We start from the raw sequence: 55,986 nt of genomic DNA, 5'->3' as shown, positions 1-55,986 counted from the left end.
GCCCCGTACCGCGGCATCACGCGGTACGGGGCTTCGGGCGGTTCACGGTTGCCGGGCCGGCGGCGGCCGTGCTCCGCTTCCTCACCGACCCGAAACGGGCGGGTGGGCGGGAAAATCGTCCGCCGCGGCGACCCGCACCCGCCCGCCGGGCTACACCCCCACGGGTTCCCGGGTGGAGGCCGCCTCCTTGGCGTCCCTCTTCGCCGCCCGCTTCTTCGCCCGCCGCTCCTTGCGGAGCTCCAGCATCGCGTAGAGCGTCGGGACGAGGAGCAGGGTCAGCAGGGTGGAGCTGATCAGACCGCCGATGACGACCACCGCCAGCGGCTGGGCGATGAAGCCGCCCTCGCCGGTGACGCCCAGGGCCATCGGGAGCAGCGCGAAGATCGTCGCGAGGGCCGTCATCAGGATCGGGCGGAGCCGGTGCCGGCCGCCCTCGACGACCGCCTCGACGACGCCGTAGCCCTGCGCGCGGTACTGGTTGATCAGGTCGATCAGCACGATCGCGTTGGTCACCACGATGCCGATCAGCATCAGCATGCCGATCATCGCCGGGACGCCCATCGGGGTGCCCGTGGCGCTCAGCAGGCCGATCGCTCCGGTCGCCGCGAACGGGATGGAGACCAGCAGGATCAGCGGCTGGGCCAGCGAGCGGAACGTCGCCACCAGCAGCATGAACACGATCGCGATCGCGGCCAGCATCGCCAGGCCCAGGTTCTTGAACGCGTCGTCCTGGTCGGAGCTGACCCCGCCGATCTGCGCGGTCGCACCCGCCGGCAGCTTCAGCGCCTTGATCTTCGACTGGAGCTTCGTGCTCACCGCGCCCGTGTTGTCCCCGGTCGGCCGGGCCGTGATGGTGGCCGCCCGCTGCCCGTCGATCCGGGTCAGGGAAACCGGGCCGGGCTCCAGCTTCACCGTGGCGATCTCCCCCAGTTTCACCGGCCCGAGGCGCAGCGCCTTCAGCTGGGCCAGCGTGGTCGCGGGCTTCGCGGACTTCACGACGACGTCGCGCTCGGTGTCGTCGAGGACGGCCTGCGCGGCCGTCGTACCGCGCACGGCCTGGGCGACCGCGAGCCCGAGCTTCTGGTCGTCGAAGCCGGCCGCGGCGGCCTTGGCGTTGGCCTTCACCGAGATCCGCGGCACGCTCTGCGCGAGGTCGCTGGTCACGTCGGTGACGTGGTCGAGTCCGGCGACGGCGGCGCGGACCTGCTCGGAGGCCGTGCGCAGCGCCGCCGGGTCGGACGCCTTCACCTGGACGCTCAGGTCCTGGCTGCCGAAGCCGTCACCGGCGGACACGGTGGTCGTACCGATGCCGTCGAGCTTCTTCAGCCCGTCCTCGATGTGCTTCTGCACATCGTCGTAGGACGCGGAGTCCTTCAGCATGACCTGGTACGACGCCTGGTTGGTGTCGGTGCCGCCGCCGAAGGCGGCCATGAATCCGGAGGAGCCGACGGTGACCTGGTAGTCCTTGACGCCCTCGGTCGAGGCCAGCAGCTTCTCCACCCGCTTGGCCTGCGCGTCGGTGGCCGCGAGGCTGGTGCCGGGCTTCAGCTTCTGCTTGACGGTGAGGACCTCCTGGTCGCCCTGGTCGAAGAAGTTGGTCTTCAGCAGGCCGGACATGCCGAACGTGCCGAAGAGCACGACGACGGCGATCAGCACACTGGTGATCCGGCGCCGGGTGGCGAACCGCAGGACGGGGACGTAGATCCGCTGGAGCCTGCTCCGCGCCTCCTTCTCCTCGGCCCGCCGACGGGCCTCGTCCGCGTCCTCGGGGGTGCCCTTGGGGGCGCGCAGGAACCAGTACGACAGGACCGGTACGACCGTCAGCGACACGAGCAGGGAGGCCAGCAGGGCGGCCGTCACCGTGATGCTGAACGAGCCGAACAGCGCGCCCACCATGCCGCCGACCAGGCCGATCGGCAGGAACACGGCGACCGTGGTGAGGGTGGAGGAGGTGACCGCGCCGGCCACCTCGCGAACGGCGCCCAGGATGGCCTCGCGGCGCTCCTCGCCGTAGCCGAGGTGCCGTTTGATGTTCTCCAGGACGACGATGGAGTCGTCGACGACCCGGCCGATGGCGATGGTGAGCGCGCCCAGCGTCAGCACGTTGAGCGACAGGTCGCCGATCCACAGCACGATCAGCGCGAGGACCACCGACAGCGGGATCGACACGGCGGTGACCAGCGTGGAGCGGATCGAGGCCAGGAAGACCAGGATGACGAGGACCGCGAAGAGCAGGCCCAGCGCGCCCTCGGTGGTCAGGCCCTTGATGGACTTGGACACGGCCGGGCCCTGATCGCTGACGACGGTGAGCTTCGCCCCTGCGCCGAGGTCCTTCCGCAGGTCGGGGAGCTTGTCGTTGACGGCCTTGGAGATGGAGACGGCGCTGCCGTCGTGGTCGGTGGTGACGCTGACGGCGAGGCTGGGCCGGCCGTCGGTGCGGGTGATGGAGTCGGCGGGGGCCGGCTGCTCCTTCACGGTGGCCACGGACCCGAGGCGTACGGGCTTCCCGCCGTCCTGTCCGGTGACCATCAGGTCGCGGATCTGCCCCAGCGAGGTGTAGCCGGCGCCGACCTGGACGGTGCGGTTCCTGCCGTCCTCGGCGAAGGAGCCGGCCGGGACGGTCGCGCCGCCCGCCTTGAGGGCCTCCCCGAGCGCGGCGGGGGACAGTCCGGCCCGCGCCAGCTTCGCGTTGTCGGGGGTGACGGTGACCTGGAGGTCCCGCACGCCGGTGACCTGGACGCGGCCGACGCCGTCGATGTTCTTCAGGGTCGGTACGACCGTCTTGTCGAGCTGGTCGGCGAGGGCCTGCTGGTCCTTGTCGGAGGTGACGGCGAGGACCACGGTCGGGATGTCGTCGGTGGACCCGGTGATGACCTGCGGGTCGACGCCGTCCGGGAGCTGGTTGCGGGCCCGGTTGACGGCCTGCTGGACGTCGGCGACGAGCTGCTTGCTGTCGTTGCCGTAGTCGAAGGACGCCATGATCACGGCGTTGCCCTCGCTGGCCGTGGAGGTGACGCCGGAGACGCCGTCGACGGCCTGGAGGTTGTCCTCGATCGGCTCGACGACCTGCTTCTCGACGACGTCGGGCGAGGCGCCCTGGTACGGCACGAGGACGGACACGACCGGGAGGTCGATGGTGGGCAGCAGCTGCTGCTTGATCTGGGGTATCGCGATCGCCCCGAAGACGAGCGCGATGATGGACACGAGCCCGATCAGGGCCCGTTGGGCGAGGCTGAACCTGGACAGCCAGGACATGGCGTTGGGGGTCTCTCTCCTGTGAGCGGCAGAAGCGGCGGGATCGACGGATCGGCGGAATCGACGGGATCGGCGGGATCGGCTGAATCGGGGGGGGGACACGGGACGCCGGGCGCGCAGGTGCGCGCCCACCCCACCACCCTGGGCCATGGCCGAGCGCTCACGCGTAGGCCCCAGGTCCATTTCCTTACCGGCGCCCTACTCCGCGCGCAGTACACGCGGGTGGAGATCAGTCCATCCGCGGACGGACCAGTCCCGACTCGTACGCGATGACGACGAGCTGCGCGCGGTCCCGGGCGCCCAGCTTGGCCATGGCCCGGTTGACGTGGGTCTTCACGGTGAGCGGGCTGACTTCGAGGCGTTCGGCGATCTCGTCGTTGGAGTGGCCGCCGGCGACCTGGACGAGGACCTCGCGCTCCCGTCCGGTGAGCGCGTCCAGCCGTTCTGCGCGGGCCGGGTCGGCGCCGTCGCCGTCGTCGCCTCGGGCGAGGAAGCGGGCGATCAGGCCCTTGGTGGCGGCCGGGGACAGCAGCGCCTCGCCGCCGGCGGCGACGCGGATGGCGCTGAGGAGTTCCTCCGGCTCGCTGCCCTTGCCGAGGAAGCCGGAGGCGCCCGCGCGCAGCGCCTGGACGACGTAGTCGTCGACCTCGAAGGTGGTCAGGATGACGACCCGGACATGTCCGAGGGCGGGGTCGGCGCTGATCAGCCGGGTGGCGGCGAGCCCGTCGGTGCCGGGCATCCGGATGTCCATCAGGACGACGTCGGCGCCCTGCTCCTGGGCGAGGCGGACCGCTTCGGCGCCGTCGGAGGCCTCCCCGACGACCTCCATGTCGGGCTCGGAGTCGACGAGCACGCGGAACGCGCTGCGCAGCAGTGCCTGGTCGTCGGCGAGCAGGACACGGATCGTCATGCGGTCTCCCCCGGGGCCGTCGTACGGGTCTCGACGGGCAGGATCGCATGGACGCGGTAGCCGCCGCCGTAGCGGGGGCCGGTGGTCAGGGTGCCGCGCAGGGCGGTGACCCGCTCGCGCATGCCGAGCAGCCCGTGGCCGCCGCCCGCGCCGGGTTCACCGTCCGCTCCCGGTCCGTCGTCCAGGACGGTGACCTCGATGTTCGGTCCTACGCGTACGACGCTGACCTCGGCCCTGGCGTTCGGGCCCGCGTGCTTCTGCGCGTTGGTCAGGGCTTCCTGGATGATCCGGTAGGCGGCCAGGTCGACGGCGGCGGGGAGGGCGGTGCCGTCGTCGGCGCGGGCCACCTGCACGGGCAGGCCGGCGCTGCGAAAGGTGCCGGCGAGGTCGTCGAGGCGGCTGAGGCCGGGGGCGGGTTCGGTGGGGGCCTCGGGGTCGCCGGACTGGCGGAGCAGGCCGACGGTGGCGCGCAGTTCGTTCAGCGCGGAGCGGCTGGCCTCGCGGACGTGGGCGAGGGCCTCCTTGGCCTGGTCGGGGCGCCTGTCCATGACGTGCGCGGCGACTCCGGCCTGCACGTTGACGAGGGCGATGTGGTGGGCGACGACGTCGTGCAGGTCGCGGGCGATGCGCAGCCGCTCCTCGGCGACGCGGCGGCGGGCCTCCTCCTCGCGGGTGCGTTCGGCGCGCTCCGCGCGCTCGCGGATGGCCCGCACGACGGCGCGGCGGCTGCGTACGGCGTCCCCGGCGGTGGCGCCGATACCGGTCCAGGCGAGGACGCCGAGGTTCTCCTGGGCGTACCAGGGCAGGCTGCCGCCGAGCATGGCGGCGCCCGTCAGCACGGTCATGGTGAGCAGGCCGACGCGGACGGTGGTGGTGCGGTCGGTGGCGGCGGCGACGGTGAACAGGGCGATGACGGCGGACATCGCCACGGGGGCGCGGGGGTCGGCGGTGACCAGTTCGGCGAGGGAGACGGCGCCGGTGACGGCGAGGACCGCCTTCGGGGCGCGACGCCGGAACACGAGGGCGGCTGCCCCGAGGAGCATGAGGAGGAGGCTGAGCGGCGCGGGCGTCCGGACGCCCCAGCTGATGCCCCGGCCGCCGCCGCCCGGCACGACGAACGAGCCGGCGACCATGCAGACGAGAACGCCTGCGGCGATGGCCGCGTCCAGGGCGAGGGGGTGAGCCCTGAGCCCACACCGCGCACGTTCGATTGTCCTCACGCCCACGAATGTACGGGCCCGCTCCGGCCGGCCGGGGGTGGGTCTCGCTCACCGGCGCCGGCGGGGTGCCGCTGCGCCCACCCGTGCCGCCCCTGGCGGTGCCCCGTAAGGGGCGCGGGGAGCTGCGCGACAAGCCACGACGCGCCCGCAGTCGCCGTACGACAGCAACTCCCCCGAGGCGTCAGCCCGGGATCAGGCCGTCGTCGCTCAGCATGTCGCGCACCTCGGCCAGAGTCGCGTCGGCGCCCGGGAGAATCAGATCCGACGGCTCCAGCGCATCGTCCGGCAGCGGAGCGCCCAGTCGCCGCACCGCGTCCAGGAGGGCACCCAGCGTCCGCCGAAAGCCCTCCCCGTCCCCCTTCTCCATCTCCTCGAGCAGTTCGTCGTCCAGCTTGTTCAGCTCGGGGAAGTGGGCGTCGTCCAGCGTCACCTGGCCCTCGCCCATGATCCGTACGATCACGTCGGCCTCCTCGGCTCCCGTCCCGGCGCCGGACTACTGCTTGTCGAAGCGCGGGGTGTCCTGCGGCTGCTGCTGGGACTGCCCCTGTCCGGTGCCGCCCTCGATCGCCTGCTGCTGCGAGGACGGGCCCCCGGCCAGCTCCGCCTTCATGCGCTGCAGCTCCAGCTCTACATCCGTACCACCGGAGAGCCGGTCCAGCTCGGCCGCGATGTCGTCCTTGGCCATGCCCGAGGGGTCGTCGAGCGCGCCGGAGGCGAGCAGCTCGTCGATGGCGCCGGCCCGCGCCTGGAGCTGCTGCGTCTTGTCCTCGGCCCGCTGGATCGCCAGCCCGACGTCGCCCATCTCCTCGGAGATGCCGGAGAACGCCTCGCCGATCCGGGTCTGCGCCTGGGCGGCGGTGTAGGTGGCCTTGATGGTCTCCTTCTTCGTGCGGAAGGCGTCCACCTTGGCCTGGAGCCGCTGGGCCGCGAGGGTGAGCTTCTCCTCCTCGCCCTGGAGGGTGGTGTGCTGCGTCTCCAGGTCGGTCACCTGCTGCTGGAGCGCGGCGCGGCGGGACAGCGCCTCGCGGGCCAGGTCCTCGCGGCCGAGCGCGAGCGCCTTGCGGCCCTGGTCCTCCAGCTTGGTGGACTGCTGCTGCAACTGGTTGAGCTGCAGTTCGAGACGCTTGCGGGAGGTCGCCACGTCGGCGACGCCCCGGCGCACCTTCTGCAGCAGCTCCAGCTGCTTCTGGTACGAGTAATCGAGGGTCTCGCGCGGGTCCTCGGCCCGGTCAAGGGCCTTGTTCGCCTTCGCGCGGAAGATCATCCCCATACGCTTCATGACACCGCTCATGGGCTTCGCGCGCCCCCTTCTGACGGACTCCAGCTCACAGATCCTGCGACAGAACCCACAGTACGGGCCCTGACTCCATTACCGCACTGTTCGGGGACGGATGCGCTCATCCCCAAGGACGACTGCGGACCGTTCCGCTCCGGCGCAGGGAGTAGGTGATCCCCCGTCGGCGTGCGGGTGAACCGTCCGCGACGCACCCTCTGTCCCTGTACAGACGTCCGGCGTTGCCGGATCGTTCCCCGGCGGGCTGTGGTCCATGCCGGTGCACCCCTTACCCTTGGTCTTTGTGTTCCGTAGCCGCGCCAAGGAAGAGAAGGCCCCCGCCGCCAAGGCGGGGCTGACCGACTCCAAGCAGACCCGTGACCCCCAGGCCCCGAAGGGCCGGCCGACCCCCAAGCGCAATGAGGCCCAGTCCCAGCGCCGCAGCGTCGCCAGCACTCCGACGAACCGCAAGGACGCCGCGAAGCGTCAGCGGGAGGATCGCCGCCAGGCGATGGACCGGCAGCGCAAGGCGCTCGCCGGCGGCGACGAGCGGTATCTGCCCGCCCGGGACAAGGGCCCGGTCCGCAGGTTCGCCCGTGCCTGGGTCGACTCCCGGTTCAACGTGGCGGAGTTCTTCCTGCCGCTGGCCGTGGTCATCCTGGTGCTGAGCGTGGTGCGGGTCCCGGCGATCCAGAGCATCGCGCTGCTGCTGTGGCTGATCGTGATCGTGCTGATCGTGCTGGACGCGGCGGTCAGCGGCTTCCGGCTGAAGAAGCGGCTGGCGGAGCGGTTCCCGGACGCGAACCGGCGGGGCGCGGTCGCCTACGCCCTGATGCGCTCCCTCCAGATGCGCCGGCTCCGGCTGCCGAAGCCGCAGGTCAAGCGCGGAGAGCGGCCCTGAGCACAGAGGCGTTCTACGGGGGCGCGGCCGCTTCCTGGCTGAGCAAGCTGGGCGGTCTGCGCGATGTCGTACGGCAGGAGCTGGTGGCCCGGCAGCTCGACGAGCAGCTGGCCGCGCGGTTCCCGGTCGGACAGCGGCTGCGGGTGCTCGACGTGGGCATGGGTCAGGGCACGCAGGCGCTGCGGCTGGCCCGGCTCGGGCACCAGGTGACGGGGGTCGAGCAGGACCCGACGATGATCGAGGCGGCCCGCGAGGCCCTGGCCGGGGAGCCGGTGGGCATCCGCGAGCGGGTCCGGCTGGTGCAGGGCGACGGGCGGGACACCGGCGTGCACTTCCTGCCGGGCGCCTTCGACGTGGTGCTGTGCCACGGCGTCCTGATGTACGTCGAGGAGCCCGACGCGATGGTGGCCGGGCTGGCCCGCATGCTGGCGCCGGGCGGTCTGCTGTCCCTGCTGGTCCGAAACGGGGACGCGCTGGCCATGCGGCCGGGGCTGTCCGGCGACTGGGCGGGCGCGCTGGCCGCGTTCGACACGACCGCGTACCGGAACCGGCTCGGTCTGGACGTCCGCGCCGACCGGCTGGCCACGCTCACCGCGACGCTCGCCGGGATCAACGCGCCGCTGCACGCCTGGTACGGCGTGCGGGTCTTCACGGACACGGCGGCGGACGGCGCCGAGGTCCCCGGGGAGCAGGAGCTGCGGGCGCTGCTCGCGGCCGAGGAGAAGGCCGGCCGCACCGACCCGTACCGCGGGGTGGCGGCGCTGCTGCACCTGTGCGGGGTGCGTGGCTGACCCCGGCCCTCGGCGGGCCTCGTTCGGGTGAAGCCGGGGAGCCGTCGGACCGGCCCGAGGTGAGACTCGGGACATGGACGCTTCCCCCGCCCGTGCTCTTCGGAGGGCCGCCTGCGTCACCGCGCTCGTGTGTGCCCTGGCCCTCCTCTCCGGCTGCTCGCGGTCCGGGCCCGCGCCCGCGTCGCGCGACGACGTCACGGCCACCCGGGCGGCGGCCGCGCCGATGGACGCGAGCGACCTGCAGAGCCAGTACGAGAAGGTGATCAAGGAGGTCCTGCCGTCGGTCGTGCAGATCCAGGCGAGCCAGGACCTCGGCTCCGGCGTGGTGTACGACGACAAGGGGCACATCGTCACCAACGCGCACGTGGTCGGCTCGGAGAAGACGTTCAAGGTGACCACGGCGAACAGCGAGACCGCGCTCACCGCGTCCCTGGTGTACTCCTACCCGGAGCAGGACCTCGCGGTGATCAAGCTGGACAAGGTGCCGGACGGGGTGAAGGCGGCGTCCTTCGGGAACACCGAGAAGGTCGCGGTCGGGCAGATCGTGCTGGCGATGGGTTCGCCGCTCGGGCTGTCGTCCAGCGTGACGCAGGGCATCGTCTCGGCAACCGGACGGACCGTCAGCGAGGGCAGCAGCGGCGGCGGAACGGGCGCCACCATCGCGAACATGGTGCAGACGTCGGCGGCCATCAACCCGGGTAACAGCGGTGGCGCCCTGGTCAATCTGGACGGGCAGGTCATCGGTATCCCGACGCTCGCGGCGACCGACCCCCAGCTGGGCGGCAGCGCGGCGCCGGGCATCGGGTTCGCGATCCCGGCGTCGATGGTGAAGACGGTCGCCGACCAGATCATCCAGAAGGGCAAGGTCGTCGACTCGGGGCGGGCCGCGCTCGACATCACGGCGCGGACGGTCGTCGACAGCGACTACCAGCCGGCCGGCGTCGCGGTGGTCACCGTCGAGCGGGGCGGGGCGGCCGACAAGGCGGGGCTGCGGGCCGGTGACATCATCACCAAGCTGGGTGACCAGACGATCACCACCATCACGTCCCTCTCCGAGGCCCTCGCGTCGGACCGGCCCGGCCAGCACACGAAGGTGACGTTCCTGCGCGACGGCCGCACGACGACGGCCGAGGTGACACTGGGTGAGCAGTGAGGCATGAGGCCGGGTGAGCGGTGACACCTGACGCCGGGTGAGCAGTGCTGCCCGCTCACCGCTCACCCGGCCCGGACGTGTTACGAGGCGTCTTCGGCGTGCAGGCTCATCGGGCCGTAGATCTCGCTGGTCTCCTCGAAGAGCCGCACCTGGTCCGCGCCGCCGTCCCGCAGTTCCTTCCAGTGCTCACCGATCCAGGACTCGGCGTCCCCCTGCGTGGTGAACTCCTCGGGCTGCACCGCGGGCTGGACCTCCGTCCCGTCGGCCTTCTCGAACCGCCACGTCCATGCCGCCATCTGGGCCTCCTTTGATCCAACTGCCGACCAGCCTAGCCGGATGCGCAAGACCTGCGAGGACGGGTGAAAATCGGGGCGTGGAACTGACTCTGCTCGGCACTGGTGCCCCCGCGGGACTGCCCCGCCCCGACTGTCCCTGCGCCGTCTGCGCGACCGCGCTCGGGCCGGCCGCGCGGGCGGCCACCGCCGTCCTCGTGGACGGGGCGCTGCTGCTCGACCTGACCCCGGGCGTGGCGTTCGCGGCCGCCCGCGCCGGGCACTCGCTGGGCGGGGTACGGCAGGTGCTGCTGTCGCACCCGCACGACGGCCCGGCGGTGGAGGTGCCGGCCGGGCTGCCGCAGCCCGGCCGGGTCCCGGACGGCCGGGAGTTGGCGCTGCTGACGGGGCATCGGGTGCGGGCGGTGGCGATGGACGCGGGCGGCACCGGGTACGCGGTGACCGGGCCGGACGGGCAGCGGCTGCTGTACCTGCCGCCGGGCGGCGCGCCCGCTGGACTCGAGGAGTCGCGGGCGGAGACGTACCAGATGGTCCTGGCGAACGTGGTGGGGCGGCCGGACGCGCTGGCCCGGCTGCGGGCGGTGGGCTCGGTCGGGCCGACCACGGACGTCGTCGCCGTCCACCTCGACCACGACGTGCCGTCCGGCGGTGAGTCGGTGCGGCGGCTCGCGGCGGCGGGGGCGCGTGCGGTGCCCGACGGTACGACGCTGGTGGTGGGCGCGTACGAGAACGTACCGGACGTTCCGCGCCGGACCCTGGTGCTGGGCGGGGCGCGTTCGGGCAAGTCGGTGGAGGCCGAGCGGCGGCTGGAGTCCTTCCCCGATGTGCTGTACGTGGCGACCGGTGGCACGCGGAGCGGGGACGGCGAGTGGGCGGTGCGGGTGGCCGCGCACCGGGAGCGGCGACCGGGGTCGTGGCGTACGGCGGAGACGACGGACCTGGTGCCGCTGCTGGCCGAGGAGGGGCCGCCGGTGCTGATCGACTGCCTGTCACTGTGGCTGACGGACGCGATGGACGCGGTGGGGGCGTGGGACGACGCGGAGTGGGCGGGCGGCGGCGAGAAGGCGCTGCGCGAGCGGGTGGCCGAGCTGGCGGCGGCGGTGCGGTCCGCTCGGCGGACGGTGGTGGCCGTGTCCAACGAGGTCGGGTCCGGGATCGTCCCGGCGACGGCCTCCGGACGGCGCTACCGCGACGAACTGGGGCGCCTGAACACGGCGTTCGCCGCCGAGTGCGAGCAGGTCCTCCTGGTGATCGCCGGCCAGGCGATGGTCCTGCGGGGCTGAGCAGCACGCTCCGCTGCGGCCGGCCGGGGCTGGGTCCGCTCACCGGCACCGGCAGGGTGCCGCTGCGCCCACCCGTGCCGCCCTGGGGGTCCCCCAGGCCCTTAAGGCACTGGGGGAGGCACGCATGCCCCGCAGCTGGGGGGGGGCGGCGCGCCCGCGCGTGGGGACGCGCCCCGAAGGGGCGCGGAGGACTGCGCGATCGGCCACGACGTGCCCGCGGCCGAACACGGCGCCGCTGGGCAGCGCCCCCTCAGGGGCGCGGGAAACCGCGCGACGAGCCACGGCGCGCCAGCAGGTTGCGAATTATCGGGGGTTCTTGCGGGCCACTACCCGGTACGCGTTGGAGAGGGGGGTGTGGCGGGCCAGGGGGGAGACCGCGCGGTCGAGGACGGAGGCTGCCGTGGCGAAGGGGGCCGCCGCCGCCCGAACGGCGAGGGGCGCGCCGGCCACGGCGAGGCTGACGGCCGCCGAGAGGTCGTAGGGGACGTGGGGAGCGGCCCGGTCGACGACCAGGACCCTGCACCCCAGGCACTCCAACTCCGCGCACAGGTTGGCCACCGGCAGCAGATGGAGGTGGCGCGGCTGCCCGTAAGGCAGCCACCGTCGGCCGAGCAGCGCGGCGAACCCGCTGCGGGGATCCGGCACTTCGACGACGAGATGCCCCCCGGGCCGCAGCACGGCCAGCGCCGCACGCAGTTCCGCGCGCGGGTCCGGCATGTGCTGGAGGTGGTGGAACATGCTCACCACGTCGTAGCGGCCCCGCAACCGCGTCGTCATGCCCGGCCCGGCCAGCCGCCCCACGTGCGCCTCCTCCACCCGCCCGGCCGCGCGGGCCTCCAGGACGCGCGGCGACGGATCGAGCCCGTCGAAGGAGGTGTAGACGAAGAACTCCCTCGCCGCCTCGGGGAAGTGGCCGTACCCGGTGCCCACGTCGAGCCAGCTCTCCGGCTCGGGCAGCTCCGACAGCTTGTGGGCGGTGGCCCGGTGCCGGCGCCGTACCGCGCGGGCGGACAGCACGCGGGCCGCGAAGTCCTCCAGGTGGCCCGCGTAGAAGTCGCCGTGGGGCAGGGCGAGCCCCTCCGTGACGAGCCGCGGGTTCTGGAAGACGTGCCCGCAGCCCCGGCACTCGTCCACGGTGAACGTGCCCGGCAGGTGTCCCGTCGGGTCGGTGGTGCGCAGCCGGGTGCGCAGGGTGCGCGCGCCGCACCAGGGGCAGTCCTCGCGGCGCGGCTCGTGGAACAGGTCGGTGGCGGAGCGCGACGCGGTGTCCGTGATGGGTGGCGAGGGTGGCATGGACGGCTCCCTGTACGACATTCTGCTGCAAACCGGAACGTATGGGATACCCCTCCCGGGTGCAACGACGTCGGGACGGCGTGGTGGCGACGGGACGCGGAAAGCGTTCGTTCGCTGCCGGTACTGTTCGGCGAATGAGCAGGATTGATCTCGACGACTTCTCCGATCTCATCGAGCGCCCCGACGGTGCCGTACGCCGTGACGCCGAGGCCCGCCGGGAGCGCCGGATCGTGCCGCCCGGGGCCCTCGGCCGGCTCGACGAACTGGGCGAGTGGCTGTCCGCGGCGCAGGGCGCCGTGCCGGTACGGCCGTTGGAACGGCCGCGCGTGGTGCTCTTCGCCGGCGACCACGGCATCGCCGAGCTGGGCGTCTCCGCCCGTCCCGCGGGCGGTGCCGCGGAGCTGGTGCGGGCGGTGCTGGAGGGCGGCAGCCCGGTGGCGGTGCTGGCCCGGCGCCTGGATGTTCCCGTGCGCGTCGTCGACATGGCCGTGGACTGCGACCCGGACGCGTTCCCCGCGGACGTCGTACGGCACCGGGTGCGCCGCGGCAGCGGCCGTATCGACGTCGAGGACGCGCTGACGGCGGACGAGGCCGACGCGGCGTTCCGGGCCGGTATGGCCGTCGCCGACGAGGAGGCCGACTCGGGGACGGATCTCGTGGTTCTCGGCGATGTCAGCGTGGGCGGGACGACGGCGGCGTCGGTGCTGGTCGCGGCCCTGTGCGGGACCGACGCCTCGGTGGTGACCGGGCGGGGCGGGCTCGCGATCGACGACCTGGTCTGGATGCGCAAGTGCGCGGCGATCCGGGACGCGCTGCGGCGGGCCCGGCCGGTCCTCGGGGACCAGTTGCAGTTGCTGGCGACGGTCGGCGGGGCGGACCTGGCGGCGATGACCGGGTTCCTGCTGCAGTGCGCGGTGCGGAAGCTCCCGGTGATCCTCGACGGGGTGGTGGCGGCCGCGTGCGCGCTGGTCGGGCAGCGGGCCGCCTTCCGGGCGCCGGACTGGTGGCTGGCGGGGCACGACAGCGGGGAGCCCGGGCAGGCGAAGGCGCTGGACCGGATGGCCCTGGAGCCGCTGCTGGCCCAGGGTGTGCGGGTCGGCGAGGGCGTGGGCGCGCTGCTGGCCCTGCCGCTGGTGCGCAGTGCGGCGGCACTGGCCGCGGAGCTGCCGGAGCGGCCAGAAGTCGACACGGCACCGGAAGGCGACACGGCACCGGAAGGCGAGAAGGCGGCGGAAGCGGAGTGACGCGGGCTACGCGGGTCTGAAAAGAGCCGTTCGCCGGTACGGCACCCATATGATCCTCCCCTATGGGAGATGCCCGAATTGCGGTGGAACAGCGGGGCGAGCCGGAGCGGGCCGGTGGGGGTGGGGCCTCTCGTCGGGCCGCCGCCCTCGCCGTCTGGTACTTGCGTGCCGTCGCGTTCGTCAACTTCCTGAGCGCGGTGTGGGTGTCGCTCGGCCAGGACGTGCGCCGGCACAACCAGGAGAACTTCTTCACCCCCTACCTGCTGACCGCGGGCTTCGCCTCCGGTGTGTTCACCGCGTTCCTGGCGATCACCATGCGCCGCCGCAAGCGGGCCGCGTGGATCCTGAACCTCGTGCTGAGCGGGCTGTTCCTCGCGCTGTTCGCGTTCGCCATGGCGTTCCCGGAGATCCGCCAGTACACACAGAACTGGATCTCCCTGGCGCTGACGGCGGGCTTCGTGGCCGCGCTGGTCGCCGGCCGGAAGGAGTTCTACGCCAAGGGCGACCGCTCCAACCCCCGGCTCGCGGCGACCGTCGCCCTCGGCGGCGGGCTGCTCTGCTCGCTGCTGGCCGGCCTGCTGGTGACGGCGACCAACCAGGCGGCGGACGCGGCCCGTTCGACGTTCCCGGAGCGCTGGCACTACGGCACGCTGCGGCTGGTGTCGGTGGCCGCCGAGGAGTCCCGCTTCCCCGGCATCGACCCGCCGAACTGGGCCAACGTGACGATCAACGTCCTCAGCACGGCCCTCGTCCTCGCCGTCCTCTACGCCGCGTTCCGCTCCCGCCGTGCCGTCGACCCGCTCACCGAGGACGACGAGAAGCGGCTGCGCGAGCTGCTGGAGCGGCACGGGGAGCGGGACTCGCTCGGGTACTTCTCGCTGCGCCGCGAGAAGAGCGTGGTGTGGTCGCCGACCGGGAAGGCGGCCGTCGCCTACCGCGTCGTCGGCGGGGTCAGCCTCGCCTCCGGCGACCCGCTGGGCGACCCGGAGGCGTGGCCCGGGGCGATCGCGCCGTGGCTGGCCCAGGCACGGGCGCACGGCTGGATCCCGGCGGTGATGGGGGCCGGCGAGGAGGCCGGGACGGTCTACGCGCGGCACGGCCTGGACGCTCTGGAACTCGGTGACGAGGCGCTCGTTGAGGTCGCCGAGTTCACCCTGGAGGGGCGGGCGATGCGCACGGTCCGGCAGGCCTACAACCGGGTGCGGCGGGCCGGCTACCAGGTGCGGATCCGGCGCCACGAGGACATCCCGGCGGACGAGACGGCGTATCTGATCGAGCGCGCGGACGACTGGCGGGACGGGGCCACCGAACGCGGGTTCAGCATGGCGCTCGGCCGGCTCGGGGACCCCGAGGACGGCCGGTGCGTGATGCTGGAGTGCACGGACGCCGAGGGCCGGCTGCGCGCGCTGCTCTCGTTCGTGCCGTGGGGGCCGCACGGGCTGTCCCTGGACCTGATGCGGCGGGACCGGGACTCCGACAACGGGCTGATGGAGTTCATGGTCATCGAACTCCTGCGGCGGGCCGGGGAGATCGGGATCACTCAGGTGTCACTCAACTTCGCCATGTTCCGATCGGTCTTCGAACGCGGTGCGCGCCTCGGTGCCGGCCCGGTGCTGAGGCTGTGGCGGTCGCTGCTCAGCTTCTTCTCCCGGTGGTGGCAGATCGAGTCGCTGTACCGCGCCAACGCCAAGTACCGGCCCATCTGGGAACCCCGGTTCCTGCTCTTCGAGAAGAGCGCGGACCTGCTGCGCATCGGCCTCGCGTCGGCGCGGGCCGAAGGGTTCCTGGGGGGCCTGTCGCCGGATTCCCGCCGTCCGCCCGGAGGGCGGGCCCCGCGGCGTCTGGTGCGTGCGATCGCAAGGCGCCGGAGTGCCTTCGTGGCGGAGCCACGTGGGCGTTTCGGCAACGCCGCGAGCGTGCGTGCCAGACGCCGCGGGGCTGGGGGCACCTCCCGGCCGGAGGCTGGGGGAGGGAATCCGGCGGCAGGCCCAGCGGCGCCGGGGCTGCCGAAGTGGGTGCATCGGCGGCACTTGGACACGCATCGATGAGGGAATACCGGGTGATCACCGGATGAGGACCGTTTGATGGGGACGCACGTCGGCCCGCTCGCCCGCTGGGCCCGTGCCGAGTGGGGGCTGCTGTACGTCAGCGTGCGCGAGCCGCTGCTGAAGCGGCGGCTGCGGGCGGTCCCGATGACGGTCGGCGCGGTGTGCCTGACGGCGCTCCTGCAGTACGTGCAGAACCAGCCGTGGGGTTTTCGTCTCGTGCAGGACGTGGGTGCCGTACGGGCGCAGGACCCGCTGTGGCAGGCCCTGTTGCGCACACCCCTGTCGCTGTTCGTTCCGGCGCTGGACCTGCCGGTGTGGGGCGCGCTGGCGCAGATCCTGCTGGTGTTCGGCATCGCCGAGGTGTGCCTGGGCTGGTGGCGGACGATGGGCATCGCGTACGTCGCGACGCTCGCCGGGACGCTGTACGCGCGCGTGGGCATCGCCCTCGGCCCGCACGCCCCGTTCGGGCTGCCCGCTTCGGACGCGCAGGTCGTGGACACCGGCCCGTCGGCGGCCGTGGTGGGGCTCGCGGTGTTCGTGTGCTGGCGCTACGGCGCCTACGTCACGGCGAGCGCGGTGGCCCTGGCGATGGTGGTCGAGGTGCTGGTCAAGGAGAACCTGGCGGGCAAGGAGCACCTGGCCGCGCTCATCGCCGTAGGGCTGCTCTGCCTGGTGACCGCGGCGCGCCCCTGGTACGGGATCCGGCGCCGGTACGGGATCCGGTCGTGGCGGCGGCGTCACCGGCGGTCGGGGAGGCGGGCCGGGCGCGGGTCGGGCTTGCCGCCGATCCAGTCCTGAACGGCGCGGCTGGGCCCGGACCAGCGGCGGTCGTGGCGGTAGGCGCGCAGGGCTGCCTTGGCGCGGGCGCGGGGGCGGCGGCCGTAGCACCGGCGGGCCCAGGCCGATCCGGGCCGGGCCAGGCGGATCGCGCCGACGATCGCGACGAGCGGCACGATGACGCCGACCACCGCGATGCGTGTCTTGCCCTTGCTCAGGGCGATCAGCGAGAACAGGAAGTTCAGGGCGACGCTGAAGATGGCGGAGCCCCGGTCGGTGAGTTCCTGCTGGCTGAGGTCGTTGACGCCGAACGGCGAGAAGCCGGCGAGCAGGAGGCCGACGAGGGCAGCGGTGAGGACGACGACCTCGACGCTCTTGCGGCCGTCCTCGGTCCAGTAGACGTCGTCGAGGTGCAGGATCAGGGCGAACTCGTCCAGGACCAGGCCGGCGCCCATGCCGAACACGACGGCGGCGACGGCCCCGCCGGCCCCGTGCCGGTCGCTGGCGACCGCGCCGAAACCGCCGATGATGGTGAGGAGGATGCCGGGGACGACGTGGTGAATGTGCAGCCCGCCCGCCTTGACGTTGCCGAACGGCCCCTTGCCGGCCCGGATCAGCCGGGTGATGAGGCGGGTGACGAAGAAGGTGAGGACGAAGGCGGCGAGGGCGAGCAGCAGCGGGAGCTTGCCCGGCTCGATGATGTTCCGTACCCACCAATGCCCCATATGCGAACTTTAGTCGCAGCCGGACGGTGGGGCTCCGTCAACCGGCCGGTACCCTGCGCCGGTGACCGAGACCCCCGTGACCGCGTCGTTCGACGGCCCCCGCTTCGCCTTCGGCACGCTCACCGCGCTGCCCGTCCGGGTGCACCGCTGGGACCGGGAGGCCGCGCGCGGCGGCATGCTGAACGCCCCGCTGGTCGGGCTGGTCGTCGGGGGCTGCGCGGCCGGGCTCGGACTGCTGCTGCTCCTGCTGGGCGCGGGCCCCTGGCTGGCCGCGGTCGCCACCGCCGCCGTGCCGGCCGCCCTCACCCGGGGTCTGCACCTGGACGGGCTCGCGGACACGGCGGACGGGCTGGGCAGCGGCAAACCGGCCGAGGACGCGCTGCGGATCATGAAGCAGTCGGACATCGGGCCGTTCGGTGTCCTCACCCTGGTCTTCGTGCTGCTCGGTCAGGTCGCCGCGCTGGCCCGGGGGTACGACGACTCGTGGGCGCGGGGTGCGCTGGCCGCCCTAGTCTCGGCGACGGCGGCCCGGCTCGCGCTGACCCTGGCGGCCCGCACCGGGATACCGGCCGCGCGCCCGGAGGGACTGGGCGCGGCGGTCGCCGGGGTGGTGCCGAGGAGGTGGGCCTGGACCGTGGCGGCCGTGGTGGTCGCGGCGGCGGCCGCGGCGGGGGGCGCGCTGTTCGGCGGCTACACGGCGGTGCGGACCGCTGTCGCGGTGATCATCGCGCTCGCCTCGGCCGAGCTGTTGCTGCGGCATTGCACGCGACGGTTCGGCGGGGTGACCGGGGATGTGTTCGGAGGTCTCGCGGAGACGGCGGCGACCGCGGCGCTGGTGGTGCTGGCGCTGGGGTGAGGCGCGGACGCCGGCGAGGTCGGGGGGCTGTCGAGTGCGTCTGCGGGTGCGTCGTGGTTGATCGCGCCCACGCGGCGGAGCCGCACATCAAGCCCAGCCCCGCGCCCCTTTGGGGGCGCGCTGTCGGCGGCCGGGATCATGAGACCGGGACCTTCCGGGGGACCTCGGGGTTGGTACCCGGAGGGACGAGTGCGGGGGCGTACGCGCGTAGGCTCGGGGCGGGTGTTCGCCGGCAGGGTGAAGGCCCCGGTTGCCACCCACCCCATGGCCTGGACCTAGGGTCGGCTCTCGGGCCCGGTCGACCCACCCCCATTCGGCCACAGCAACTTCACATCGGAAGCGAGAATTCACCACCGTGACTGCTCTGACTCTCAGCACCGCCGCGGCGGCCGGCCTGCGGGCCGACGCGATCGTGATCGGTGTCGCCAAGGGCACTGCATCCAGGTCCGCGGGACTCGTCGTCGCGCCCGGCGCCGAGGCCGTGGACGCGGCGTACGACGGCAAGCTGGCCGGCGTTCTGGAGACCCTCGGCGCCTCGGGTGCCGAGGGCGAACTGACGAAACTCCCCTCCCCGGCCGGCTTCAAGGCCCCGCTCGTGGTGGCGGTGGGCCTGGGTGACGAGCCCGGGAAGGACGACGCCTACGACCCGGAGGCCCTGCGCAGGGCGGCCGGCGTGGCCGCGCGGGTCCTCACCGGGTCGAAGAAGGCCGCGTTCGCGCTGCCGGTCGACGGCCCCGGTGCCATCGGCGCGATCGGCGAGGGCGTGCTGCTGGGCGCGTACTCCTACGACGCGCAGCGGGAGAACGGCGCGAAGAACGGCAGGGCGAAGAACGGCAAGGCCCCCCTCGGCGAGGCCGCGCTGCTGGGCGGCAAGCCGCGGGACGCGGCCCACAAGGGCGCCCTGGCCCGCGCGGTCACCGTCTCCGAGGAGCTGAACCGCTCCCGCGACCTGATCAACATGCCGCCCAACGACCTCACCCCCGAGGCGTTCGCCGCGATCACGCAGGCCGCGGCCAAGGAGCACGGCTTCAAGGTCCAGGTGCTCGACGACAAGGCCCTGGTCAAGGGCGGCTACGGCGGCATCATGGGTGTCGGCGGCGGCTCCGCGGCCACCCCGCGCCTGGTCAAGCTGTCGTACAAGCACCCGAAGGCCGACAAGCACCTGGCGCTCGTCGGCAAGGGCATCACCTACGACTCGGGCGGCATCTCCCTGAAGCCGGCCGGTCACAACGAGACGATGAAGTGCGACATGGCCGGCGCCGCCGCCGTGTTCGCCGCGGTCGTCTCCGCCGCCCGGCTCGGCCTGGAGGTCAACGTCACCGGCTGGCTGGCGCTGGCCGAGAACATGCCGTCGGGCTCCGCCGTGCGCCCCGGTGACGTGCTGCGCATGTACAGCGGCAAGACGGTGGAGGTGCTCAACACCGACGCCGAGGGCCGACTGGTGCTGGCCGACGCGCTGTGGGCGGCCTCGCAGGAGAACCCGGACGCGATCGTGGACGTGGCCACGCTGACCGGCGCGATGGTGCTGGCGCTGGGCACGCGGACGTTCGGGATCATGGGCAACGACGAGGCGTTCCGCGCGGCGGTGCACGAGGCCGCGGAAGAGGTCGGCGAGCCGGCGTGGCAGATGCCGCTCCCGGAGCACCTGCGCAAGGCCGGGGAGTCCCAGGTGGCCGACCTCTCGAACATGGGCGAGCGGATGGGCGGCGGCCTGTTCGCCGGGCTCTTCCTCCGCGAGTTCGTGGGCGAGGGCATCACCTGGGCGCACCTGGACATCGCGGGTCCCGCCTTCAACGAGGGCGGTCCCTTCGGGTACACGCCCAAGGGCGGCACCGGCTCCGCCGTGCGCACGCTGGTGCGGCTCGCCGAGCTGACCGCCGAAGGCGAGCTCGGCTAGCCGCCTGAGAGACCTGTGCTGTCCGTAGTCCGGCGGCCACGGGGGCGTGGGGGCTGGTCGCGCAGTCCCCCGCGCCCCTTCGGGGGCGCTGTCCTTCGCGGCGCTGGTCGCTACGTGGGGTGTCTCACACTCCAGCCCCGCGTCTCGTACGGGTCGAACAAGTGCAAAGATGGAGCCCGGCAGGACAGGGCCCCCACCAAAGGGCCGAAGCATCAAGCGGCCGGACACCAGCCGCCCGCCGGTCACAGGAGACCGGCGTGAGGCGCACATGCATGGAGGACGTGACGTGGCGAACGACGCCAGCACCGTTTTCGACCTAGTGATCCTCGGCGGTGGTAGCGGTGGTTACGCCGCGGCCCTGCGCGGGGCGCAGCTGGGCCTGGACGTCGCCCTGATCGAGAAGGACAAGGTCGGCGGCACCTGCCTGCACCGGGGTTGCATCCCCACCAAGGCCCTGCTGCACGCGGGCGAGATCGCCGACCAGGCCCGCGAGAGCGAGCAGTTCGGCGTGAAGGCCACCTTCGAGGGCATCGACGTCGCGGGCGTCCACAAGTACAAGGACGAGGTGATCTCCGGCCTGTACAAGGGTCTGCAGGGTCTCATCGCGTCCCGCAAGGTGACGTACATCGAGGGTGAGGGCCGGCTGTCCTCCCCCACCTCCGTCGACGTGAACGGCCAGCGGATCCAGGGGCGCCATGTGCTCCTCGCCACCGGTTCCGTACCGAAGTCGCTGCCGGGCCTGGACATCGACGGCAACCGGATCATCTCCTCGGACCACGCCCTCGTCCTGGACCGCGTGCCGAAGTCCGCGATCATCCTGGGCGGCGGCGTCATCGGCGTCGAGTTCGCCTCGGCGTGGAAGTCCTTCGGCGCCGACGTCACGATCGTCGAGGGCCTGAAGCACCTGGTCCCGGTCGAGGACGAGAACAGCTCCAAGCTGCTGGAGCGCGCGTTCCGCAAGCGGGGCATCAAGTTCAACCTGGGCACCTTCTTCCAGAAGGCGGAGTACACCCAGGACGGCGTGAAGGTCACCCTGGCGGACGGCAAGGAGTTCGAGGCCGAGGTCCTGCTCGTCGCCATCGGCCGCGGCCCGGTCTCGCAGGGCCTGGGCTACGAGGAGGCCGGGGTCGCCATGGACCGCGGCTACGTCCTCGTCGACGAGTACATGCGGACCAACGTGCCGACGATCTCGGCCGTCGGCGACCTGGTCCCCACGCTCCAGCTCGCGCACGTCGGCTTCGCCGAGGGCATCCTGGTGGCGGAGCGTCTGGCCGGTCTGAAGACGGTTCCGATCGACTACGACGGTGTCCCGCGGGTGACGTACTGCCACCCGGAGGTCGCCTCCGTCGGCATCTCCGAGGCCAAGGCCAAGGAGATCTACGGCGCGGACAAGGTCGTCGCTCTGAAGTACAACCTGGCGGGCAACGGAAAGAGCAAGATCCTCAAGACCGCGGGCGAGATCAAGCTCGTCCAGGTCAAGGACGGTGCCGTGGTCGGCGTCCACATGGTCGGCGACCGCATGGGTGAGCAGGTCGGCGAGGCCCAGCTGGTCTACAACTGGGAGGCGCTGCCGTCCGAGGTGGCCCAGCTCATCCACGCCCACCCGACGCAGAACGAGGCGCTCGGCGAGGCTCACCTGGCTCTGGCCGGGAAGCCGCTGCACGCCCACGACTGACGCCCTCGGTCCATCGGGCGCGACGACACAGACTTTCCGCAATTCGTTAGGAGCAACCGAAACCATGGCGGTTTCCGTAACCCTTCCGGCGCTCGGTGAGAGCGTCACCGAGGGCACAGTGACCCGCTGGCTGAAGGCCGAGGGTGAGCGCGTCGAGGCCGACGAGCCGCTGCTCGAGGTGTCGACCGACAAGGTCGACACCGAGATCCCCTCGCCCGCCGCCGGTGTGCTGGCCTCCATCAAGGTCGCCGAGGACGAGACGGTCGAGGTCGGCGCCGAGCTGGCCCTGATCGACGACGGTTCCGGCGCCCCCGCGGCCGCGCCCGCCCCGGCCGCCGCCGAGGCCCCGGCCGCCGAGCCCGCTCCGGCCGCCCAGGCCGCCCCCTCCGCCGAGCAGGCCGCCCCGGCCCCGGCTCCCACCGCCGAGGCCGCCGCCGGCGCCGGCTCCGCCGAGGGCACGGACGTGGTCCTGCCCGCGCTCGGCGAGTCCGTCACCGAGGGCACCGTCACCCGCTGGCTGAAGTCGGTGGGCGACTCCGTCGAGGCCGACGAGCCGCTGCTCGAGGTCTCCACGGACAAGGTCGACACCGAGATCCCGGCGCCCACCTCGGGCACGCTGCTGGAGATCGTGGTCGGCGAGGACGAGACCGCCGAGGTCGGCGCCAAGCTCGCCGTCATCGGTGCCGCCGGTGCCGCCCCGGCCGCCGCTCCGGCCCCGGCGCCCGCCGCCGAGGCCCCGGCCGCCCCCGCGGCTCCGGCCCAGCCCGCCCCGGCTGCCCCGGCTCCGGCCGCCGCCGCCCCGGCCGCGCCCGCCGCCGCTCCGGCTCCGGCCCAGCCCGCGGCTCCGGCGCCCGCCCCGGCTCCGGTCACCCCGGCCCCGGCCCCGGCCGCCCCCGCCGCGCCCGCCGCCCAGGCCACGGACGAGGGCGCCTACGTCACCCCGCTGGTGCGCAAGCTCGCCGCCGAGAACGGCGTCGACCTGTCCACCGTCAAGGGCACCGGCGTCGGCGGCCGTATCCGCAAGCAGGACGTCATCGCCGCCGCCGAGGCCGCGAAGGCCGCCACGCCGGCCACGGCCGCCGCCGCGCCCGCCGCGAAGAAGGCCCCCAGCCTGGAGGCCTCTCCGCTGCGCGGCCAGACCGTCAAGATGCCGCGCATCCGCAAGGTCATCGGCGACAACATGGTCAAGGCGCTGCACGAGCAGGCGCAGCTGTCGTCGGTCGTCGAGGTCGACGTCACCCGCCTGATGCGGCTGCGCGCCCAGGCCAAGGACTCCTTCGCCGCGCGCGAGGGCGTCAAGCTCTCCCCGATGCCGTTCTTCGTGAAGGCCGCGGCCCAGGCGCTGAAGGCCCACCCGGTCATCAACGCCAAGATCAACGAGGCCGAGGGCACGATCACCTACTTCGAGTCCGAGAACGTCGGAATCGCGGTGGACTCCGAGAAGGGCCTGATGACCCCGGTCATCAAGCGTGCGGGCGACCTCAACATCGCCGGCATCGCCAAGGCCACGGCGGAGCTGGCCGGCAAGGTCCGCGGCAACAAGATCACCCCGGACGAGCTGTCCGGCGCGACCTTCACCATCTCCAACACCGGTTCGCGCGGCGCACTGTTCGACACGATCATCGTGCCGCCGGGCCAGGTCGCGATCCTCGGCATCGGTGCCACGGTCAAGCGCCCGGCGGTCATCGAGACCGAGGAGGGCACGGTCATCGGCGTCCGCGACATGACCTACCTGACCCTCTCCTACGACCACCGCCTGGTCGACGGCGCCGACGCGGCCCGTTACCTGACGGCGGTCAAGGCGATCCTGGAAGCAGGCGAGTTCGAGGTCGAGCTCGGTCTCTGATTTCCTGATCAGGTGCTACGACGCCCCGTCCGGAGCCATCCGGACGGGGCGTCGCCGTTTCAGCCCGGGCAACCACAACGCCCTGAGGGGCGCGGGGAACTGCGCGACAAGCCACGACGCACCCGCAGCCGCCCCACGACGGAACCTCCCGAGTCCCCACGCGCCCCAAACCCCGTGTGCAACTGATCTCACCTGCGTGAAAGCACCCCCACCACCCCGCCCAACGCGCCGCACGGCCGTATTGTCTAAACGTCAGCCCCCGGGAGGAGCCCTCATGACCGCGCCCGTCGTCCACTCGCTGCGCGAACAGATCCGCGAGCACATCGTGGAGGGGATCGTCAGCGGGCGCTGGCAGCCGGGCGAGCGCATCGTCGAGCGGCGGATCGCCACGGAACTGCAGGTCAGCCAGACCCCCGTCCGGGAGGCCCTGCGCGAGCTGGAGTCCCTGCGGCTGATCGAGTCCGCGCCGAACAAGGGCGTCCGCGTGCGCAACCTGAGCGCGGCCGACCTGGAGGAGAGCTACCCCGTCCGGGCCGGCCTGGAGGCCATCGCGGCGGAGCTGGCGGCCGCCCGGCTCGCCGTGGACTGCTCGGCCCTGGAACCGCACGTGCTGGCCCTGTACGAGGCCGACCGCGACGCCGACGGGACGGCGCAGGTCCGGCACACCGTCGGGTTCCACCGGGAGCTGGTGCGGGCCGCGGACAACTCGGTGCTGCTGCACACGTGGGAGGGGCTGGGGATCGAGGTGTTCACGGCGCTGTCGATACGGTGGCTGGGGACGGTGCAGCAGTCGTATGCCGAGGAGCACGAGGAGTTGGTGCAGGCGTTCAAGCGGCGTGATCCGGACATCTCGGCGCTCGTCAAGGCGCACGTCCTGGGCTGCGCGCCCCGCGCCTGAGTTTCTCGCCCCCGCCGCCCCTTCCCGTCCCGTCCCTGGGGGCGAGCCCCCAGACTCCCCTTTGCGCAGTTCCCCGCGCCCCCATAGGGGCGCGTGCCCGCACCCCTATGAGCACACCCGAGCCAACCTCCGCTCACCTGGCAAAACACCCCAACTTCAAGGTCACCCGGTGCCACCGCCGGAGGCACCCCGTGCCGACTTTCTCGTGATCGAGAGGTTTTGGGCCTCAACCCTTTGATCGATCATCGATCAGGGAGTTACAGTCGCCGACGGACCTCCAACCGGGGTCCTAGCCCTGTCCTGCCAAAGACCAAGGGCACACCCGAACCCTTACCGATGAGGGAACCCCCTTCGACTGAGGAAGGCGGCGACATGACCGACCCCAACGCCATCCAGCCGAGCGCGCTCGACCAGCTCCCGGACCGTGACCCGGAGGAGACCGCCGAATGGCAGGCCTCCCTCGACGCCGTCGCGCGGGAAGCGGGGCCGCACCGCGCCGCGTACCTGATGCGGCGCACGCTGGAGCGTGCCGAGCGGGGCGGCGTCGCGCTGCCGAAGCTCCTCGAGACGGACTACGTCAACACCATCCCGACCGCCGCCGAGCCCGCCGTACCCGGTGACGAGGCCATGGAGACCCGGATCACCGCGTGGAACCGGTGGAACGCGGCGGCGATGGTGACCCGCGGCGCGAAGCACGGCGTCGGCGGCCACATCGCCACCTTCGCCTCCGCGGCCTGGCTGTACGAGACCGGCTTCAACCACTTCTTCCGCGGCAAGGAGGGCGACGGCTCCGGCGACCAGCTGTACATCCAGGGCCACGCCTCCCCCGGCATCTACGCCCGCGCCTTCCTGGACGGCCGCCTCACCGAGGCGCAGCTGGACAACTTCCGCCAGGAGGCCGGCGGCGACGGCCTGCCGTCGTACCCGCACCCGCGGCGCCTGCCCTGGCTGTGGGAGTTCCCGACGGTGTCGATGGGTCTCGGCCCGCTCTCCGCGATCTACCAGGCGCGCTTCAACCGCTACCTGACCAACCGCGGCATCAAGGACGTCTCCGCCTCGCACGTGTGGGCGTTCCTCGGTGACGGCGAGATGGACGAGCCGGAGTCGACGGCGGCGCTCGCGCTGGCCGCGCGTGAGGAGCTGGACAACCTCACCTTCGTCATCAACTGCAACCTGCAGCGCCTGGACGGCCCGGTCCGCGCCAACTTCAAGATCGTGCAGGAGCTGGAAGCCCAGTTCCGCGGCGCCGGCTGGAACGTCGTCAAGACGCTCTGGGGCTCCGCCTGGGACGAGCTGTTCCGGCTCGACACCACGGGCGCGCTGGTACGGCGGCTGCGCGAGGTACCGGACGCGCAGGTGCAGACGTACCAGACCCGCGACGCCGCCTACATCCGCCAGGACTTCTTCGGCGCCGACCCGGCGCTCGTGGAGATGGCGAAGCTGCTGAGCGACGACAAGATCCTCGAGGTCTTCCACCTCTCCCGCGGCGGTCACGAGGCCCGCAAGGTCTACGCCGCCTACAAGGCCGCCGTCGAGTTCAAGGGCGCGCCGACCGTGATCCTGGCCCAGACGGTCAAGGGCCACACCCTCGGCGAGGGCTTCGCGTCGAAGAACGCCAACCACCAGATGAAGAAGCTCTCGGTGGACGAGTTCAAGGCGATGCGCGACCTGCTGGAGCTGCCGATCAAGGACAGCGACTTCACCGACGGCGTGGTGCCCTACGGTCACCCCGGCGCCGGATCCCCCGAGGTGCGCTACCTCCAGGAGCGCCGCGCGGCCCTCGGCGGCCCGGCCCCGGCCCGCCGCCTCCACCCGGTCGCGCCGCTGCCGGCCCCGGCCGAGAAGGCGTTCGGCGCGTTCGACAAGGGCTCCGGCTCGCAGAGCGTGGCGACCACGATGGCCTTCGTCCGCCTGGTCAAGGACCTGGTCCGCGACAAGGAGACCGGCAAGCGCTGGGTGCCGATCGTCCCCGACGAGGCGCGCACCTTCGGCATGGAGTCGCTCTTCCCGTCCCTCGGGATCTACTCCCCCAAGGGCCAGACGTACGAGCCGGTCGACCGCGACCAGCTGATGTACTACAAGGAGGCCAAGAACGGCCAGATCCTCAACGAGGGGATCACCGAGGCCGGCTCCATGGCCGACTTCATCGCGGCGTCGTCGTCGTACGCGACGCACGGCGAGGCGATGATCCCGTTCTACATCTTCTACTCGATGTTCGGCTGGCAGCGCACCGCCGACCAGATGTGGCAGCTCGGCGACCAGCTCGGCCGCGGCTTCCTCGTCGGCGCGACGGCGGGCCGTACGACGCTGACGGGCGAGGGCCTGCAGCACGCCGACGGCCACTCCCCGGTGATCGCCGCGACCAACCCGGCGGCGCTGTCGTACGACCCCGCGTTCGCCTACGAGATCGCGGTGATCGTGCGGGAGGGCCTGCGCCGGATGTACGGCGAGGCGAAGCCGGGCGAGGACCAGAACGTCTTCTACTACCTCACCGTCTACAACGAGCCGATGCCGCAGCCGGCCAAGCCGGCCGTCGCCGGCGTGGACGAGGGCATCGTCAAGGGCCTGTACCGCTTCAACACGGCGGAGTCGGCGGGTATGACCGTCCCGGCGGGCGCCCCGCGCATCCAGCTGCTGGGCTCGGGCACGGCGATCCACTGGGCGCTCAAGGCGCAGCGGCTGCTCGCCGAGGAGTGGGGTGTGGCCGCCGACGTGTGGTCCGCGACCTCCTGGGGCGAGCTGCGCCGGGACGCCCTGGACGCCGACGCGGCGCTGCTGCGCGGCGAGGAGCGGACGCCGTACGTCCGCCGGGCGCTGCAGGGTGCCGAGGGCCCGGTGCTCGCGGTGTCCGACTACATGCGCCAGGTCCCGGACCAGATCGCGCAGTGGGTGGAGCAGGACTGGTCCTCGCTGGGCGCGGACGGCTTCGGCCTCTCCGACACCCGTGAGGCGGCCCGCCGCCACTTCGGCGTCGACGCCGAGTCGATCGTCGTCGCGGCCCTGGCCCAGCTGGCCCGGCGCGGCGAGGTCAAGGCGACGGCGGTGAAGGAAGCCCGCGAGGAGTACGGCCTGTAGTCCCGGCCGACGTACCACCGGCAGCGGCGGGGAGAGGGGGCGCACCCCTCTCCCCGCCGCTCCGGCATGTCGTGGGGCGGACACCGCCCCCGGATTCCCGGGCCCGCACCGCTCATAACAAGTGGCTCACTCCGCGTGCGCCCCACCGGCTGAGGCCCGATGCTGGAGCGGTGATGGACGAGACGGAGTTCTGGGAGCTGATCGACTCCACCCGGGAGGCCGCCGAGGGCGACCCCGAGGAGCAGGCCGACGTGCTCGTGTCCCGGCTGCTGGAGCTGGAGCCGGAGCTGGTGCTGGACTTCGCCCGTCACTTCGAGGCCCGCTACAACCGCGCGTACCGCTGGGACCTGTGGGGCGCCGCCTGGGTGCTGCTGGACGGGGCGAGCGACGACGCGTTCGACTACTTCCGGTGCTGGCTGATCGGACAGGGCCGGGAGGTCTTCGAGGGCGCCCTGCACGAGCCGGACGCGCTGGCGGACCTGCTCGACGACTTCGACGAGGAGATCGACGGTGACGGCGAGGAGCTGGGGTACGCGGCGGACGAGGCGTACGAGCAGTTGACCGGCACGGTCGCCACCGACCTGGGCATCGCCCCGGCCCCCGCCGAGCCCCAGGGCACCCCGGTCGACTTCGAGAAGGAATCGGTCCTCGCCGACCTCTATCCCAAACTCTGGGACCGCTTCAAGGGCTGATTCGGTCGCCGAGAACGACCGAAAACGTTCCATCGGGCACACCGCCGTGCTTCTCCGGCACCCTCGCCCGCCCTGAACTGCGGCTCCTTCTGCTCCCCTGGGCCTCGCCCGCCCCAGTGGACACACCGTCAGAAACAGTACGCCGGGGGTGTGTTCCCCGCTTTCCGCGCGCCGGAGGTAGGCTGGGCGCACTCCGCCACCGCCGCCAGTAAGCCGATGTCCTCCTGGCAGGTTGCCACCTGGCAGACGCGTCGGCGGCAGTGCCCGGTCACCCTCGGAAGAATCAGGAACGCGAGGAGATGACAGCGAAAGATCCGGCTCTGGAACGGCGCAGGGTACGTCTCGCCCTGCGCAACTATCGCAACAAGGCGGGCATCAGCCAGCCCGAAGTGGCCGAGCACCTGGCCTGGTCACCGTCGAAGGTCATCCGCATCGAGGGCGGCTCGGTCGGCGTGTCCGTCACCGACCTGCGCGCCCTCCTCGATCTGTACGCCGTACGGGACGAGGCGGCCCGCCAGGACCTGGAGCAGGCCACCCGGGACAGCAGGCGGCCGCCCTGGTACAGCGCCTACCGGGACGTGGTGCCCCCGCACTTCGCCACGTACCTGGGCCTGGAGAGCGCGGCCCACGAACTGTTCGCCTACGACCCGACGCTCGTCCCGGGTCTGCTCCAGACCGAGGAGTACACCCGCGCCCTGCTCGGAGACGGGAACGGAGGCGGGGACGGCCGGCAGCCGGCCGAGGAGACCGACGCGATCGTGCGGCTGCGGGCCGAACGGCAGCGGCGGCTGCTGCGGGAGGCGTCCGAGCCCCGGCTGTCGTTCCTGGTCGACGAGGCGGCGCTGCGCCGCTGGGTCGGCGGACCGGCCACGATGCGGGGGCAGTTGGAGCGGCTGAAGTCCGTCGCCGGGATCGCGCACGTGGACCTGGGTGTGGTGCCCTTCTCGCTGGGCGCGCACCCGGTGCTGCGCAACGGCTCGATCGCGCTGACGTTCAGCGACGGCGACGACGTGCTGTTCGCGGAGAGCTCGAGCGGCGCGCTGACCACGCGTGACGACCAGCACGCGGTCGACGAGTACCTGACGCGGTTCGCGGAGTCCCGCAGGCAGTCCCTGTCGGGCGACGAGGCGATCGCGTTCATCGACGAGGTGCTGGCGCAGTACCCGTCCTAGCACGTCCCACCGCACTGGAGACAGTCGGGCAGAGATCGGAGAGGGCCCGTGGCGGGTGTCTTCAACCGCATACGCCGAAGGCAGGCAGGTGACCCTGGCCGCCCGGGCACCCCTGTGCCGCACACCCCGTCGGAGCGGGCCGAGCGGGCCGAGCCGACCAGGTCGACGGAGCCGGCGATGGCCGCGGAGGCGACGGTGGCAGCGGTACCGGCAGGGGCCGAGCCGACCGCTGAGCCGGCGGTGGCCGGGCCGACGGCGGTGGCCGGGCCGACGGCGGTGGCCGAGCCTGCGGCGGTGGCCGGGCCGGACGGCCTGGCCGGGCCTGCCGCTGCCGGCGCTCCGGAGATAGCCGGCGGGGGTGACGTTTCCCCCGGCCCGGGGACCGCGCTGGAGCCGATCCGGCCGACCGTGATCATCTCCGGCGCCGCCGTCGGCGCGGAGGGGCAGGACATCCCCTCGCCGCGCGACGTCCTCCCGGACCGGCAGCCCACCCTCGTCGACCTGGCGCTCTACTTCACGCGCGTCGTCTTCGGCTCGGACCTCGCCCTGAAGAGGTTCCTCAAGGCCTTCACCTACCTGGTCTGCACGGGTGTGGCCGCCTGTGTCGTCCTGTGGGTCTGCGCCCTCACCATCCATGCCGTGGCCCAGCGGATCGCGCCGGGAGCCGCGCCGTCGCTCGGCACCGTGAAGTGGAGCGTGGGCTGGCTCACCGGCGGCAGCGCCCTCTGCTGGGCCGGTGTGCGCGTCCGCAGGTGGCTCAAGGACCACCGGCGCAGGCCGCCCGCTCCTACACCGGCCCCCGGAACCGCCGAGCCGCCAGCTGGGGGAAGCGGCGGGCCGCGGCCGTAACACCGCGGTCGAGCAGCAGGCCCGCGACAGCGGCGGTCGCCGCGCCGGCCACCCCCCACACCCAGGGCCGTAGCACCGGCGTCACCGCCAGGGAGATCAGCACCCCCACCAGCGTGGCCGTCCCCCCGGAGAGTACGAAACCGACGACGAGCAGGACGGCGAGCGGTAACAGCGGTCTGCCGCGCGGCCCGGCCGGGCCTTTGACGGGAAGCGGCGTCTGTGCGGAATCCCCCATCTCGCCCCCAGGCAGCTCATGCGGACTCTCGTGGTGACGCGGATGTCGTGTGACCGCCGGCCCCGGTCGAAGCACAGCGACCCCCCGTCCCCCGCCGTCATCCCGGCCCGCCGGCCGGACGTCCTTCCTCACGCCGGTCCCTCCAGGGTTCTACCGCATAACGCGCGCAGAAACTCCCCCCAGGCCCGGGCCTGAAAAGGGATCACGTGCCCGTCCGGACGATGCGACACACGCACCCGAACTCCCCCGTCCATCAGGGCGACTTCCACGCACTGGTACGGATCGCACGCACTGCTCTTGCGCCACCCCCGTGCGAGCAGGTCACCGTCGCCCACCCCTGACTCCCTCTCACCCCGCGGTCGGGACCGTACGGTGCGAGGCTGCGCCATGCCTGGAAACCCCCGTATTTCCCGCTTTCGCCGGTCCGCACGCACCGTATCGCACGCGCGCGGGCCCTCGCAGGACGACGGCGGGAGTGGCCAGTGCGCGGCACCAACCCGACCGCAGGTCACTCACTCCTGCCTGACTTTGCCCTGAAAAGGTTAGGCTTCCCGAATCCGTGCGCCAAGTTGCAAACAAGCCCGATTTCCCTGCCACCGGGCGGACTTGGGGGCGCGTGTGTCCCCGTGCGCGCGGGGGGCCGGGTGCCGCCTCAGGAGGTTCCTGTGACCGGCCGCCCCTGGAGGCGGGCCGCCTCCTGTCTGATCTTCGGGAGCAGCGCGGTCAGGGCGGCGCCGGGGCAGCTGGTCATGTAGGCGTCCCGGTGGGCGGCGAGGGTGGGCAGGGTGGCGGTGGTGCCGGCCCGGTAGCGGCTGAGGCCGCTGCTGGAGAGAAGGCGGGTGCGGCCGCGCGGGTCGACGCCGGCGAGGCCCAGTTTCCAGGCGGCGAGGGCGGCGATCGCGTCGGTCATGGCCCGGGGCACGGGCACCCCGGCGGTGAAGGTGCCGATGGCGGCGATGCCGGCGGTGCGGTGGTTGAAGCCCTTGGTGTGGGCGCCGGTGACCGGCCGGTCGACGCCCCCGGCGCGGCCCTCGTAGATGGTGCCGCAGCGGTCGACGAGGAAGTTGTAGCCGATGTCGTCCCAGTCGCGGGCGCCGCTGGTCTGGCCGGCGTACAGGTCCCGGATGATCCGGGGGGTGTCGGCGCACCGGTAGGTGTTGGGCGAGTCGGTGTGGTGGACGAAGACGGCGACCACCTTGTCGTCGTAGCGCGGGGGCGGCTGGTCGCGCCGGGTGGCCGGGTCGAGCCAGGCGGCGCGGAGCACGATCCGGGGCCGGGGCGCCCGGTGCGCGGCCGCCGGATCGGCGGCGGCCGGCCGGGTGGACGGGACGGGCCGGTCGAGGCGGGTCGTGACGGCCCGCTCCACGCCCTGGGCGCACAGGGCCAGGGCGAGGACGGCGGCCAGTCCGGGCAGGCAGGCGAGCGGCACGAGCACCGCGCCGGGTATGTGCGCGCGGCGCCGTCGCCGGCCCGCCCGCGCTCTTCGCAGGACACGCATGGTCCCACTGTCGGGTCGTACGACCGCGTCCGCGATGTGTGCTGTGCCATGTGGTGGAACCATTGTTCCGGTCCGGGACGTTTCTGGTGGTACACGCACGGTGGCCGGTGCGCGGCCCGGTGGCCGGCCGCACGCGCGTGGCTGACCATCGGGCATGTCCGCCCGTCATGGCCGGTACGGCTCGTGGTGAGGGGCCCGAGAGAAAGGCGGCTGCGTGGACCTGCTCGACCTGCTGCTGGTGCTGCTGATCGTCGGCTACGCGGCGTCGGGGTACCGGCGTGGGCTGGTGGCCGGATGTGTGTCGCTGGCCGGGTTCGTGGGCGGCGCGGCCGTCGGCGTGTGGGTGCTGCCCTGGGTGACGGGCCTGGCCGCGCGCGGGTCGACGACGTCGACGGTGCTCGCGGTGCTGACGGTGCTGGTGCCCGGCGTGGTGGGGCACGAGCTGGCGGGGCGGCTGGCGCTGCGGCTGCGCGGGGAGCTGGACCGGGGGCCGCTGCGGGTGGCGGACGGGATCGGCGGGGCGGCGGCCAACGCGGTCGCGGTGCTGGTCGTGGCCTGGGTCGCGGCGAGCGTCCTGGCGGCGACCCCGTCGCAGACCCTGTCCACGGCGATACGGAACTCCGCCCTGCTGGGCACGGTGCAGGAGGCGATGCCGGACACCACGCCCGCCTGGTTCTCGCGGGCCACGTCCGCCCTCACCCAGGCGGGCTTCCCGCAGGTGTTCAACCCGTTCGAGAACGAGGCGGCGGCCCGCGTGCCCGAGCCCTCCGGCGACAATGTGACGCCGGCCGCGGCGGAGGCGGCCAAGCGGAGCACGGTGAAGATCGAGGGGCTCTCGGGCAGTGAGGGCCGCGAGGGCAGCGGGTTCGTGTACACGGCGCGGCACGTGATGACGAACGCGCACGTGGTGGCCGGGATCGACCACCCGAGCGTCCGGGTGGGCGGTGTCGGGCCTTCGTACGCGGCGCGGGTGGTGCTGTTCGACCCGAACCGGGACGTGGCCGTGCTGTACGTGCCGGGGCTGCACGCGCCGGTGCTGCGCTTCGACGACGACGCCCATCGCGGCGCGGCGGCTGTGGTGGCGGGCTATCCGCAGGACGGCGGCCTGAACCTGAGGGCGGCGACGGTGGCGAGCCGGGTCCGGGCGACGGGCCAGAACATCTACAACGACCGGACGGTCACCCGGGAGATCTACTCGGTCCGCTCGACGGTCCGGCCGGGCAACTCCGGCGGGCCGCTGCTGACCACCGACGGCCGGGTGTTCGGCATGGTCTTCGCCCGTTCCACCTCGGACGCGGAGACGGGGTACGCGCTGACGGCGGCCGAGGTGGCGGGCGACGCCCGGCAGGCGGCGACCGCCACGACGGCGGTGGACACGGGCCGCCTGGTCACGTCGTAGATCACGTCGCAGGGGCGGATGGTCCGCGCGCGCCTACAGGGGGCTGCCCATGAGCACGTCGTCGACGTACTCGCCGCCGATGAGGAACTCCTGCGGGAGCACGCCCTCGACGACGAACCCCTCGGACGCGTAGAGCGCCCGGGCCGGGGTGTTGTGGCCGAGGACGCGCAGGGTGATGCGCCGCGCACCCCGCTCGCGCGCCTCCGCGATGGCGGCCCGGACGAGCGCGCGCCCGACGCCCTTGCCGCGGGCGTCGTCGTGGACGGCGAGGCCCTGGATCTGCCGTACGTGGGCGTTGGAGGCGAGCGGGGTCGGGAGGCCGAGCCTGACGTAGCCGACGATTTGGTGACCGAGTTCGGCGACGAGGGTGTCGCGGGGGTCGTCCCGGTCACCGAAGAACGGGCTGTACGGCGGCTGGGGTTCGGGCATGACGGCGTGCAGGGTCGACCAGGTCTCCCGGTCGAGGAGGCTCAGTGCGGCGTCGTCGGCGGGCTGGGCCGCGCGGATGGCGACGGGTATGAACGGGTCCGGCATGACGGCAACCTTAAGGTGCGCCGGGCAGGATGGCCGTATGGAGCGTTCACGAATCGCGGTGGCCGGTGCGTCCGGTCTCATCGGCAGCGCCCTGGTCCGGTCGCTGGCCGCGGACGGGCACGAGGTGGTGCGTCTGGTCCGCCGGGCGCCCTCGGGCGCGGGCGAGGTGCGCTGGGATCCCGGCCGGCAGTGGGTGGACGCGGCGGGTCTGGCGGGCTGTGACGCGGTGGTGAACCTGGCGGGGGCGGGGGTCGGTGACCGGCGCTGGACGCCCGAGTACAAGCGGCGGATCCGGGACAGCCGGGTGCTGGGCACGGCGGCGCTGGCGGAGGCGGTGGCGTCGCTGCCGGACCCGCCGCGGGTGTTCGTGAACGGCAGCGCGATGGGCATCTACGGCGAGACCGGTGACCGGATCGTCGACGAGGGCGCCCCGCCGGGTGACGGGTTCCTGCCGTCGGTGTGCGTGGAGTGGGAGGAGGCGGCGGAGCCGGTGCGGGAGGCGGGCGTACGGACGGTGTTCCTGCGCACGGGACTGGTGATCGCGCGCGGGGGCGGCGCCTGGGGGCGGCTGTTCCCGCTGTTCCGGGCGGGGCTCGGGGGGCGGCTGGGCGACGGCCGCCAGTACTGGTCGTACATCGCGCTGCACGACGAGATCGCCGCGATCCGTCATCTCATCGACGCGGAGGCTCTGTCCGGACCGTTCAACCTGACGGCACCCGAGCCGCTGACGAACCGTGAGGTGACGGCCGCCATGGGCCGGGTACTGCACCGGCCGACCGTGTTCGCCGTCCCGGCTCCGGTCCTGCGGGCGGTGCTGGGGGAGATGGCCGGGGATGTGCTGGGCAGTGTGCGCGTGGTGCCGAAGCGGTTGCTGGAGTCGGGGTTCAGGTTCGCGTTCCCGTCCATCGACGCGGCGATCCGCTCCGCGGGTTAGGCCGGGACACAGCGGGGCTGGGGGCAGGGCCGGTTGGGGCGGGCCGGGTTGGGGCGGTTCGGCACCGCCGAGCCGCGCGTGGGGACGAACGCCGTCGCGGCGGGTTCCAGGGGGCCGGGGGAACAAGGGGGCGAGGGGATCGAGGGGCCGGGGGATCGAAGGTGAGCGTATGCGACCGGTGTGCGACTGTGCTCTGTTGGTGCGCGACTGCCTGTGACCGGTCGTGGGCCTAACCTCGACCGGAACTCGGGTATCCCTGGGGCCTGTTGGGGGCATGACGTCTCCACCGGCCGCGCAACCACAGGAGGGGGCCTCGTGCTTGAGCCCGCGTACCAGGTGGACGTCGTCATCGTGGGAGCCGGAATCGCCGGTCTCTCCGCGGCTCATCGGCTGATCAGCGCAGGAGTAACGACCACGGTCCTGGAGGCCGCCCCATGGGTCGGCGGCCGCATGTCGACCGAGAAGGTCGACGGCTTCCGGCTCGACCGCATCGGACAGCTGCTCTCCACGTCCTACCCCGAACTCGGCCTGTCCCCCGGCCTCGACGGGCTCGCCCTGCGCCGGTTCGCGCCGGGCGTGCTGCTGCACCGCGACGGCCGCAGGCACCGGGTGGGAACTCCGGCGGGCGGACGGAGCGCAAGGGGCGCACTTCACGCAGTGCGCGCCCTGGCGAGCGCCCCCCGCGGGCCGGCGGTCCCCGGCCGCACGAGCGCCCCCCTCGGTGGCGCCGTGGACCAGGCCCGCCTCGGCGCAGCGCTGGCGCGGATCGCCGCGACGCCCGTCGAGCGCGTCCTGACGCGCCCCGAACTGCCCGCCGCGCAGGCCCTCGCGGCGCGCGGGGTGCCCGCCCGGACGATCGATGGCTTTCTGCGCCCGCTGCTCGCCGCATTGCTGTGCGATCCGGAGCTGACCACGTCCAGCAGGTGCGCCGACCTGGCGCTGCGCTCCTTCGCGAGCGGCCGGCTGTGCGTGCCGGAGGGAGGCGCCGACGTACTGCCGGAACTCCTGGCGGGGACGCTGCCACCGGGCACGGTGCGCACGGGGGTGCGGGCGACCTCCGTGTCCACGACCTCGGTGACCACCGCCGAGCACGGGGAGATCCGCTGCCGGGCGGTGCTGCTGGCGACGGACGCGCGGGCCGCGGCCGAGCTGCTGCCGGGGCTGCGGGTACCGGACTTCCATCCGGTGACGGTGCTGCACCACACCACGGACGATCCGGCCCCGGCGCTGTCCACGGGCACCTCGCTGCTGCTGGACGCCGACCGGGGCGGGCCGGTCGCGCACACGGCGGTGCTCAGCAATGTCGACCCGAGCCGGGCGCCGGCGGGCCGGGTGCTGATCTCCTCGACCGTCCTCGGCACCCCGCCCGAGGGCGTCGACACGGCCGTACGCATCCATCTCGCCCGCCTGTACGGCACCTCGACGCGCCGCTGGGAGACGCTGGCCGTCCGCCACACGCCCGAGGCGGTGCCCGCGATGCGGCCGCCGCACGACCTGCGGCGGCCGGTACGCATCCTGGCGGGTCTGTATGTCTGTGGCGACCACCGGGACACCAGTACCGTGCAGGGCGCCTTCCACTCGGCCCACCGCGCCGCCGCCGCCATCCTGACGGACCTCGGCGCGGCCGGCTCCCTCCACCGGGCCGACCCGCCCGCCAGCCTCCCCCGGGCAGCCTGACCCTTCTCAGCCCAGGGCCGCCACCTTCTCCCGGTAGCCCCTCGCCGGGGCGGCGTCCTTGTAGGGCTCCAGGCGGCGCTCGAAGTCACGGACGTACTCGATCGCGCGGACCGAGCGCATCTCCGCGGCCTGGCCGGCGGCCTCCGCGGCCAGGGTGCAGGCCTGGTCGAGTTCGCCGAGGCCGAGGCGGGCGGTGGCGAGGACGACGCGGCAGAACAGGCGGCTGCGGGCATGCGCGGGGGCCCGCAGCCGCAGGGCCCGTTCGGCGTGCTGCGCGGCCGACCGGAACTGCTGGAGGTCGCGGTGGCAGTGCCCGAACTCGTCGGCGAGCTGTGCCTCGTCGAAGAACCGGGCCCAGTGCGGCACCTCGTCCCCGGGCCGGGCCGCCTCCAGGGCGCGCTCGGCCCGGACCAGTGCGCCGGTGCACGCCCGCACCTCGCCGAGCACCCCGTGCGCCCGCGCCTCCGCTGCGTGCAGCAGCGCCTGCACGACCGGCGGGCCGCCGGTGCCGACTCCCTGCTGGGCCACCCGGGCCAGCTGGACGGCCTCCCTGCCGTGCCCGAGGTACACGGCCTGGCGGCTCATGGTGACCAGCACGTAGGAGCCGTAGGCACGGTCGGCGGCGGCCTGGGACAGCCGCAGCGCCTGTACGAAGTAGCGCTGGGCGAGTCCGTGCGCCGCGATGTCGTACGACGTCCAGCCGGCGAGCCGGGTGAGGTCTGCGGCCGCGGCGAACAGGCGGCGGCCGGTCGGCTCGTCGTAGGCGCCGCGGAGCATGGGCTCGCACTCGTGTTCCAGGTAGCGCACGAGGGCCTGCCGGGCGTGGCCACCGCCGTAGGCGTCGTCGAGGGTGCGGAACAGCTCACCCACGGAGCGCAGCGCGGCGATGTCGCCACCGCTGACCTTGTGCCCCGCGCCCCGTTCGGCCTGTGCGCGCGGCCGGGGCGGCAGGGCGGGCGCGGACTCCACGCGTCCGGGTCCGGGCGCCGGCTTGTGCGGGCCCGGCCTGCCCTGCGCCGGTACCCGGGGCGTGCGCTCGCGGGCCACCCGGTCGTCGGCCTTGCCGATCAGCCAGTCCCGGCTGGGCACGACCAGCCCGGCCGGGGTGAACGCGATCTTGCGCAGTTCGCCGTGGCTACCGGAGTCCTTGCGCCACAGCCCGCTGACGATGTCCACGGCCTCCTCCGGGCTCGCCGCGAACTCCAGTCCGGCGTACACCGGCGCGCAGGCGTCCAGGCCGAGGTCCTGGGCGGTGAGCCGGCGTCCGAGGCGGCGGGTGAACACCTCGGCGATCAGGGCCGGGGTCGTACCCCGGGGCTGCTGGCCGCGCAGCCAGCGGGTGACGGATGTCTTGTCGTATCTGAGGTCGAGCCCGTGTTCCAGGCCGAGCTGGTCGACGCGTCGGGCGAGACCCGCGTTGGAGAACCCCGCTTCTGCGATGAGCGCGGCGAGCTGGCGGTTGGGGGTGCGCTGCGCGGGTCGGTCCGTCATGGTGCGGTGCGGTCTCCTGCCTTCCAGGCCTCTGAGGTGCCGGGATTGCCTGTGAGCTGCCCTTTTGGCCTCACGAACGGCGCGAATGTAGCGGAGAGTGAGCAGGTGATCGCACTCTTCCCGGTTCATTCATCCGATCGTGTGAGGATTGGCCGCAGGGCTGACGTTCGCGGGGCGGACGTACAGTGGCGTGGGCGCGTTTCGCGCCTGACGCCGGTCGCTGAGGGAGGCGCTTGCCGTGAGTGAGTTGCGGTTCGTCCGCATGGGGTTCGGTGCGGATGCCGTCGATTACCAGGAGGCCTGGGACGAGCAGCGCCGGGTGCACGCGGCCCGGTTCGCCGACGAGGCCCCCGACACCGTGCTGCTCCTGGAGCACCCCCCGGTGTACACGGCCGGCCGCCGCACCGCGGACAACGAGCGCCCGCTGGACGGCACCCCGGTCATCGACGTGGACCGCGGCGGCAAGATCACCTGGCACGGCCCGGGCCAGCTGGTCGGATACCCGATCCAGAAGCTGCCCCGCCCGGTGGACGTGGTCGCGCACGTCCGGCGCCTGGAGGAGGCCCTGATCCGCGTCTGCGCCGAGTACGGCGTCGAGACCACCCGGGTCGAGGGCCGCAGCGGCGTGTGGGTGCTCGGCGACCCGGTGGAGCAGCGCCCGGCGCTCGGCGGGCTGTCCCTCGACTTCGACCCGCGCCTGACGGACGAGGAGTTCGACCCCCGCCTCAACGGCCCCGAGTACGCGCCCTCGAACGCCGGGCAGCGCCGCGAGGACCGCAAGATCGCGGCGATCGGCATCCGCGTCGCCAAGGGCGTCACGATGCACGGCTTCTCGTTCAACGTGAACCCCGACAACAAGTGGTTCGACCGGATCATCCCGTGCGGCATCCGCGACGCGGGCGTCGCCTCCCTCGCGAACGAGCTGGGCCGCGACATCACGGTCGAGGAGGTCCTGCCGGTGGTGGAGAAGCACCTGAAGGACGTCCTGGAGAACGCGGACCTCAAGCCGAGGGTGATCGAGAAGGCATCCGCCTAGACCCTGCCCGGGGAATGCGCCCTGCGGTCATGAGGTTGGCCTCACTGGCAGGGCGCGAACAGCACGGGCGTACGCTGGTGTGCGCCGAAGAATCGAAGTCACAGGGAGCCGGTCGTGTCCGCAGTCGCACCCGACGGACGCAAGATGCTGCGCCTGGAGGTCCGCAACAGCCAGACCCCCATCGAGCGCAAGCCCGAGTGGATCAAGACCCGGGCGAAAATGGGCCCCGAGTACTCGAAGATGCAGAACCTCGTGAAGAGCGAGGGCCTGCACACGGTCTGCCAGGAAGCCGGCTGCCCGAACATCTACGAGTGCTGGGAGGACCGCGAGGCGACCTTCCTCATCGGCGGCGACCAGTGCACCCGGCGCTGCGACTTCTGCCAGATCGACACGGGCAAGCCCGAGGCGCTGGACCGTGACGAGCCGCGCCGCGTCGGCGAGTCGGTCGTTACCATGGACCTGAACTACGCCACGATCACCGGGGTCGCGCGCGACGACCTGGAGGACGGCGGCGCCTGGCTGTACGCGGAGACGGTCCGCCAGATCCACGCGCAGACCGCGGACCGCGCGGACGGCCGTACCAAGGTCGAACTGCTCGCCCCCGACTTCAACGCGGTGCCCGAGCAGCTGGCCGAGGTCTTCTCCTCCCGCCCCGAGGTCTTCGCGCACAACGTCGAGACGGTCCCCCGGATCTTCAAGCGGATCCGCCCCGGCTTCCGCTACGAGCGTTCGCTGAAGGTCATCACCGACGCCCGCGACTACGGCCTGGTCACCAAGTCCAACCTGATCCTCGGCATGGGCGAGACCCGCGAAGAGGTCAGCGAGGCGCTGCGCCAGCTGCACGAGGCGGGCTGCGAGCTGGTCACCATCACCCAGTACCTGCGCCCGTCCGTGCGCCACCACCCGGTGGACCGCTGGGTCAAGCCGCACGAGTTCGTGGAGCTGAAGGAGGAGGCCGAGCAGATCGGCTTCTCCGGTGTGATGTCCGGCCCGCTGGTCCGCTCCTCCTACCGGGCGGGGCGGCTGTACCAGATGGCCATCGAGCAGCGTCAATCAGCTGCTCCGCAGCGGGGAGGCGCCTACATCGCCTCGCAGGCTGTGTGAATTCACGCACAAGGAATTACCGGCCAGTAATGGCCGAGGTGACGCGGTCCCGGCCGTCCTCGCTGATGAGGGCACCCGCCGGGGCCGCGTCGGCGTCTTCCGGGCACTCCCCGGGGCTTCCGGGAGCGGAACCGATCCTTCATGGGTGTTTGACCGTCCGGTCATGCGCTGGTAACACCTGTCAGTGACACTGGATTCACGCACCGAAACCGCGCCCCGGAATCACAGTACGTTCACCAGTCCCGAGGGGGGACCCCGATCATGCAGGCCGCGCCCGTTCGCGCCACCGCCATTCCGTCCTTCACCAGCGCGCTGCGCGCCGTGGAGTCACTGCTGATGAGCGGCGGCCAGCGCACCGCCCGCCGCAACGCCTGGACCTCGGTCCTGGAGGACCGCCGCCGCGCCAAGGACCGCGTCGAGGCGCAGCGCGTCCTGGACCGGGCCGCCGGCCGCCCCTGAGTTCCCCGCGCGGCCGGGTACTGCCGTCGTGTTCACTCCTCCGGGCCACGTAGACTTCGTGACATGGCGAGGAAGGAAACGGCGGCGGATGCCGCGAACCCGGGGCGACTGAAGCAGATCGCTCTCACTTACAAGATGACCCGCAAGGCCGACACAAAGATCGGTCTTGTACTCGCGGCCGTCGGCATCGGAACCCTCGTTGTCCTCCTCGCGATCGGCTTTGCGATCGGCCACCCGGTCTACCTCGGGATCCTGGGCCTGCTCGCGGGCCTCCTGGCGACGGCGATCGTGTTCGGCCGTCGGGCCGAGCGGGCCGCGTTCGGGCAGATGGAGGGCCAGCCGGGCGCGGCGGCGGCGGTCCTGGACAACGTCGGCCGGGGCTGGACGACGACTCCGGCGGTGGCGATGAACCGCAGCCAGGACGTGGTGCACCGGGCGGTCGGCAAGGCCGGCATCGTGCTGGTCGCCGAGGGCAACCCGAACCGGGTGAAGGGCCTGCTGGCCGCCGAGAAGAAGAAGATGAACCGTGTGGTGGCCGACGTGCCGGTGCACGACGTGATCGTGGGCAACGGCGAGGGCCAGGTCCCGCTGAAGAAGCTGCGCACGACGATGCTGAAGTTTCCGCGTGTGCTGGCCGGTCCCCAGGTGACGGCGACCAATGACCGGTTGCGGGCCATGGGGGATCTGATGAGCAATATGCCGTTGCCGAAGGGGCCTATGCCCAAGGGGATGCGGATGCCCAAGGGTGGGCCGCGGGGGCGGTAGTTCCGTAGTTCGTCGGCTGCCGGCCGGTGGGGGCTTGTCGCGCAGTTCCCCGCGCCCCTTCGGGGCACGCACACGCGACGTACGCCGAAGGGGGCGCCCGGATCACTCCGGGCGCCCCCTTCGGCGTATACGAACGCGGCTCTCAGATGCGGACTTCCACCGTCTTCGCCAGGCGGTCGTGGAGGCCTCGGCCGTCTCGGTCCCAGATGAGGGCGGGGATGGCGAGGCAGAGGAGGAAGGTGCGGAGGAGGGAGCGGAGGGGGTTGACCGTGCCGGTCTCCAGGGAGAGGACGCGGACGCCGAAGAGGCGCTTGCCCGGGGTGAAGCCGATCGTGCCGACCGTCAGGGCGCTCATGACGAAGAAGATGAGCAGGGCCCAGTTGCTGGTGGCCTGGCTGTAGCCATGCGTGATCAGGCCGTATGCGATCAGTACGCAAAGGGCCCAGTCGACGGCGATCGCGCCGAGCCGCCTGCCGGGCCGGGCGATCGAGTTGGGGCCCGCCTCGGGGAGACCGAGCTGCTCGCCCCGGTAACCGAAGTCGGCCCCGGCGTCCTCCATGGCCGCGCGTGGCCCCGAGAGCCACGATCCGAGTGCTTGCCTGTTGTCCACCCGTCCACGGTACCGGCCCGCAAAAGTGGCGGAGGCGCCGAGGGGTGTGTCGGGGCTAACGTGGAACGGTGGCCGGTTAACTTCTGCGAAACAAATGGGTCACGCCCGAGAAATCACACGTCCCTAGGGTCGAGGACAGCGTGTGCCACCGCACTGGCCGCACGAACGATCTACCACCCCGGCGGGACGGTCGGGAGTAGGAGGAGCTGGATGTTCCAGAACGCCGACGAGGCCAAGAAGTTCATCGCGGACGAGGACGTCAAGTTCGTCGACGTCCGGTTCTGCGACCTGCCGGGCGTCATGCAGCACTTCACGTTGCCCGCCGAGGCGTTCGACCCCGACGACGAGCAGGCCTTCGACGGATCCTCGATCCGTGGTTTCCAGGCCATCCACGAGTCGGACATGTCCCTGCGCCCCGACCTGTCCACCGCCCGCGTGGACCCGTTCCGCCGCGACAAGACGCTCAACATCAACTTCTTCATCCACGACCCGATCACGGGCGAGCAGTACTCCCGTGACCCGCGCAACGTGGCGAAGAAGGCCGAGGCGTACCTGGCCTCCACCGGGATCGCCGACACCGCGTTCTTCGGCCCCGAGGCCGAGTTCTACGTGTTCGACAGCGTCCGCTTCCGGACCGCGGAGAACGAGTCCTTCTACCACATCGACTCCGAGGCGGGCGCCTGGAACACCGGTGCGCTGGAGGACAACCGCGGTTACAAGGTCCGCTACAAGGGCGGTTACTTCCCGGTCCCGCCGGTCGACCACTTCGCCGACCTGCGTGCCGAGATCTCCCTGGAGCTGGAGCGGTCCGGCCTGAAGGTCGAGCGCCAGCACCACGAGGTGGGCACGGCCGGCCAGGCGGAGATCAACTACAAGTTCAACACGCTGCTCGCCGCCGCCGACGACCTCCAGCTCTTCAAGTACATCGTGAAGAACGTGGCGTGGAAGAACGGCAAGACGGCGACCTTCATGCCGAAGCCGATCTTCGGTGACAACGGCTCGGGCATGCACGTGCACCAGTCGCTGTGGAGCAACGGCGAGCCCCTGTTCTACGACGAGGCCGGGTACGCGGGCCTGTCGGACACCGCCCGCTACTACATCGGCGGCATCCTCAAGCACGCCCCGTCGCTGCTGGCCTTCACCAACCCGACGGTGAACTCGTACCACCGCCTGGTGCCGGGCTTCGAGGCGCCGATCAACCTGGTGTACTCGCAGCGCAACCGCTCCGCGGCCATGCGTATCCCGATCACCGGTTCGAACCCGAAGGCCAAGCGCGTCGAGTTCCGCGCCCCGGACTCCTCCGGCAACCCGTACCTGGCCTTCTCCGCGCTGCTGCTCGCGGGCCTGGACGGCATCAAGAACAAGATCGAGCCGGCCGAGCCGATCGACAAGGACCTCTACGAGCTGGCTCCCGAGGAGCACGCCAACGTGGCGCAGGTCCCGACCTCCCTCGGCGCGGTCCTCGACCGCCTGGAGTCCGACCACGAGTTCCTCCTCCAGGGCGACGTGTTCACGCCGGACCTGATCGAGACGTGGATCGACTACAAGCGCGCGAACGAGATCGCCCCGCTGCAGCTGCGCCCGCACCCGCACGAGTTCGAGCTGTACTTCGACGTGTAGTCCGGCCCGAGGCCGGCCCCGGTCTCGTGTGCCGTCGCCGTCCCTGTGCGTCGCCGACGCCCCCGTCTCCGGTTCTCCGGAGGCGGGGGCGTCCCGCGTTCCCGGGGCCCGTGCAACCTTTTGCGCTTCCCAGACTTCCTATTGTCGGGGGATCATCCTCCCTGACCGCCGGACGGAGAGAGGTTGCACGGGGATGACTGAACAGGACGACTGGGAGCGGGAGTTCGATCACCGGTGGGCGAACTCCGCCGAGCACAAGGAGCCGTCCGCCCGCGCCCGGATGCTGGCCGCCCGCTGGAAGGAGAACCCGCCGGAACCGGCCCCCTTCCGCGCCGACCCCGAGCCGGTGGCGCCCCGCCGCTCGTCCTGGGTGTCCACGGCCATCGTCCTGGGCTGCGTGGCCGCGGTGATCCTGCTCCTCGGCTACGCCCAGCTCAGCTCCCCGTACTAGTGCTCCCGGACAGGCGAGAGGGCATTCGCGCCGCGCGGCACCTCGCCGCCGGCGCCACCCCGCACGAGGCCCTGGACACCGGCGACCCGGACGCCTGGATCGCCCTGGACGAAGGAACCCGGGCGGACCACTGGTACGCCGACCCGGACTGGGAGCGGTCCGACGGCGGCCGGGCCCTCATCGCCGCGCTGCGCGCCGGTGCCACGCTCACCGACGGGCAGCTCGCCCTCGCCCTGTGCCATCGCGACGGCCGCGTCCGGCACCGGGCGCTGGGGCGTGCCGCCGGCCGGCCCGCGCTGCTGCCGCTCGTCGTCCTGCGCTGCGCGGACTGGGCCGCCCCGGTCCGGGACCGGGCCCGTGAACGGCTCACCGACGCGCTGGACGAGGAGATGGCCGTACGGCTGGCGCCCCTGGTGCTGCGCCTCGGCCGGCGCGGCCGGGGCGACTTCGCCGCGGACCGGGTGGGCGAGTTGCTCGCCGGGGCTTCCGCGGGCGTGCTCGCGCCCCTGCTCACCGGTGCCGACCGGGGCGTACGACGGTACGCGTACGGCATCGCCACCGGCCGGGGTCTCCTCTCCCCTGTTGAACTGGCCCGCGCCGCCGCGCACGACGAGGACGCGGTGATCCAGAGCCGGTCCGCCGACGCCGCCCTGGCCGCCGTGACCGAGGAGGACGCCGAGGCGGTGCTGGCCGTGCTGCTCGGTGCCCGCGGTCCCCGGGCCCGGTCGGCCGGGGTGACCGCGCTGCGCCGGCTCGGCCGGCCCCGCCGAGCCGTCCCCTTCCTCGCGGACCGGTCGGCTCTGGTCCGGGCCTGCGCCCGGTACGTCGTACGGCAGCACGGCACCGACCCGCTGCCCTGGTACCGGGACCGGTGTGCCGACCCGGCCGACCCGGCGCTGCCGCCGGGAGCCGCGCTCGGCCTCGGCGAGTGCGGGCAGCGGGCGGACGCCGCCCTGTTGTGGCCCCTGCTGGAGCATCCGGCTCCGGCGGTCCGGGCGAAGGCGGTGGCCGGCCTGCGGGCCCTGGACGTCACCGACGTGCCCCGGATGCGGCGGCTGCTGGACGACCCGGCACCCGGGGTGGTGCGCGAGGCCACCCTGGCCCTGGCGGCCTCAGCCGACGCACTGCCCGCCGACTGGCTGCTGGAGCGGCTGGACACCGGGCGGCCCCGGTGGGTGCGGGCGTCCGCCGCGCGGCTGATCGGCGCGCACGAGGCGGCCGTACGCATGCGGGCCGCCCGGGTGCTGCTCGGCGACCCGGACGACCGGCTGCGGGCCCGCGCGGAGCAGGCGGTACAACGGTTGCGAGGCCGGGGGTGACTGTCGGCGACGGGTGGCGACATACCGGGAGCTTTTGCTGCTCCTAGGGGCGATCGGGACCGCTTCATGGGGGTCGGCAGGTGCACACTGGACAGCGGGACGAGTGCCTGACTGCGGGGTGATGCAAGATGCAGAGCCGCTTCCGGAGCGACCGGCGGTTGACCGTGCGTATGGGGGTCACGCTGTTCCTGCTCGGGTTGCTGTACGTGGGCTTCGTCGCCGCGTTGATCGTGCTGCTGAAGTCGTGGGTGCTGGTCGTGGTGGTCGCGGCGGGGCTTCTCGTCGCCCAGTACTGGTTCTCCGACCGCATCGCGCTGTACGCGATGCACGGCCGGATCGTGGAGCGCGAGGAGTATCCGGACCTGCACGGGGTGATCGACCGGCTGTGCGCACAGGCGGACATGCCGAAGCCGGTCGTCGCCGTGTCCCGGATGGACATGCCGAACGCGTTCGCGACCGGGCGGAACCCCGATCACGCGGTGATCTGCGTGACGACGGGGCTGATGCGCAGACTGGAGCCGGGCGAGCTGGAGGGCGTCCTCGCGCACGAGCTGTCGCACGTGGCGCACAAGGACGTCGCCGTGATCACGGTCGCGTCCTTCCTGGGCGTGATCGCGGGCCTGATGGTCCGGTTCGCGTTCTACTCGGAGCTGTTCCGGGGCCGCAAGGACCAGAACACGATGGCCGTGTTCGCCATCGTGATGGGTGTCTCGGCCGCCGTGTACGCGATCAGCTTCCTGCTCATCCGGGCCCTGTCCCGGTACCGGGAGCTGGCCGCCGACCGGGCCGCGGCCCATCTGACGGGGCGCCCCTCGGCGCTGGCGTCCGCGCTGACCAAGGTCACCGGGGACATCGCCCGCATCCCGAGCGAGGACCTGCGCACCGCCCAGGCGTTCAACGCGTTCTACTTCACCCCGGCCCTGGGCGCCGAGCCCGGCATCGCCCGCCTGTTCTCCACGCACCCGACGCTGGAGCAGCGGCTGGAGCAGCTGGGCCGTATCTCCGCCGAGCTGGGCGAGGCGGCGGCACCGGGGAAGGCGGGCTGAGTCTTGGGGCTGCTGGACATCCTGCTGGGCCGTACGAAACCCGTCGCGCCCGACCTAGATCAGCTGTTCGGGCTGCCGTCGGCGGCGATCACGCTCCAGGCCTCGGCCGGTTTCACACCGACCGGGGCCGGTGCGGTCTGCTTCGCCACGGTGGAGGGCGCGGCCTTCGAGCAGACCCACCGGGAGGTCCAGGCCCTGCTCGACGCGGACACCGACCGCACCGGGCCGCCGGTGGCGTTCAGCCAGGACGACTACGGCTACTCGTGGCTGGTCTCCCACCGCGCCCCCGACGAGCTGCCGGAGCTGGTCACCGACCTGCACGCGGTGAACACCTCGATGGAGGTCAACGGCTTTGGCCCCCAGCTCCTGTGCTCCCTGGCCGCGTTCACCGACGACCGGGACCGCCGCCTGGCCCTGGTCTACCTGTACAAGCGCGGCGCGTTCTACCCCTTCGCCCCGCTGCCCGGCGGGGCGAAGCGCCGGGACAACGCGCTGGAGCTGCAGTTGAAGGCGACCCTCGCGAACGACCTGCGGATCGAGCAGGACCTGAGCCGCTGGTTCCCCGTGTGGGGCGCCCCCGGCCTGTGACCGGGGGCGCCGGGCCTCACTTGGTCCGCCCATGCTCCTGGCGCCGGGCCTCGAAGGGGCGCTCGCGGCGGTAGCGGCGCTCCCACTTGGCCTGGCGGTCCCGGCGGTCGCGGTAGGCGCGGTAGGAGTCGGGCGGGGGCGCGGGTGTGCCGGTGGTGGGAGGGGCCGTACCGGGCGAGCCCCTGCCGTGTCTCACGTACAGGCACAACAGGGTGACGGCGGCCAGCCACCAGACGTGGTTCTCGATGCCGAGGACCACCAGGACGGCGGTCGCGGCGAGGACGAAACTGCGCATGTCGGACCTCCGTGGGTGTGGTTTGCCGGTTTCGTGACGCCCTTTCAGCGTAGGGAGGCGGTTACGGGGCGTGCACCTGGTTTTCCGTACGGTGGCGCGGGCGGGACGGTCGATTGTCAGTGGGGTCGGAGAGGATGGGGGCAGGAGTCGGAGCTGACGTGATGTGACGGGTGGAGGTCGGCATGGGTGAGAGTGGGCGGCGGCACATCGACGCGGCGGAACGGCGGGCCCGGCTGGCCCTGCGGCACCGGCTGGCGGGTGCGGCGCGCGCGGGAAGTCCCGAGGAGGTCGCGGGCTCGCTGGTCGCGCTGCACGGCACGGATCCGGCGACGGTGTATCTGGCAGTGGCCGCGCGGCTGGCCGAGCCGGCGAAGGCGCTGCCCGAGACCGAGCGCGCGCTGTACGAGGACCGCACGCTCGTGCGCATGCACGGCATGCGGCACACGGTGTTCGTGTTCCCCACGGAGCTGACGGCGGTCGTCCACGCCTCGACCGGTCTGACGGTGGCCGCCCGGGAGCGGGCGAAACTGGTGAAGGACATGGCCGACGCGGGCGCCCCGGACGCGGCCTGGCTGACGGAGGTGGAGGTCTCGACGCTGGCCGCGCTGGCCCGGAGGGGACAGGCGACGGCGTCGGAGCTCGCGGTGGACGAGCCGCGCCTGCGCGAACAGTTCGCGTACGCGGCGGGGAAGAGCTACGAGGGCGTCCACACGGTCTCCTCGCGCCTGCTGCGGGTGCTGGGCGTCGAGGGGAAGGTGGTCCGTGGCCGCCCGCTCGGCTCCTGGACGTCCACCCAGTTCCGCTGGGCGGTGGCGCCCCCGCACCCGGAGCTTGACCCGGCGGCGGCCCAGGCGGAGCTGCTGGAGCGCTGGCTCGGCGCGTGCGGCCCGGCGACGGAGGCGGATCTGAAGTGGTGGACGGGCTGGCGGGTGACCGAGGTCCGCCGGGCCCTGGCGGCGATCGGCGCGCGGGAGGTGTCCCTGGACGAGGGCACGGGATACGTCACCGCCGGCGACACGGCTCCGGTACGGCCCCCGGAGGAGCCCTGGGCGGCCCTGCTGCCCGGCCTGGATCCGACGGCGATGGGCTGGCAGCAGCGGGACTGGTACCTCGCCCCGGACATGCGCCCCCTGCTCTTCGACCGCAGCGGCAACGTGGGGCCGACGGTGTGGTGGAACGGCCGGGTGGTGGGCGGCTGGGGCCGGCGTCCGGACGGCGAGATCGTCTGGCGGATCGTGGAGCGGGACGGCGCGGGCGCGGAGGCCGCGGCGGCCGTCGCGGCGGAGGCCGAGCGGCTGCGGGGGTGGGCGGGTACGACGAGGATCACGCCGCGTTTCCGGACGCCGCTGGAGAAGGAGTTGTCCGCGTGAGCCGTCCGGCGGGGGGTGCGTCCTCCCTGCCGGGGGTGCTGTGGCGGCAGGCGGCGGGGAGGCGCCGGGTGCCCCGCCTCGTGCGGCGGAGCACCCGGCGCCCGATGACCCCGTCGCGTCAGCGGTGGTAGCGCATGAACGCCCGCACCATGCGGCACGTCGTGGCGGACGGCGGGTGCACGCCTATCGTCTCCGCCGTGTCCCGGATCGTCTCGTCGCGGGCCTGGTCGGGCAGGTAGACCCCGGAGTCCAGCAGGGCGATGGCGAGGCGCATGGCCTTCAGGCGGCGGTTGTGCGTCTGGTACCACTCGCGCGGCCGCCCGGCGGGCAGCGGGCGCTTCTCCAGCGGCACGTACGGCGAGTCCAGCCGGACGGCACGCCTGGCGGTGGACTGGGTCGGCAACGGCTTCGGCTTGAGTGCGGCAGCGGGCACGGGCATCCTCCTGTCGCGATCAGAGCATGCGCCGGACGCCCCGGCGATGCTCTCGAACACTGACTCCAGTCTACTGCCCACCACTGACATCGAGCAGTCCGCCCGGACGGGCAAATCGGCTGGTGGGCCGGGTAATTGTCGGTGTGTCACGGCCGTGTCGAGAGGGGCCCGGGAGACGGCCGAAAATCGAACAGAGGGGGCCGGCGGAGGTGTCCCCGGTGCACCGGCGCAGGGAGATCCTCGCGTACCGTGGGGGTATGGAGATCTGGATCAATCCGGCCTGCTCGAAGTGCCGTAGCGCCATCAGTCTGCTGGACGCCGAGGGGGCCGAGTACAAGGTCCGGCGGTACCTGGAGGACGTGCCGAGCGCGGCCGAGATCAGGGCCGTGCTCGACCGGCTCGGGCTGGAGCCGTGGGACATCACACGCACCCAGGAGGCGGACGCCAGGGAACTGGGACTCAAGGAGTGGGCCCGGGACGAGGCGTCGCGGGACCGGTGGATCACGGCCCTCGCCGAGCACCCCAAGCTCATCCAGCGGCCCATCATCACGGCGGACGACGGAACCGCCCTGGTGGCCCGCAGCGAGGACGCCGTACAGGAGGCGCTGTCCCGCACCAGGAGCTGAACTGCGCTCAACTCCACTGTGATCCAGGTTACTTGGATTGAGTCCCGGAACCGCTGAGTAACCACGTTCGGCATCTCGTACATAGCGGCGTACGCTCCCCTACCTCTTCAGGAGGCGCGCATGTCGCGTAGGAGAACTCTCGGGACGAAGAAGAAGATCGCGCTGCTCGTCAGTGCCGCGGCGGTGGCGGGCGGCGGGGCCTTCGCGCTGGCGTCCACGTCGAACGCGGCGCAGAGTCCGCCGGGCGCGCGAACGCTGTCCGCCGCGGACGGCTCCACCGTCTGCCAGGGGCTGGCCACGGCCCTCGGCAACAACGAGCGGTTCATCGCCGGGCAGCAGGCCAGTCCCGACTCGCAGTCGGCGGCCCGGATCGCCAACCGGCAGGCGGTCATCGCGCAGATCAAGGTCCAGCAGAAGGCGTCCGGTTGCACCGTTGGGGAGTCGGCTCAGGGCTCCCAGTCGGGGCAGGGCGGCGACGCGCAGACGGGCAGCGGTCAGCAGGGCGGGAACGCCCAGCAGGGCGCTGGCCAGCAGGCCGGCGACGGGCAGGACACCGGGCAGCAGGCCGGTGCCGGGCAGGACACCGGTCAGCAGGCCGGTGCCGGGCAGCAGGTCTGCAAGGGGTCCACGGTCACGCTCTCCGGCGAGGGCGGCGCCCCGGCCGCGTCCAGCAACCAGTTCCCGGCCGGGACGACGCTGAAGGTCACCAACCTGGACAACAACAAGTCGACCACGGTGAAGGTCACCTCCGTCTCCGGCAGCTGCGTCCTGCTCAACAACTCCGCGTTCGAGCAGGTCCGGGAGTCCGGCAAGTTCCTGATCCGCCGAGCGCTGATCGAGAAGGTGGGGTGAGGCTCAACCGGACAGGAAGTCGCTGAGGCGGTCGGCCGCGGCCACCACCTCCGTCGGGTCATGGGTCCTGCTGTTCGCGGCCACGAGCAGCAGGACCGGCGCCGTCAGCGCAGCGCAGCGCGTGCGTCCACGGGTAACACGGGGTTCACACACGGGCAATGGACGGGAAACGGCCTGTTGACAGGCTGCGGAGCAGTTCGGTACGGCGCCCCGGTGCCGCAGCGCCGCACTCCCCGCACCCGCGCCCGACCCACCCCGAAGGATGTGGCCCCGTGACCTTCAAGGCTGAGTACATCTGGATCGACGGCACCGCGCCGACGGCCAAGCTGCGTTCCAAGACGAAGATCGTCACGGATGCCCCGGCCGGTCTCGACGCGCTGCCCCTCTGGGGCTTCGACGGGTCCTCCACCAACCAGGCCGAGGGCCACTCCTCGGACTGTGTGCTCAGGCCGGTCTTCACCTGCCCGGATCCGATCCGCGGCGGCGACGACATCCTGGTGCTGTGCGAGGTCCTGGACACGGACATGACCCCGCACCCGTCCAACACCCGGGCGGAGCTGGCCGAGGTCGCGGAGCGGTTCGCCGCGCAGGAGCCGGTCTTCGGCATCGAGCAGGAGTACACGTTCTTCGACGGCACCCGTCCGCTCGGCTTCCCCCAGGGCGGCTTCCCGGCCCCGCAGGGCGGCTACTACTGCGGTGTCGGCGCCGACGAGATCTTCGGCCGGGACGTCGTCGAGGCCCACCTCGACAACTGCCTGAAGGCCGGGCTCGGCATCTCGGGCATCAACGCCGAGGTCATGCCGGGCCAGTGGGAGTTCCAGGTCGGGCCGCTCGCCCCGCTGGAGGTCTCCGATCAGATGTGGGTGGCCCGCTGGCTGCTGTACCGCACCGCCGAGGACTTCGGTGTCTCCGCGACGCTGGACCCGAAGCCGGTCAAGGGGGACTGGAACGGGGCGGGCGCGCACACCAACTTCTCCACCAGGGCCATGCGTGAGGGCTACGACGCGATCATCACCGCCTGCGAGTCCCTCGGGGAGGGGTCCAAGCCGCTGGACCACGTCAAGAACTACGGCGCCGGCATCGACGAGCGGCTGACGGGGCTGCACGAGACGGCGCCGTGGGACCGGTACTCGTACGGGGTGTCGGACCGGGGGGCCTCGGTGCGGATTCCCTGGCAGGTCGAGAAGGAGGGCAAGGGGTACATCGAGGACCGGCGTCCCAACGCCAACGTGGATCCGTACGTCGTGACGCGGCTGCTGGTCGACACGTGTTGCTCCGCGCTGGAGAAGGCCGGCCAGGTCTAGGTTCGGGTGACTGCATCTGCGGTGCGGTGCCGGGCGGGTTCGCGTCTGCCCGGTTCTGCGCGTTGCCGGGTGCGGGTGCCTTGTGGCTGGTCGCGCAGTTCCCCGCGCCCCTTACGGGGCATCCGGCCGTGTTTCGGCCGCGGGTGCTTCGTGGCCGGGCGCGCCCGCGTGGCGGGGCCGGAAATTGACGCAGCCGCGCGTCCCTGCGGGGCGCTACCGCGTTGGGGTGGGGTCTGGTTCAATGTGGGGCATGGTCGGGTTTCGGCAGGTCGGGGTGACGGGTCGGTGTGACCTGGAGCCGTTCTGGCCTTCCCGTCAGCATGACGACTTCGACCGGGTGTGTTGCCGCGCGACGAACGCGCGGACCCGATGACGGCGTAAGCACCCCCCGCCGGGCCCCGCGCGAGACGACGTACGTCCGACCGACGACCTCCTCGCGCGAAAGAGCTGATCTCGCATGGCGACCACTCGTTCCTCCCTGTCCCCCGCCTCCCCCGTGACCGTCCCCGCCCGGCAGCGGCTGCGTGCCGTCGACCGTGACGAGGTCGCAGACGTCACCGGGCTGTTGCCGCCCGGCGCCACCTGGCTGCCGGCCCCTGAGCACACGGTGCCCGCTCTCCCCGGCCGGCCGCCGATGGTCGGCTATCTCGTGCTGGTCCCGGCGGACCAGCAGCCGCCGTTCCCGCCCGCCCCGCCCGTCGCGGTGCCGGAGCAGTCGCCGGCCGTCGGCGGCGAGGACGCCGACCCGCTCGTGCGCATCGACGCCGGGCGGCGTACCGCCAGCGTCGACGGGCGGGAACTGGAGCTGACCTACCTGGAGTTCGAACTGCTGGCCCACCTGGTGGCGTATCCGGATCGGGTGCACACGCGGGATCAGTTGGTCACCACGGTGTGGGGGTACGGGCACGTCGGTGACGGCCGTACCGTCGACGTGCATATCGCCCGGCTGCGCCGGAAACTGGGCGAGCGGCACCGGGAGGCGATCCGGACCGTCCGGAGGGTCGGCTACAAGTACACCCCGCCCGGAGGGCGTTGATCCGCTCTGCCGTCAGCAGAGTTCCGCCTCCCGAAGCGTCGTGGAGGGCAGGATCGGCCGCATGGAACTTCTCGTGCTGGGTGGTACGGAATTCGTGGGGCGGGCGGTCGTGGCGGCCGCCCTCGGGCGGGGCTGGCGGGTGACCGTCCTCAACCGGGGACGGCACGCGCCGCCGCCCGGTGTGCGGGCGCTGCGCGGCGACCGGACCGCCCCTGGCGGACTGGCGGCGCTCGACGAGGACGACGGCACCTGGGACGCGGTGGTCGACACCTGGTCGGCCGGGCCGCGCGCGGTGCGGGACGCGGCCCGGCTGCTGCGGGGGCGTGCCGGACGGTACGCGTACATCTCCAGCCGGTCCGTCTACGCATGGCCCTGGCCGTCGATGGGCGGCCCGGCCGAGGCGGGGCCGGTGGTCGAGGGCGCAGCCGCCGACGCGGAACCGACGGACTACGCGCGGGACAAGCGGGGCGGTGAGCTGGCCGCCGTGGAGGCCTTCGGCGCGGAGGGGTCGCTGCTGGTGCGGGCCGGGCTGATCCTCGGGCCGTACGAGAACGTCGGACGGCTGCCCTGGTGGCTGACCCGGATCGCGCGCGGCGGCCCGGTCCTGGCGCCCGGCCCGCGTGAACTGCCCGTGCAGTACGTCGACGCGCGCGACCTCGCGGAGTGGGTGCTCGGCGCGGTGGCACAGGGGCTCGGCGGGCCGTACGACCTGATCGGCCCGCCGGGTCACACCACGATGGGCGAGCTGCTCCAGACGTGTGTCCGGGTCACCGGCGCGGACGCGGACCTGCGCTGGACGGACCCGGAGACGGTGGTGGCGGCCGGGATCGAGCCGTGGACGCAACTGCCCGTGTGGGTGCCGCCGGGCAGTGAGCTGTACGACGCGGCGCACCGCGCGGACGTGTCGCGGGCGCTGGCCACCGGGCTGCGCTGCCGCCCGGCCGCCGAGACCGTCGCCGACACCTGGCGGTGGCTGACCCAGATCGGCGGTGAGGCGCCGCTGCGGCCGGGCCGTCCGCCGGTGGGCCTGGATCCCGCGCTGGAGGCGAAGGTACTGGCCGGAGCCGGCGGCGGGGGTGTACCTGGCACCACCCCCGCAGAGGGGGCCTCGGGCCAGTGAACCCGCGCGGCGTGTCGGCCAGACTGGCCGCATGAACACCGACACGAAGAGATACGGCGGCCGGGGACGCGCCCGCGAGGTGCTGCCGGCCGCCGTACGGGGGCTCGTGCTGGCCTTGGTGGTGCTGCCCTTCTCGACCCTGTTCCTCGTCCTCGCCCTTGTCTCCCTCGGGCTGATCCCGATCGGCCTCGGGCTCGTCACCACCCCGTGGGTCCTGACCGGTGTCAGGACGCTGGCGGACACTCGCCGCAGGCTCGCCGACGAGTGGTGCGGCGTGCGGATTCCCGCGGTGTACCGGCCGCTTCCCGAGAGCGGCAACCCCTGGGCGCGCACCGCCGGGATGCTGGGCGATCCGCAGACCTGGCGGGACCTGCGCTGGCTGGCGGTGGACATCACGGCCGGGTTCGTCACCGCGCTGCTGCCCGCCGTCCTGCTGTTCTACCCCCTGGAGGGGTTCGCCGTCGCGGCCGGGCTGTGGCGGCCGCTGTCCTCGTACGGCGGCTACTGGTACGGCTTCGTGCACGTCACCGACCAGACCTCCGCGCTCGGCGCCGGCGCCCTGGCCGCCGCGCTCCTCCTGCTCACGCCGTACGCCCCGCGCCTGCTGACCGCCCACTTCCGGCTCACCGCGAGCATTCTCGGCCCCAGCCAGGGCGAGTTGGCCGAGCGCGTGCGGGTGCTCACCGAGACCCGCCGGGACGCCGTCGACACCTCCGCGGCCGAACTGCGCCGCATCGAGCGCGATCTGCACGACGGCGCGCAGGCCCGCCTGGTCGCGATGGGCATGGACCTGGGCACCATCGAGATGCTCCTCGACAAGGACCCGGAGAAGGCCAGGCAGCTCCTCGCCCGGACCCGCCAGTCCTCGGTGGACGCCCTCGCCGAACTGCGCGACCTGGTCCGCGGCATCCACCCGCCGGTGCTCGCCGAACGCGGGGTCGGCGACGCCGTACGGGCACTGGCGCTGCGGCTGCCGCTGCCCGCCGAGGTGAACGTCGACCTGGCCGGACGGGCGGACGCGCCCGTGGAGTCCGCCGCCTACTTCGCCGTCAGCGAGGTGCTCACCAACGCGGTCAAACACTCGGGAGCCGACCGGATCTGGGTCGACCTGCACCATGCCGAGGGGATGCTGCGCGTCACCGTCACCGACAACGGCAAGGGCGGCGCGACGGTCGGCGCCGGCTCGGGCCTGGCCGGGGTCGAACGGCGCCTGGGTACATTCGACGGCGTCCTGGCCGTCAGCAGCCCCGCCGGCGGTCCCACCCTGGTGACCCTGGAGATCCCGTGCGTGTTGTCCTAGCGGAGGACCTGTTCCTGCTGCGCGACGGACTGGTCCGGATGCTGGAGGCCTACGACTTCGAGATCGCCGCCGCCGTCGAGTCCGGCCCTGAACTCGCCCGTGCGCTGGAGGAGTTGGAGCCGGACGTCGCCGTGGTCGACGTGCGGCTGCCGCCCACGCACACCGACGAGGGCCTGCAGTGCGCGCTCAAGGCCCGCCGGGACCGGCCGGGGCTGCCCGTCCTGGTCCTCTCCCAGCACGTGGAGCAGCTGTACGCACGGGAGTTGCTCGCCGACGGCACCGGCGGGATCGGCTATCTGCTCAAGGACCGGGTGTTCGACGCCGAGCAGTTCGTGGACGCCGTACGGCGGGTGGCGGCGGGCGGGACGGCGATGGACCCGCAGGTGATCCAGCAGCTGCTGTCCCGGCGGTCGGCCGACGACCGGCCGCTCGGCCGGCTCACGCCGCGCGAGCTGGAGGTGCTGGAGCTGATGGCGCAGGGCAGGTCGAACGCGGCGATCGCCGCCCAGCTGGTGGTGACGGAACGGGCCATCGCGAAACACACCTCCAACATCTTCGGCAAACTGGGACTCGAGGTGTCGGACGACGACAATCGCCGCGTCCTGGCCGTCCTCGCGCACCTCAACCGGGACCGATGACTTCTGACCCCAACCCGCCCTGGTCAAAGGAGGTTTGAGGGGTGCTGTGCGGCATGTGCGGGCGTTGAATCCCTGGGACGGGTGAACACCCGTGGTGCCGCGTCCGTATCCATGGGAGCC

Annotated in this window: 51 protein-coding genes and 1 pseudogene; 36 read left to right on the top strand and 16 right to left on the bottom strand. The window is 72.7% G+C overall.

Annotated features, from left to right (window positions below):
- Positions 1-150: 150 nt before the first annotated feature.
- The 5 genes from ABZ854_RS14740 to ABZ854_RS14720 all read right to left on the bottom strand — a co-directional run bounded on the left by ABZ854_RS14740 (position 151) and on the right by ABZ854_RS14720 (position 6,649).
- Positions 151-3,255, bottom strand: coding sequence for an efflux RND transporter permease subunit (locus ABZ854_RS14740; RefSeq protein ID WP_361209602.1), 3,105 nt, complete (start codon positions 3,253-3,255; stop codon positions 151-153).
- 229 nt (positions 3,256-3,484) lie between these two features.
- Positions 3,485-4,165: a response regulator transcription factor gene (locus ABZ854_RS14735; RefSeq protein ID WP_361209599.1), complete on the bottom strand. Its 681-nt coding sequence runs from the start codon at positions 4,163-4,165 to the stop codon at positions 3,485-3,487.
- On the bottom strand, positions 4,162-5,385 hold the full coding sequence (locus ABZ854_RS14730; RefSeq protein ID WP_361209596.1) for a histidine kinase: 1,224 nt from the start codon (positions 5,383-5,385) through the stop codon (positions 4,162-4,164). The genes ABZ854_RS14735 and ABZ854_RS14730 overlap by 4 nt, the downstream gene beginning before the upstream one ends.
- Positions 5,386-5,566: 181 nt before the next feature.
- On the bottom strand, positions 5,567-5,845 hold the full coding sequence (locus ABZ854_RS14725; protein WP_361209593.1) for a hypothetical protein: 279 nt from the start codon (positions 5,843-5,845) through the stop codon (positions 5,567-5,569).
- A gap of 33 nt (positions 5,846-5,878) precedes the next feature.
- Entirely contained in the window at positions 5,879-6,649 is a 771-nt protein-coding gene (locus tag ABZ854_RS14720; RefSeq protein ID WP_361209623.1) for a PspA/IM30 family protein, read from the bottom strand.
- 283 nt (positions 6,650-6,932) lie between these two features.
- Here ABZ854_RS14720 and ABZ854_RS14715 point away from each other — a divergent pair, with 283 nt between their 5' ends.
- From ABZ854_RS14715 to ABZ854_RS14705, 3 genes are all read left to right on the top strand, one after another.
- Complete coding sequence (locus ABZ854_RS14715) at positions 6,933-7,559, top strand: DUF3043 domain-containing protein (RefSeq protein WP_361209590.1); 627 nt, start codon at positions 6,933-6,935, stop codon at positions 7,557-7,559.
- 83 nt (positions 7,560-7,642) lie between these two features.
- Positions 7,643-8,350: a class I SAM-dependent methyltransferase gene (locus ABZ854_RS14710; protein ID WP_361209587.1), complete on the top strand. Its 708-nt coding sequence runs from the start codon at positions 7,643-7,645 to the stop codon at positions 8,348-8,350.
- A 73-nt stretch (positions 8,351-8,423) separates the two neighbouring features.
- A complete protein-coding gene (locus ABZ854_RS14705) occupies positions 8,424-9,503 on the top strand; it encodes a trypsin-like peptidase domain-containing protein (protein ID WP_361209584.1) in 1,080 nt (359 codons plus the stop codon).
- Positions 9,504-9,583: 80 nt separating this feature from the next.
- On the opposite strand, the gene ABZ854_RS14700 is transcribed toward ABZ854_RS14705, so the two are convergent.
- Complete coding sequence (locus ABZ854_RS14700) at positions 9,584-9,799, bottom strand: hypothetical protein (protein ID WP_361209581.1); 216 nt, start codon at positions 9,797-9,799, stop codon at positions 9,584-9,586.
- Positions 9,800-9,876: 77 nt separating this feature from the next.
- Between ABZ854_RS14700 and ABZ854_RS14695 the strand changes: the two genes are divergently transcribed.
- Entirely contained in the window at positions 9,877-11,079 is a 1,203-nt protein-coding gene (locus tag ABZ854_RS14695) for a bifunctional adenosylcobinamide kinase/adenosylcobinamide-phosphate guanylyltransferase (RefSeq protein ID WP_361209578.1), read from the top strand.
- A 303-nt stretch (positions 11,080-11,382) separates the two neighbouring features.
- Here ABZ854_RS14695 and ABZ854_RS14690 read toward each other — a convergent pair whose 3' ends face one another.
- Positions 11,383-12,372 (bottom strand): class I SAM-dependent methyltransferase, encoded by a 990-nt coding sequence (locus tag ABZ854_RS14690; RefSeq protein WP_361209575.1) that lies wholly within the window; start codon positions 12,370-12,372, stop codon positions 11,383-11,385.
- 134 nt (positions 12,373-12,506) lie between these two features.
- Here ABZ854_RS14690 and cobT point away from each other — a divergent pair, with 134 nt between their 5' ends.
- The 3 genes and pseudogenes from cobT to ABZ854_RS14675 all read left to right on the top strand — a co-directional run bounded on the left by cobT (position 12,507) and on the right by ABZ854_RS14675 (position 16,462).
- The gene (gene cobT, locus ABZ854_RS14685) at positions 12,507-13,616 is read left to right on the top strand and encodes a nicotinate-nucleotide--dimethylbenzimidazole phosphoribosyltransferase (protein ID WP_361209572.1); all 1,110 of its coding nucleotides are present in this window, start codon (positions 12,507-12,509) and stop codon (positions 13,614-13,616) included.
- 62 nt (positions 13,617-13,678) lie between these two features.
- A pseudogene (locus ABZ854_RS14680) lies at positions 13,679-15,403 on the top strand (phosphatidylglycerol lysyltransferase domain-containing protein); the annotation flags it as partial.
- 297 nt (positions 15,404-15,700) lie between these two features.
- The gene (locus tag ABZ854_RS14675) at positions 15,701-16,462 is read left to right on the top strand and encodes a hypothetical protein (protein WP_361209569.1); all 762 of its coding nucleotides are present in this window, start codon (positions 15,701-15,703) and stop codon (positions 16,460-16,462) included.
- Here ABZ854_RS14675 and ABZ854_RS14670 read toward each other — a convergent pair.
- Positions 16,402-17,166: a hypothetical protein gene (locus ABZ854_RS14670; protein ID WP_361209566.1), complete on the bottom strand. Its 765-nt coding sequence runs from the start codon at positions 17,164-17,166 to the stop codon at positions 16,402-16,404. The two genes, ABZ854_RS14675 and ABZ854_RS14670, sit on opposite strands and share 61 nt — an antisense overlap.
- A gap of 61 nt (positions 17,167-17,227) precedes the next feature.
- On the opposite strand from ABZ854_RS14670, the gene ABZ854_RS14665 reads away from it, so the two are divergent.
- From ABZ854_RS14665 to ABZ854_RS14625, 9 genes are all read left to right on the top strand, one after another.
- Entirely contained in the window at positions 17,228-18,022 is a 795-nt protein-coding gene (locus tag ABZ854_RS14665) for an adenosylcobinamide-GDP ribazoletransferase (RefSeq protein WP_361209563.1), read from the top strand.
- Between the two features lie 355 nt (positions 18,023-18,377).
- A complete protein-coding gene (locus ABZ854_RS14660; protein WP_361209560.1) occupies positions 18,378-19,919 on the top strand; it encodes a leucyl aminopeptidase in 1,542 nt (513 codons plus the stop codon).
- Positions 19,920-20,205: 286 nt separating this feature from the next.
- Entirely contained in the window at positions 20,206-21,594 is a 1,389-nt protein-coding gene (lpdA, locus tag ABZ854_RS14655) for a dihydrolipoyl dehydrogenase (RefSeq protein WP_361209557.1), read from the top strand.
- Between the two features lie 64 nt (positions 21,595-21,658).
- A complete protein-coding gene (sucB, locus tag ABZ854_RS14650) occupies positions 21,659-23,440 on the top strand; it encodes a 2-oxoglutarate dehydrogenase, E2 component, dihydrolipoamide succinyltransferase (protein WP_361209554.1) in 1,782 nt (593 codons plus the stop codon).
- A 274-nt stretch (positions 23,441-23,714) separates the two neighbouring features.
- Positions 23,715-24,338 (top strand): GntR family transcriptional regulator, encoded by a 624-nt coding sequence (locus ABZ854_RS14645; protein ID WP_129309532.1) that lies wholly within the window; start codon positions 23,715-23,717, stop codon positions 24,336-24,338.
- 372 nt (positions 24,339-24,710) lie between these two features.
- Positions 24,711-27,413 (top strand): pyruvate dehydrogenase (acetyl-transferring), homodimeric type, encoded by a 2,703-nt coding sequence (aceE, locus tag ABZ854_RS14640; RefSeq protein ID WP_361209550.1) that lies wholly within the window; start codon positions 24,711-24,713, stop codon positions 27,411-27,413.
- A gap of 173 nt (positions 27,414-27,586) precedes the next feature.
- On the top strand, positions 27,587-28,105 hold the full coding sequence (locus ABZ854_RS14635) for a DUF4240 domain-containing protein (RefSeq protein ID WP_361209547.1): 519 nt from the start codon (positions 27,587-27,589) through the stop codon (positions 28,103-28,105).
- Positions 28,106-28,404: 299 nt separating this feature from the next.
- Positions 28,405-29,277, top strand: coding sequence for a helix-turn-helix transcriptional regulator (locus ABZ854_RS14630; protein WP_361209545.1), 873 nt, complete (start codon positions 28,405-28,407; stop codon positions 29,275-29,277).
- A 177-nt stretch (positions 29,278-29,454) separates the two neighbouring features.
- The gene (locus ABZ854_RS14625; RefSeq protein WP_361209542.1) at positions 29,455-30,126 is read left to right on the top strand and encodes a hypothetical protein; all 672 of its coding nucleotides are present in this window, start codon (positions 29,455-29,457) and stop codon (positions 30,124-30,126) included.
- On the opposite strand, the gene ABZ854_RS14620 is transcribed toward ABZ854_RS14625, so the two are convergent.
- From ABZ854_RS14620 to ABZ854_RS14610, 3 genes are all read right to left on the bottom strand, one after another.
- Positions 30,065-30,361: a hypothetical protein gene (locus tag ABZ854_RS14620; RefSeq protein WP_361209539.1), complete on the bottom strand. Its 297-nt coding sequence runs from the start codon at positions 30,359-30,361 to the stop codon at positions 30,065-30,067. The genes ABZ854_RS14625 and ABZ854_RS14620 overlap by 62 nt on opposite strands.
- A gap of 128 nt (positions 30,362-30,489) precedes the next feature.
- A complete protein-coding gene (locus ABZ854_RS14615) occupies positions 30,490-30,750 on the bottom strand; it encodes a DUF397 domain-containing protein (protein ID WP_361209536.1) in 261 nt (86 codons plus the stop codon).
- Positions 30,751-31,013: 263 nt separating this feature from the next.
- Positions 31,014-31,859 (bottom strand): peptidoglycan recognition protein, encoded by an 846-nt coding sequence (locus ABZ854_RS14610; protein WP_361209533.1) that lies wholly within the window; start codon positions 31,857-31,859, stop codon positions 31,014-31,016.
- A 214-nt stretch (positions 31,860-32,073) separates the two neighbouring features.
- Between ABZ854_RS14610 and ABZ854_RS14605 the strand changes: the two genes are divergently transcribed.
- Positions 32,074-33,258 carry a MarP family serine protease gene (locus ABZ854_RS14605; RefSeq protein ID WP_361209530.1) on the top strand — a complete coding sequence of 395 codons (1,185 nt, stop codon included), beginning with the start codon at positions 32,074-32,076 and terminating at the stop codon, positions 33,256-33,258.
- 33 nt (positions 33,259-33,291) lie between these two features.
- Here ABZ854_RS14605 and ABZ854_RS14600 read toward each other — a convergent pair whose 3' ends face one another.
- Positions 33,292-33,792, bottom strand: a complete 501-nt coding sequence (locus tag ABZ854_RS14600) for a GNAT family N-acetyltransferase (RefSeq protein WP_361209527.1) — start codon at positions 33,790-33,792, stop codon at positions 33,292-33,294.
- Between the two features lie 37 nt (positions 33,793-33,829).
- On the opposite strand from ABZ854_RS14600, the gene ABZ854_RS14595 reads away from it, so the two are divergent.
- Both ABZ854_RS14595 and ABZ854_RS14590 read left to right on the top strand, forming a co-directional pair.
- On the top strand, positions 33,830-34,726 hold the full coding sequence (locus ABZ854_RS14595) for a TIGR01777 family oxidoreductase (protein WP_361209524.1): 897 nt from the start codon (positions 33,830-33,832) through the stop codon (positions 34,724-34,726).
- Positions 34,727-35,041: 315 nt separating this feature from the next.
- Entirely contained in the window at positions 35,042-36,403 is a 1,362-nt protein-coding gene (locus ABZ854_RS14590; protein ID WP_361209521.1) for an NAD(P)/FAD-dependent oxidoreductase, read from the top strand.
- 6 nt (positions 36,404-36,409) lie between these two features.
- On the opposite strand, the gene ABZ854_RS14585 is transcribed toward ABZ854_RS14590, so the two are convergent.
- A complete protein-coding gene (locus ABZ854_RS14585; RefSeq protein ID WP_361209518.1) occupies positions 36,410-37,894 on the bottom strand; it encodes a regulator in 1,485 nt (494 codons plus the stop codon).
- 238 nt (positions 37,895-38,132) lie between these two features.
- On the opposite strand from ABZ854_RS14585, the gene lipB reads away from it, so the two are divergent.
- From lipB to ABZ854_RS14565, 4 genes are all read left to right on the top strand, one after another.
- Positions 38,133-38,930, top strand: coding sequence for a lipoyl(octanoyl) transferase LipB (lipB, locus tag ABZ854_RS14580; RefSeq protein ID WP_361209515.1), 798 nt, complete (start codon positions 38,133-38,135; stop codon positions 38,928-38,930).
- Between the two features lie 114 nt (positions 38,931-39,044).
- Positions 39,045-40,034, top strand: a complete 990-nt coding sequence (gene lipA, locus ABZ854_RS14575; RefSeq protein ID WP_361209512.1) for a lipoyl synthase — start codon at positions 39,045-39,047, stop codon at positions 40,032-40,034.
- Between the two features lie 261 nt (positions 40,035-40,295).
- Positions 40,296-40,493: a hypothetical protein gene (locus ABZ854_RS14570; protein ID WP_129309518.1), complete on the top strand. Its 198-nt coding sequence runs from the start codon at positions 40,296-40,298 to the stop codon at positions 40,491-40,493.
- A gap of 63 nt (positions 40,494-40,556) precedes the next feature.
- Positions 40,557-41,258 (top strand): DUF4191 domain-containing protein, encoded by a 702-nt coding sequence (locus tag ABZ854_RS14565; protein WP_361209509.1) that lies wholly within the window; start codon positions 40,557-40,559, stop codon positions 41,256-41,258.
- 142 nt (positions 41,259-41,400) lie between these two features.
- Here the strand turns inward: ABZ854_RS14565 and ABZ854_RS14560 are convergent, their stop codons facing one another.
- Positions 41,401-41,868, bottom strand: a complete 468-nt coding sequence (locus ABZ854_RS14560; protein WP_361209506.1) for an RDD family protein — start codon at positions 41,866-41,868, stop codon at positions 41,401-41,403.
- Between the two features lie 210 nt (positions 41,869-42,078).
- On the opposite strand from ABZ854_RS14560, the gene glnA reads away from it, so the two are divergent.
- The 5 genes from glnA to ABZ854_RS14535 all read left to right on the top strand — a co-directional run bounded on the left by glnA (position 42,079) and on the right by ABZ854_RS14535 (position 46,892).
- Positions 42,079-43,488 carry a type I glutamate--ammonia ligase gene (gene glnA / locus ABZ854_RS14555; RefSeq protein ID WP_129309515.1) on the top strand — a complete coding sequence of 470 codons (1,410 nt, stop codon included), beginning with the start codon at positions 42,079-42,081 and terminating at the stop codon, positions 43,486-43,488.
- Positions 43,489-43,681: 193 nt separating this feature from the next.
- Positions 43,682-43,939 (top strand): hypothetical protein, encoded by a 258-nt coding sequence (locus ABZ854_RS14550; RefSeq protein ID WP_361209503.1) that lies wholly within the window; start codon positions 43,682-43,684, stop codon positions 43,937-43,939.
- Positions 43,939-45,258: a HEAT repeat domain-containing protein gene (locus ABZ854_RS14545; protein ID WP_361209500.1), complete on the top strand. Its 1,320-nt coding sequence runs from the start codon at positions 43,939-43,941 to the stop codon at positions 45,256-45,258. The genes ABZ854_RS14550 and ABZ854_RS14545 overlap by 1 nt, the downstream gene beginning before the upstream one ends.
- Positions 45,259-45,386: 128 nt before the next feature.
- A complete protein-coding gene (gene htpX / locus ABZ854_RS14540; protein WP_361209497.1) occupies positions 45,387-46,304 on the top strand; it encodes a zinc metalloprotease HtpX in 918 nt (305 codons plus the stop codon).
- A 3-nt stretch (positions 46,305-46,307) separates the two neighbouring features.
- Positions 46,308-46,892, top strand: a complete 585-nt coding sequence (locus ABZ854_RS14535; protein ID WP_361209494.1) for a hypothetical protein — start codon at positions 46,308-46,310, stop codon at positions 46,890-46,892.
- A 16-nt stretch (positions 46,893-46,908) separates the two neighbouring features.
- Here the strand turns inward: ABZ854_RS14535 and ABZ854_RS14530 are convergent, their stop codons facing one another.
- Positions 46,909-47,187 carry a hypothetical protein gene (locus ABZ854_RS14530; RefSeq protein WP_361209491.1) on the bottom strand — a complete coding sequence of 93 codons (279 nt, stop codon included), beginning with the start codon at positions 47,185-47,187 and terminating at the stop codon, positions 46,909-46,911.
- A 182-nt stretch (positions 47,188-47,369) separates the two neighbouring features.
- Here ABZ854_RS14530 and ABZ854_RS14525 point away from each other — a divergent pair, with 182 nt between their 5' ends.
- Positions 47,370-48,557, top strand: coding sequence for a winged helix DNA-binding domain-containing protein (locus ABZ854_RS14525; RefSeq protein ID WP_361209488.1), 1,188 nt, complete (start codon positions 47,370-47,372; stop codon positions 48,555-48,557).
- A 118-nt stretch (positions 48,558-48,675) separates the two neighbouring features.
- Here ABZ854_RS14525 and ABZ854_RS14520 read toward each other — a convergent pair whose 3' ends face one another.
- The gene (locus ABZ854_RS14520) at positions 48,676-48,990 is read right to left on the bottom strand and encodes a hypothetical protein (RefSeq protein ID WP_361209485.1); all 315 of its coding nucleotides are present in this window, start codon (positions 48,988-48,990) and stop codon (positions 48,676-48,678) included.
- 257 nt (positions 48,991-49,247) lie between these two features.
- Here ABZ854_RS14520 and ABZ854_RS14515 point away from each other — a divergent pair, with 257 nt between their 5' ends.
- The 7 genes from ABZ854_RS14515 to ABZ854_RS14485 all read left to right on the top strand — a co-directional run bounded on the left by ABZ854_RS14515 (position 49,248) and on the right by ABZ854_RS14485 (position 55,866).
- Positions 49,248-49,616: an arsenate reductase family protein gene (locus tag ABZ854_RS14515; protein ID WP_361209482.1), complete on the top strand. Its 369-nt coding sequence runs from the start codon at positions 49,248-49,250 to the stop codon at positions 49,614-49,616.
- Between the two features lie 120 nt (positions 49,617-49,736).
- On the top strand, positions 49,737-50,468 hold the full coding sequence (locus ABZ854_RS14510; RefSeq protein ID WP_361209480.1) for a hypothetical protein: 732 nt from the start codon (positions 49,737-49,739) through the stop codon (positions 50,466-50,468).
- Between the two features lie 272 nt (positions 50,469-50,740).
- Positions 50,741-51,772, top strand: a complete 1,032-nt coding sequence (gene glnII / locus ABZ854_RS14505) for a glutamine synthetase (protein WP_361209477.1) — start codon at positions 50,741-50,743, stop codon at positions 51,770-51,772.
- Between the two features lie 457 nt (positions 51,773-52,229).
- Positions 52,230-52,808 (top strand): winged helix-turn-helix domain-containing protein, encoded by a 579-nt coding sequence (locus ABZ854_RS14500; RefSeq protein ID WP_361209474.1) that lies wholly within the window; start codon positions 52,230-52,232, stop codon positions 52,806-52,808.
- Between the two features lie 61 nt (positions 52,809-52,869).
- Positions 52,870-53,928 carry an NAD-dependent epimerase/dehydratase family protein gene (locus ABZ854_RS14495; RefSeq protein WP_361209471.1) on the top strand — a complete coding sequence of 353 codons (1,059 nt, stop codon included), beginning with the start codon at positions 52,870-52,872 and terminating at the stop codon, positions 53,926-53,928.
- 31 nt (positions 53,929-53,959) lie between these two features.
- Entirely contained in the window at positions 53,960-55,228 is a 1,269-nt protein-coding gene (locus ABZ854_RS14490; RefSeq protein ID WP_361209468.1) for a sensor domain-containing protein, read from the top strand.
- Positions 55,213-55,866: a response regulator transcription factor gene (locus tag ABZ854_RS14485; protein WP_361209465.1), complete on the top strand. Its 654-nt coding sequence runs from the start codon at positions 55,213-55,215 to the stop codon at positions 55,864-55,866. The genes ABZ854_RS14490 and ABZ854_RS14485 overlap by 16 nt, the downstream gene beginning before the upstream one ends.
- Positions 55,867-55,986: the final 120 nt, after the last annotated feature.

Source organism: Streptomyces sp. NPDC047028, from assembly GCF_040644095.1.
Taxonomy (GTDB): domain Bacteria; phylum Actinomycetota; class Actinomycetes; order Streptomycetales; family Streptomycetaceae; genus Streptomyces.
The sequence above is the reverse complement of the archived record's forward strand: the minus strand, read 5'-3'. Positions and strand labels throughout refer to the sequence as shown.

Bases quoted from the DNA above. Each gene is read 5' to 3' on its own strand.
- ABZ854_RS14740 (WP_361209602.1), bottom strand. From the start codon at position 3,255: ATGTCCTGGCTGTCCAGGTTCAGCCTCGCCCAACGGGCCCTGATCGGG.
- ABZ854_RS14735 (WP_361209599.1), bottom strand. From the start codon at position 4,165: ATGACGATCCGTGTCCTGCTCGCCGACGACCAGGCACTGCTGCGCAGC.
- ABZ854_RS14720 (WP_361209623.1), bottom strand. From the start codon at position 6,649: ATGATCTTCCGCGCGAAGGCGAACAAGGCCCTTGACCGGGCCGAGGAC.
- ABZ854_RS14715 (WP_361209590.1), top strand. From the start codon at position 6,933: ATGCCGGTGCACCCCTTACCCTTGGTCTTTGTGTTCCGTAGCCGCGCC.
- ABZ854_RS14705 (WP_361209584.1), top strand. From the start codon at position 8,424: ATGGACGCTTCCCCCGCCCGTGCTCTTCGGAGGGCCGCCTGCGTCACC.
- ABZ854_RS14700 (WP_361209581.1), bottom strand. From the start codon at position 9,799: ATGGCGGCATGGACGTGGCGGTTCGAGAAGGCCGACGGGACGGAGGTC.
- ABZ854_RS14690 (WP_361209575.1), bottom strand. From the start codon at position 12,372: ATGCCACCCTCGCCACCCATCACGGACACCGCGTCGCGCTCCGCCACC.
- cobT (WP_361209572.1), top strand. From the start codon at position 12,507: ATGAGCAGGATTGATCTCGACGACTTCTCCGATCTCATCGAGCGCCCC.
- ABZ854_RS14675 (WP_361209569.1), top strand. From the start codon at position 15,701: ATGGGGACGCACGTCGGCCCGCTCGCCCGCTGGGCCCGTGCCGAGTGG.
- ABZ854_RS14670 (WP_361209566.1), bottom strand. From the start codon at position 17,166: ATGGGGCATTGGTGGGTACGGAACATCATCGAGCCGGGCAAGCTCCCG.
- sucB (WP_361209554.1), top strand. From the start codon at position 21,659: ATGGCGGTTTCCGTAACCCTTCCGGCGCTCGGTGAGAGCGTCACCGAG.
- ABZ854_RS14645 (WP_129309532.1), top strand. From the start codon at position 23,715: ATGACCGCGCCCGTCGTCCACTCGCTGCGCGAACAGATCCGCGAGCAC.
- aceE (WP_361209550.1), top strand. From the start codon at position 24,711: ATGACCGACCCCAACGCCATCCAGCCGAGCGCGCTCGACCAGCTCCCG.
- ABZ854_RS14635 (WP_361209547.1), top strand. From the start codon at position 27,587: ATGGACGAGACGGAGTTCTGGGAGCTGATCGACTCCACCCGGGAGGCC.
- ABZ854_RS14630 (WP_361209545.1), top strand. From the start codon at position 28,405: ATGACAGCGAAAGATCCGGCTCTGGAACGGCGCAGGGTACGTCTCGCC.
- ABZ854_RS14625 (WP_361209542.1), top strand. From the start codon at position 29,455: ATGGCCGCGGAGGCGACGGTGGCAGCGGTACCGGCAGGGGCCGAGCCG.
- ABZ854_RS14620 (WP_361209539.1), bottom strand. From the start codon at position 30,361: ATGGGGGATTCCGCACAGACGCCGCTTCCCGTCAAAGGCCCGGCCGGG.
- ABZ854_RS14615 (WP_361209536.1), bottom strand. From the start codon at position 30,750: ATGGCGCAGCCTCGCACCGTACGGTCCCGACCGCGGGGTGAGAGGGAG.
- ABZ854_RS14610 (WP_361209533.1), bottom strand. From the start codon at position 31,859: ATGCGTGTCCTGCGAAGAGCGCGGGCGGGCCGGCGACGGCGCCGCGCG.
- ABZ854_RS14600 (WP_361209527.1), bottom strand. From the start codon at position 33,792: ATGCCGGACCCGTTCATACCCGTCGCCATCCGCGCGGCCCAGCCCGCC.
- ABZ854_RS14595 (WP_361209524.1), top strand. From the start codon at position 33,830: ATGGAGCGTTCACGAATCGCGGTGGCCGGTGCGTCCGGTCTCATCGGC.
- ABZ854_RS14585 (WP_361209518.1), bottom strand. From the start codon at position 37,894: ATGACGGACCGACCCGCGCAGCGCACCCCCAACCGCCAGCTCGCCGCG.
- ABZ854_RS14570 (WP_129309518.1), top strand. From the start codon at position 40,296: ATGCAGGCCGCGCCCGTTCGCGCCACCGCCATTCCGTCCTTCACCAGC.
- ABZ854_RS14565 (WP_361209509.1), top strand. From the start codon at position 40,557: ATGGCGAGGAAGGAAACGGCGGCGGATGCCGCGAACCCGGGGCGACTG.
- glnA (WP_129309515.1), top strand. From the start codon at position 42,079: ATGTTCCAGAACGCCGACGAGGCCAAGAAGTTCATCGCGGACGAGGAC.
- ABZ854_RS14550 (WP_361209503.1), top strand. From the start codon at position 43,682: ATGACTGAACAGGACGACTGGGAGCGGGAGTTCGATCACCGGTGGGCG.
- htpX (WP_361209497.1), top strand. From the start codon at position 45,387: ATGCAGAGCCGCTTCCGGAGCGACCGGCGGTTGACCGTGCGTATGGGG.
- ABZ854_RS14530 (WP_361209491.1), bottom strand. From the start codon at position 47,187: ATGCGCAGTTTCGTCCTCGCCGCGACCGCCGTCCTGGTGGTCCTCGGC.
- ABZ854_RS14525 (WP_361209488.1), top strand. From the start codon at position 47,370: ATGGGTGAGAGTGGGCGGCGGCACATCGACGCGGCGGAACGGCGGGCC.
- ABZ854_RS14515 (WP_361209482.1), top strand. From the start codon at position 49,248: ATGGAGATCTGGATCAATCCGGCCTGCTCGAAGTGCCGTAGCGCCATC.
- ABZ854_RS14510 (WP_361209480.1), top strand. From the start codon at position 49,737: ATGTCGCGTAGGAGAACTCTCGGGACGAAGAAGAAGATCGCGCTGCTC.
- ABZ854_RS14500 (WP_361209474.1), top strand. From the start codon at position 52,230: ATGGCGACCACTCGTTCCTCCCTGTCCCCCGCCTCCCCCGTGACCGTC.
- ABZ854_RS14495 (WP_361209471.1), top strand. From the start codon at position 52,870: ATGGAACTTCTCGTGCTGGGTGGTACGGAATTCGTGGGGCGGGCGGTC.
- ABZ854_RS14490 (WP_361209468.1), top strand. From the start codon at position 53,960: ATGAACACCGACACGAAGAGATACGGCGGCCGGGGACGCGCCCGCGAG.